The organism is Pseudomonas corrugata, assembly GCF_001269905.1.
Taxonomy (GTDB): Bacteria; Pseudomonadota; Gammaproteobacteria; order Pseudomonadales; family Pseudomonadaceae; genus Aquipseudomonas; species Aquipseudomonas corrugata.
Genome location: NZ_LHVK01000031.1, coordinates 115,344 through 164,322, shown reverse-complemented (window position 1 = coordinate 164,322; position 48,979 = coordinate 115,344). Strand labels below are relative to the sequence as shown.

The 48,979-nt window shown below is 61.4% G+C and carries 47 protein-coding genes, 5 tRNA genes, 2 rRNA genes and 2 pseudogenes (1 of these 56 running past the window's edge); 35 read left to right on the top strand and 21 right to left on the bottom strand.

Features of this window, described 5'->3' with window-relative positions:
• Both AD665_RS26545 and rrf read left to right on the top strand, forming a co-directional pair.
• Positions 1 to 151 (top strand): 23S ribosomal RNA (locus tag AD665_RS26545); the annotation flags it as partial.
• A gap of 170 nt (positions 152 to 321) precedes the next feature.
• A 5S ribosomal RNA gene (gene rrf, locus AD665_RS26540) occupies positions 322 to 437 on the top strand.
• Positions 438 to 577: 140 nt separating this feature from the next.
• Here rrf and AD665_RS26535 read toward each other — a convergent pair.
• Entirely contained in the window at positions 578 to 979 is a 402-nt protein-coding gene (locus AD665_RS26535; RefSeq protein ID WP_053194389.1) for a lysozyme inhibitor LprI family protein, read from the bottom strand.
• 155 nt (positions 980 to 1,134) lie between these two features.
• Here AD665_RS26535 and AD665_RS26530 point away from each other — a divergent pair, with 155 nt between their 5' ends.
• Positions 1,135 to 1,593 (top strand): SRPBCC family protein, encoded by a 459-nt coding sequence (locus AD665_RS26530; RefSeq protein ID WP_053194388.1) that lies wholly within the window; start codon positions 1,135 to 1,137, stop codon positions 1,591 to 1,593.
• A gap of 488 nt (positions 1,594 to 2,081) precedes the next feature.
• Here the strand turns inward: AD665_RS26530 and AD665_RS26525 are convergent, their stop codons facing one another.
• Complete coding sequence (locus AD665_RS26525) at positions 2,082 to 2,291, bottom strand: hypothetical protein (protein ID WP_050593775.1); 210 nt, start codon at positions 2,289 to 2,291, stop codon at positions 2,082 to 2,084.
• 99 nt (positions 2,292 to 2,390) lie between these two features.
• Positions 2,391 to 3,338 (bottom strand): AraC family transcriptional regulator, encoded by a 948-nt coding sequence (locus AD665_RS26520; protein ID WP_053194387.1) that lies wholly within the window; start codon positions 3,336 to 3,338, stop codon positions 2,391 to 2,393.
• Between the two features lie 202 nt (positions 3,339 to 3,540).
• Here AD665_RS26520 and AD665_RS26515 point away from each other — a divergent pair, with 202 nt between their 5' ends.
• On the top strand, positions 3,541 to 4,278 hold the full coding sequence (locus AD665_RS26515) for an SDR family oxidoreductase (protein ID WP_024776611.1): 738 nt from the start codon (positions 3,541 to 3,543) through the stop codon (positions 4,276 to 4,278).
• 28 nt (positions 4,279 to 4,306) lie between these two features.
• Complete coding sequence (locus AD665_RS26510; protein WP_024776610.1) at positions 4,307 to 4,564, top strand: Atu4866 domain-containing protein; 258 nt, start codon at positions 4,307 to 4,309, stop codon at positions 4,562 to 4,564.
• A gap of 61 nt (positions 4,565 to 4,625) precedes the next feature.
• Here AD665_RS26510 and inhA read toward each other — a convergent pair whose 3' ends face one another.
• Positions 4,626 to 5,312 carry an isonitrile hydratase gene (gene inhA / locus AD665_RS26505; protein ID WP_053194386.1) on the bottom strand — a complete coding sequence of 229 codons (687 nt, stop codon included), beginning with the start codon at positions 5,310 to 5,312 and terminating at the stop codon, positions 4,626 to 4,628.
• A gap of 99 nt (positions 5,313 to 5,411) precedes the next feature.
• On the opposite strand from inhA, the gene AD665_RS26500 reads away from it, so the two are divergent.
• Positions 5,412 to 6,404: a GlxA family transcriptional regulator gene (locus tag AD665_RS26500; RefSeq protein WP_024776608.1), complete on the top strand. Its 993-nt coding sequence runs from the start codon at positions 5,412 to 5,414 to the stop codon at positions 6,402 to 6,404.
• Here AD665_RS26500 and AD665_RS26495 read toward each other — a convergent pair.
• The gene (locus AD665_RS26495) at positions 6,373 to 7,275 is read right to left on the bottom strand and encodes an alpha/beta fold hydrolase (RefSeq protein ID WP_024776607.1); all 903 of its coding nucleotides are present in this window, start codon (positions 7,273 to 7,275) and stop codon (positions 6,373 to 6,375) included. The genes AD665_RS26500 and AD665_RS26495 overlap by 32 nt on opposite strands.
• A 28-nt stretch (positions 7,276 to 7,303) precedes the next feature.
• On the bottom strand, positions 7,304 to 7,681 hold the full coding sequence (locus AD665_RS26490; RefSeq protein ID WP_024776606.1) for a hypothetical protein: 378 nt from the start codon (positions 7,679 to 7,681) through the stop codon (positions 7,304 to 7,306).
• A 434-nt stretch (positions 7,682 to 8,115) separates the two neighbouring features.
• On the opposite strand from AD665_RS26490, the gene AD665_RS26485 reads away from it, so the two are divergent.
• Entirely contained in the window at positions 8,116 to 8,475 is a 360-nt protein-coding gene (locus AD665_RS26485) for a DUF6124 family protein (protein ID WP_053194385.1), read from the top strand.
• 55 nt (positions 8,476 to 8,530) lie between these two features.
• Here the strand turns inward: AD665_RS26485 and AD665_RS26480 are convergent, their stop codons facing one another.
• From AD665_RS26480 to tam, 3 genes are all read right to left on the bottom strand, one after another.
• Positions 8,531 to 10,354, bottom strand: a complete 1,824-nt coding sequence (locus tag AD665_RS26480; RefSeq protein ID WP_024776604.1) for a glycoside hydrolase family 15 protein — start codon at positions 10,352 to 10,354, stop codon at positions 8,531 to 8,533.
• Entirely contained in the window at positions 10,347 to 11,147 is an 801-nt protein-coding gene (locus tag AD665_RS26475; protein WP_024776603.1) for an SDR family oxidoreductase, read from the bottom strand. The genes AD665_RS26480 and AD665_RS26475 overlap by 8 nt, the downstream gene beginning before the upstream one ends.
• A 93-nt stretch (positions 11,148 to 11,240) precedes the next feature.
• On the bottom strand, positions 11,241 to 12,032 hold the full coding sequence (gene tam / locus AD665_RS26470) for a trans-aconitate 2-methyltransferase (RefSeq protein ID WP_024776602.1): 792 nt from the start codon (positions 12,030 to 12,032) through the stop codon (positions 11,241 to 11,243).
• Positions 12,033 to 12,199: 167 nt separating this feature from the next.
• Between tam and AD665_RS26465 the strand changes: the two genes are divergently transcribed.
• The 4 genes from AD665_RS26465 to AD665_RS26450 all read left to right on the top strand — a co-directional run bounded on the left by AD665_RS26465 (position 12,200) and on the right by AD665_RS26450 (position 17,145).
• Positions 12,200 to 12,502, top strand: a complete 303-nt coding sequence (locus AD665_RS26465) for a hypothetical protein (RefSeq protein ID WP_024776601.1) — start codon at positions 12,200 to 12,202, stop codon at positions 12,500 to 12,502.
• A gap of 80 nt (positions 12,503 to 12,582) precedes the next feature.
• Positions 12,583 to 15,834, top strand: coding sequence for a transporter substrate-binding domain-containing protein (locus AD665_RS26460; RefSeq protein WP_053194391.1), 3,252 nt, complete (start codon positions 12,583 to 12,585; stop codon positions 15,832 to 15,834).
• Between the two features lie 148 nt (positions 15,835 to 15,982).
• Positions 15,983 to 16,417: a response regulator gene (locus AD665_RS26455; protein WP_024776599.1), complete on the top strand. Its 435-nt coding sequence runs from the start codon at positions 15,983 to 15,985 to the stop codon at positions 16,415 to 16,417.
• A 113-nt stretch (positions 16,418 to 16,530) separates the two neighbouring features.
• The gene (locus AD665_RS26450; protein ID WP_024776598.1) at positions 16,531 to 17,145 is read left to right on the top strand and encodes a response regulator transcription factor; all 615 of its coding nucleotides are present in this window, start codon (positions 16,531 to 16,533) and stop codon (positions 17,143 to 17,145) included.
• 106 nt (positions 17,146 to 17,251) lie between these two features.
• Here the strand turns inward: AD665_RS26450 and AD665_RS26445 are convergent, their stop codons facing one another.
• On the bottom strand, positions 17,252 to 18,160 hold the full coding sequence (locus AD665_RS26445) for a LysR family transcriptional regulator (protein WP_173668661.1): 909 nt from the start codon (positions 18,158 to 18,160) through the stop codon (positions 17,252 to 17,254).
• Positions 18,161 to 18,267: 107 nt separating this feature from the next.
• On the opposite strand from AD665_RS26445, the gene AD665_RS26440 reads away from it, so the two are divergent.
• From AD665_RS26440 to AD665_RS27975, 4 genes and pseudogenes are all read left to right on the top strand, one after another.
• The gene (locus AD665_RS26440) at positions 18,268 to 19,134 is read left to right on the top strand and encodes a pirin family protein (protein ID WP_024776596.1); all 867 of its coding nucleotides are present in this window, start codon (positions 18,268 to 18,270) and stop codon (positions 19,132 to 19,134) included.
• A gap of 183 nt (positions 19,135 to 19,317) precedes the next feature.
• A complete protein-coding gene (locus tag AD665_RS26435; RefSeq protein ID WP_024776595.1) occupies positions 19,318 to 20,760 on the top strand; it encodes a mechanosensitive ion channel family protein in 1,443 nt (480 codons plus the stop codon).
• A 103-nt stretch (positions 20,761 to 20,863) separates the two neighbouring features.
• The gene (locus tag AD665_RS26430) at positions 20,864 to 21,304 is read left to right on the top strand and encodes a carboxymuconolactone decarboxylase family protein (protein ID WP_024776594.1); all 441 of its coding nucleotides are present in this window, start codon (positions 20,864 to 20,866) and stop codon (positions 21,302 to 21,304) included.
• 240 nt (positions 21,305 to 21,544) lie between these two features.
• Positions 21,545 to 21,631: pseudogene (locus AD665_RS27975) on the top strand (RNA polymerase subunit sigma-24); the annotation flags it as partial.
• 10 nt (positions 21,632 to 21,641) lie between these two features.
• Here AD665_RS27975 and AD665_RS26425 read toward each other — a convergent pair.
• Positions 21,642 to 22,793: an MFS transporter gene (locus AD665_RS26425; protein ID WP_024776593.1), complete on the bottom strand. Its 1,152-nt coding sequence runs from the start codon at positions 22,791 to 22,793 to the stop codon at positions 21,642 to 21,644.
• A 180-nt stretch (positions 22,794 to 22,973) separates the two neighbouring features.
• On the opposite strand from AD665_RS26425, the gene AD665_RS26420 reads away from it, so the two are divergent.
• The gene (locus tag AD665_RS26420; RefSeq protein WP_053194383.1) at positions 22,974 to 23,963 is read left to right on the top strand and encodes a DeoR family transcriptional regulator; all 990 of its coding nucleotides are present in this window, start codon (positions 22,974 to 22,976) and stop codon (positions 23,961 to 23,963) included.
• Positions 23,964 to 24,135: 172 nt separating this feature from the next.
• On the opposite strand, the gene codA is transcribed toward AD665_RS26420, so the two are convergent.
• From codA to AD665_RS26395, 5 genes are all read right to left on the bottom strand, one after another.
• Positions 24,136 to 25,383, bottom strand: coding sequence for a cytosine deaminase (gene codA / locus AD665_RS26415; RefSeq protein WP_024781135.1), 1,248 nt, complete (start codon positions 25,381 to 25,383; stop codon positions 24,136 to 24,138).
• Positions 25,384 to 25,397: 14 nt separating this feature from the next.
• Positions 25,398 to 26,669 (bottom strand): cytosine permease, encoded by a 1,272-nt coding sequence (codB, locus tag AD665_RS26410; RefSeq protein WP_024781136.1) that lies wholly within the window; start codon positions 26,667 to 26,669, stop codon positions 25,398 to 25,400.
• A 213-nt stretch (positions 26,670 to 26,882) separates the two neighbouring features.
• Positions 26,883 to 27,713: an alpha/beta fold hydrolase gene (locus AD665_RS26405; RefSeq protein ID WP_053194382.1), complete on the bottom strand. Its 831-nt coding sequence runs from the start codon at positions 27,711 to 27,713 to the stop codon at positions 26,883 to 26,885.
• A 252-nt stretch (positions 27,714 to 27,965) separates the two neighbouring features.
• Entirely contained in the window at positions 27,966 to 28,322 is a 357-nt protein-coding gene (queD, locus tag AD665_RS26400) for a 6-carboxytetrahydropterin synthase QueD (RefSeq protein ID WP_024781138.1), read from the bottom strand.
• Between the two features lie 82 nt (positions 28,323 to 28,404).
• On the bottom strand, positions 28,405 to 29,484 hold the full coding sequence (locus tag AD665_RS26395; RefSeq protein WP_053194381.1) for a hypothetical protein: 1,080 nt from the start codon (positions 29,482 to 29,484) through the stop codon (positions 28,405 to 28,407).
• 237 nt (positions 29,485 to 29,721) lie between these two features.
• Here AD665_RS26395 and AD665_RS26390 point away from each other — a divergent pair, with 237 nt between their 5' ends.
• The 7 genes and pseudogenes from AD665_RS26390 (at position 29,722) to AD665_RS28295 (ending at position 35,625) form a co-directional block, all read left to right on the top strand.
• Positions 29,722 to 30,030 carry a PepSY domain-containing protein gene (locus AD665_RS26390; protein WP_024781140.1) on the top strand — a complete coding sequence of 103 codons (309 nt, stop codon included), beginning with the start codon at positions 29,722 to 29,724 and terminating at the stop codon, positions 30,028 to 30,030.
• The gene (locus AD665_RS26385) at positions 30,030 to 30,341 is read left to right on the top strand and encodes a PepSY domain-containing protein (protein ID WP_024781141.1); all 312 of its coding nucleotides are present in this window, start codon (positions 30,030 to 30,032) and stop codon (positions 30,339 to 30,341) included. Before AD665_RS26390 ends, AD665_RS26385 begins: the two co-directional genes overlap by 1 nt.
• Positions 30,341 to 31,009 carry a response regulator transcription factor gene (locus AD665_RS26380; RefSeq protein WP_024781142.1) on the top strand — a complete coding sequence of 223 codons (669 nt, stop codon included), beginning with the start codon at positions 30,341 to 30,343 and terminating at the stop codon, positions 31,007 to 31,009. Before AD665_RS26385 ends, AD665_RS26380 begins: the two co-directional genes overlap by 1 nt.
• The gene (locus AD665_RS26375) at positions 31,006 to 32,319 is read left to right on the top strand and encodes a sensor histidine kinase (RefSeq protein WP_053194380.1); all 1,314 of its coding nucleotides are present in this window, start codon (positions 31,006 to 31,008) and stop codon (positions 32,317 to 32,319) included. The genes AD665_RS26380 and AD665_RS26375 overlap by 4 nt, the downstream gene beginning before the upstream one ends.
• Before the next feature lie 140 nt (positions 32,320 to 32,459).
• Positions 32,460 to 33,776 carry a Na+/H+ antiporter family protein gene (locus tag AD665_RS26370; protein ID WP_162164419.1) on the top strand — a complete coding sequence of 439 codons (1,317 nt, stop codon included), beginning with the start codon at positions 32,460 to 32,462 and terminating at the stop codon, positions 33,774 to 33,776.
• Between the two features lie 49 nt (positions 33,777 to 33,825).
• A pseudogene (locus AD665_RS28300) lies at positions 33,826 to 34,719 on the top strand (cache domain-containing protein); the annotation flags it as partial.
• An 84-nt stretch (positions 34,720 to 34,803) separates the two neighbouring features.
• Complete coding sequence (locus tag AD665_RS28295; RefSeq protein ID WP_406822828.1) at positions 34,804 to 35,625, top strand: methyl-accepting chemotaxis protein; 822 nt, start codon at positions 34,804 to 34,806, stop codon at positions 35,623 to 35,625.
• Between the two features lie 322 nt (positions 35,626 to 35,947).
• Here the strand turns inward: AD665_RS28295 and trhP are convergent, their stop codons facing one another.
• A complete protein-coding gene (gene trhP / locus AD665_RS26360; RefSeq protein WP_024776480.1) occupies positions 35,948 to 37,273 on the bottom strand; it encodes a prephenate-dependent tRNA uridine(34) hydroxylase TrhP in 1,326 nt (441 codons plus the stop codon).
• 145 nt (positions 37,274 to 37,418) lie between these two features.
• Between trhP and AD665_RS26355 the strand changes: the two genes are divergently transcribed.
• Positions 37,419 to 38,480 carry an AI-2E family transporter gene (locus tag AD665_RS26355; RefSeq protein WP_024776481.1) on the top strand — a complete coding sequence of 354 codons (1,062 nt, stop codon included), beginning with the start codon at positions 37,419 to 37,421 and terminating at the stop codon, positions 38,478 to 38,480.
• A gap of 5 nt (positions 38,481 to 38,485) precedes the next feature.
• On the opposite strand, the gene AD665_RS26350 is transcribed toward AD665_RS26355, so the two are convergent.
• The 4 genes from AD665_RS26350 to AD665_RS26335 form a co-directional block, all read right to left on the bottom strand.
• Positions 38,486 to 38,668, bottom strand: coding sequence for a hypothetical protein (locus tag AD665_RS26350; protein WP_024776482.1), 183 nt, complete (start codon positions 38,666 to 38,668; stop codon positions 38,486 to 38,488).
• An 88-nt stretch (positions 38,669 to 38,756) separates the two neighbouring features.
• Positions 38,757 to 38,951: a hypothetical protein gene (locus tag AD665_RS26345; RefSeq protein ID WP_024776483.1), complete on the bottom strand. Its 195-nt coding sequence runs from the start codon at positions 38,949 to 38,951 to the stop codon at positions 38,757 to 38,759.
• A 246-nt stretch (positions 38,952 to 39,197) separates the two neighbouring features.
• Positions 39,198 to 39,273 (bottom strand) — tRNA-Asn (locus tag AD665_RS26340).
• Positions 39,274 to 39,513: 240 nt separating this feature from the next.
• Positions 39,514 to 40,710: an amino acid aminotransferase gene (locus tag AD665_RS26335; RefSeq protein ID WP_053194379.1), complete on the bottom strand. Its 1,197-nt coding sequence runs from the start codon at positions 40,708 to 40,710 to the stop codon at positions 39,514 to 39,516.
• 333 nt (positions 40,711 to 41,043) lie between these two features.
• Between AD665_RS26335 and uvrB the strand changes: the two genes are divergently transcribed.
• From uvrB to AD665_RS26280, 11 genes are all read left to right on the top strand, one after another.
• Positions 41,044 to 43,059 carry an excinuclease ABC subunit UvrB gene (gene uvrB, locus AD665_RS26330; RefSeq protein WP_024776485.1) on the top strand — a complete coding sequence of 672 codons (2,016 nt, stop codon included), beginning with the start codon at positions 41,044 to 41,046 and terminating at the stop codon, positions 43,057 to 43,059.
• A gap of 215 nt (positions 43,060 to 43,274) precedes the next feature.
• Positions 43,275 to 44,756: a glutamate--tRNA ligase gene (gltX, locus tag AD665_RS26325; protein WP_024776486.1), complete on the top strand. Its 1,482-nt coding sequence runs from the start codon at positions 43,275 to 43,277 to the stop codon at positions 44,754 to 44,756.
• 146 nt (positions 44,757 to 44,902) lie between these two features.
• Positions 44,903 to 44,978: transfer RNA gene (locus tag AD665_RS26320), tRNA-Ala, on the top strand.
• A 78-nt stretch (positions 44,979 to 45,056) separates the two neighbouring features.
• A tRNA-Glu gene (locus tag AD665_RS26315) sits at positions 45,057 to 45,132 on the top strand.
• 52 nt (positions 45,133 to 45,184) lie between these two features.
• Positions 45,185 to 45,260 (top strand) — tRNA-Ala (locus tag AD665_RS26310).
• A gap of 76 nt (positions 45,261 to 45,336) precedes the next feature.
• Positions 45,337 to 45,412 (top strand) — tRNA-Glu (locus AD665_RS26305).
• Between the two features lie 182 nt (positions 45,413 to 45,594).
• Positions 45,595 to 46,134, top strand: coding sequence for a TetR/AcrR family transcriptional regulator (locus AD665_RS26300; RefSeq protein ID WP_024779172.1), 540 nt, complete (start codon positions 45,595 to 45,597; stop codon positions 46,132 to 46,134).
• Positions 46,135 to 46,163: 29 nt separating this feature from the next.
• Positions 46,164 to 46,997, top strand: a complete 834-nt coding sequence (locus tag AD665_RS26295; protein ID WP_024779171.1) for an alpha/beta fold hydrolase — start codon at positions 46,164 to 46,166, stop codon at positions 46,995 to 46,997.
• A gap of 140 nt (positions 46,998 to 47,137) precedes the next feature.
• A complete protein-coding gene (locus AD665_RS26290; protein ID WP_053194378.1) occupies positions 47,138 to 47,596 on the top strand; it encodes an acyl-CoA thioesterase in 459 nt (152 codons plus the stop codon).
• A 79-nt stretch (positions 47,597 to 47,675) separates the two neighbouring features.
• Entirely contained in the window at positions 47,676 to 48,635 is a 960-nt protein-coding gene (locus AD665_RS26285) for a tRNA dihydrouridine synthase (protein ID WP_024779169.1), read from the top strand.
• Between the two features lie 120 nt (positions 48,636 to 48,755).
• A protein-coding gene (locus AD665_RS26280; RefSeq protein ID WP_024779168.1) for an Hsp20 family protein crosses the window boundary here: on the top strand, positions 48,756 to 48,979 show its start. Its footprint extends 229 nt past the window's final position; the window shows 224 of its 453 coding nt (coding positions 1-224); the start codon lies at positions 48,756 to 48,758; its stop codon lies off the right edge, out of view.

Sequence of the window (48,979 nt, the reverse complement as noted above, 5' to 3'; positions counted from 1 at the left end):
TCTAAGCGGGAAACTTGCCTCAAGATGAGATCTCACTGGAGCCTTGAGCTCCCTGAAGGGCCGTCGAAGACTACGACGTTGATAGGCAGGGTGTGTAAGCGCTGTGAGGCGTTGAGCTAACCTGTACTAATTGCCCGTGAGGCTTGACCATATAACACCCAAGCAATTTGCTTGCTCCGAGCTGAAAAGCACAGGGCACCAGATTGCGGTGTGTGAAGACGAAACGAACCGAAAGTTCGAACTGACTCAGCAGCAACACACAAACTATCGCATACCCATTCGCTGGAACGTTGCCCCTGCAACGCGCTGGCTACCGAATTTCTTGACGACCATAGAGCGTTGGAACCACCTGATCCCATCCCGAACTCAGAAGTGAAACGATGCATCGCCGATGGTAGTGTGGGGTTTCCCCATGTGAGAGTAGGTCATCGTCAAGATTAAATTCCGAAACCCCTATCTGCTGATGCAGGTAGGGGTTTTGTTTTTGCTCTCAAAAAAGTTTGCACTCACCGCGAGTGTGCAGACCAGGTGTCTATTGCATCGATGGGCACCCGTTTAACTGCGTAAGGTGAAGCGTCTACGCCTCGGGTACCGGGCAGCTCAGATCCCCTTCCTTGCACTTGAGGTAGGTCTTGAAGGTCTCCACCCGCGCCTTGGTGAGCGCCGTGATGCAGTTGCTGTAGATCAGCGGATAGACGCTGCCACCCTCGACCCCGGACGCAGAGAACTTGCACTCAGTGTCACGGAAACCGATCCAGGCCCGCTGTGCCTTGACCAGTAACTGTTTGCCCTCGGGATTGTTTTTCAGGCGCGCTGTGATCTGCTTGTACAAGCTATTCAGCTCGTTGTCGGCGGCATTCTTCTCTTGGGCCGCGCATTGGTTCATCTCGCCTTGGGTGGTGGCATTGGCGCAGTCGTCGGCTTGGGCCAGGGCGACAAACAATAACAGTGTCAGGGCCAGTAGCAAGCGTGAGGACATGGTCGATCTCTCCTTGAAGGGGGGGAAATGCCGGAGGAGTTTACCTCGCTGCTTTAGGTTTCAGTCATCGGCCCATACTCAAACAACGGTCTGATACAACTTTCCGGTTGGCCTTGTGGTCTTACAAGCCTACTGTTGAACACAGGAGGTGACCCATGCATTTATCTGATCGCATCGAAAGAAAGATCCTGCTCAAGGCGCCGCGTTCCCAGGTCTGGCGTGCCCTGGCCAATGCCGAAGCCTTTGGACAATGGTTTGGGGTGGCCCTGGAGGGCAAACGGTTTGTGGCCGGTGAACGAACCCAGGGACAGATCACTTATCCCGGTTATGAGCATCTTACCTGGGATGTAGCGGTGGAGCGGGTCGAGCCCGAGCGGATGTTGTCGTTTCGTTGGCATCCCTACGCGATTGAGCCTCAGGTGGATTACTCTCAGGAGCCCGAGACGCGGGTTCAATTCGAACTGGAAGACATCGACGGAGGCACTTTGCTCAAGGTCGTGGAGTCGGGATTTGACGGTATCCCCGAAGCTCGTCGACTTAAAGCCTTCCGCATGGACAGCCGCGGCTGGGACGAGCAGATGGCCAATATCGAAGAGTTCCTGAACAGGTCTTGAGTTGGTACTCATCGGCGGCGCCAGGGGGCTCAACCCAGAAAACCAAGGGTTTTCGGAAGGGTGGTATAGCGAATGTCTTACACGAGATGGTAGTGATGTCGACTGTTGCGTTTTGGATCCGACGCGTAATCTGTACTCATCCACTGAAGCACAGGGAGTGCTCAGGATCAGGGACGATCGACCTTGCCAGGATGGCTATCGACAGGGAGTCGTGATGGTCTTGGAAAAACCCGCTTCGGCGGGTTTTTTTTCGTCTATCAAAAAAGTCCAGGTGGGGCGGTATAGCGAAACACTTACACATAGGCGCTACGTTCTCGTCTTTTCCCCCAGTGGCGGTGGGCCTAATCTATGTTCATCCACTGAGTACAGGGAGTGCTTGGGGTCATGGATGATGGGACCAGGCATGGAATGCCAGACAGGGAGTCAAATTGGTCCTCAAAAAACCCGCTTCGGCGGGTTTTTTTTCGTCTGGACAAAAGCCGCTCTGATCATGCCCAGTGTCCTGCCATGGTGCGGTCCGCGCCATCGGCAGCCAGAGCCTGGCCACCCGGGGTGCGGTCCGTACCATCAGCAGCCATCGTCTGCTGATAGTCCGAAGCCTGGGTAAAGAAACGCTCCGGTTGCTGGCTCGGCAAAGCGAAGGCACTGGTGCTCAGGGTGAAGGTGGCGGCGGCGATCAAGGCGTTGAAAGTTTTCATGGCCAGACTCCGGCCCTATCCAGAGTTGAGTGCCGGGTCGGGTGTGATCGTTAGACGGATACTGCCCAGGGTTTGCCTGATCCTGTTTGTGTGTCGGGATCAGGCGCTGCTGGCTTTCAGCGCCTGGGCACGCAGGCGAGCGATGTCTTTGCTCGGAGACGCGCCAAATAGACGGCTGTATTCACGGCTGAACTGCGAAGGGCTTTCGTACCCCATTTTGTAGCCGATTGACGAAACGTCGCTGTTTTCTGACAGCAGCAACCGCCGGGCTTCCTGCAGACGCAGCTGTTTCTGGTATTGCAGTGGGCTCATGGCGGTCACGGCCTTGAAGCGATGGTGCAGCGCCGAAGGACTGAGATTGATCATTTGTGCGAGGCTGTCGATGCTCAACGGCTCGGCGTAATGGGCGTTGAGCCACTCAATGGCGCGGCTGATGCGATGGGCCTGGGTGTCTGGGATAGCGATTTCATGCAATCGCTGGCCCTGGGTGCCGCGCAGCAGGCGATAGAAAATCTCCTGCTGGGCCAGAGGGGCCAAGGTGGCGATGTCGTCTGGACTGTCGAGTAATTGCAGTAGGCGCAACACAGCGTCGAGCAGTGGCGCATCAATGCGATCCAGGAACAACCCACGCTCGGTCCGTTGAGCCGGTACACCGATAGGGCTGGCGTCTGCGATCAGGCGGCAGACCTGTGCCGGATCGATGTCCAGGCGAATGCACAGGTAAGGTCGCTCGGGGCTGGCTTCGATGACTTGTCCGGCCAATGGCAGTGTGACTGAGACCACCAGATAATTAAGTGGGTCATAGACGTAGCACTCATCCGCCAGCCGTACTTCCTTGCTTCCCTCGATGATCACGCACAGACCGGGCTTGTGCACGATATGCAGGGCATCGGTTGGCTGGTCGCTGCGAATCAGGTTCAAAGCCGCGATGTCCGTCGGGAATACCCCATTCTCTGGCGCGAAGCGCTTCATCAGTGCCGCGAGCTCGGCGCGACGCTGGTTGACGCTGTCGTCTGGCGCAATCTGTATGGACGGGGATACCGACATGCCGATCAATCTCCTTGGCCAAATAAATGGATTGCGCTAGTAAAACCGATCGCGCGGTCGGCGGCCATGGCCAGTTTTGTTGCAACAGGATCGTGCAAGCGCGCAGGAGGATCCGGCTAACCCCGCCATCGGCTGCCTCCTTAATCTGGACCTGTCAAAACGCTCCCTTCGGGGGCGAACACACCCAGATGAGGAAACCATCATGTCCGATATCCAAAACAAAGTAGTCGTGATTACCGGTGCCAGCAGCGGGATTGGCGAAGCCGCAGCGCGTCTGCTGGCCGCCCGCGGTGCCCGCGTTGTACTTGGCGCGCGGCGCGTCGATCGTCTGCGAGCGCTGGTCCAGGAGCTCGGAGCCTCTGGCCAACAGGCGGTCTGCAAGGCCGTAGACGTGACTCGTCGCGACGATGTCCAGAGTCTGATCGACTTCGCCGTCGAGCGTTTCGGCAAGGTGGATGTGATCATCAACAACGCTGGCGTCATGCCGCTCTCCAAGCTTGAGGCACTGAAAGTCGACGAGTGGGATCGGATGATCGACGTCAACATCCGTGGCGTGCTCCATGGCATCGCGGCCGGCTTGCCCTTGATGCAGCGTCAGCGCAGCGGCCAGTTCATCAACATCGCGTCCATTGGGGCCTATGCCGTTAGCCCTACCGCCGCTGTGTATTGCGCCACCAAGTATGCCGTGCGGGCCATTTCCGAAGGGTTGCGCCAGGAGGTCGGCGGTGATGTCCGGGTGACGGTGATTGCGCCCGGCGTGACCGAATCGGAACTGGCCGAGAGTATTTCCGATGAAGGGGGACGCGCCGAAATGCGCGAGTTCCGCAGGATCGCCATACCCGCCGAGGCCATTGCCCGTGCGATTGCCTATGCCATCGAGCAACCAGCGGATGTGGACGTCAGCGAACTGATCGTCCGGCCAACCGCCAGCCCATTCTGAATCGACCAGACCGACAGGAGATGCTCCCATGAGACAAACATCGGGTGACCAGGACAAATTTGTCGGCCTGTGGGTGACGGCCGATGGCGTGATCCGCCATCGGCTGCTGCCGGGGGGACGCTATGACGAAGCACGAGGTTCGCGTGAGAGTGCGTACCAGGGCGACTATTGGTTGCAGGACGATCATATCGAATACCACGACGACACCGGCTTTACCGCCGACGGGGATTTTCGCGAAGGCGTGCTTTATCACGCAGGGATGGTCTTGTATCGCCAGGAGGGGTGAGGCACGCGGCGATACGGGGTGGCGAGGGAATGAATCCCCTCCCCACAGGTTTTACTGATCGTTACGCCAATTCCAACCGCGCCGCGGCACGCTGGGTGATCTGCAAGCGCACCCGGAACGACTCCGCCGCGCGCCGCTTGGCTTCCTCCAGTATTTGTGCAGGCGCAGTGTCCGGGCAGCCGGCGTCGAAGGGCGGGGCCGGGGCATATTCGAGTTGCAGCTGGACCAGTTCGGCGGTGTCCTGATCGAACAGTTCGGCTGCCAGGGTCAAGGCAAAATCGATACCGGCGGTGATACCGCCACCGGTGATCAATTTGCCGTCACGCACTACGCGATCCTTGATCGGTGTTGCCCCCAGGGTGGACAACAAGCTGTGGTAGGCCCAATGGGTGGTGGCCCGCTTTCCTTGCAACAGGCCCGCCGCACCGAGCACCAGCGCCCCGGTGCACACCGACGTGATGTACTGCGCTTGGCTGGCCTGGCGCTTGATGAACGCCAGTGTCTGCTCGTCCTCCATCAATGGGCCAACACCGGTGCCACCGGGGATGCAGATCACGTCCAGCTTCGGGCAGCCTTCGAACGTGGTGGTGGGCAACAAAACCAGCCCGGTACTGGAGGTGACCGGCTCCAGGTCTTTCCAGATCAGGTGCACCTTCACGCCTGGCAATGACGCCAGCACGTCATAAGGGCCGGTAAGGTCCAGTTGTTGAACCTGGGGGAATAACAGCAAGCCGATCTGCAATGTCATGTTGCTTCTCCTTTGGATAATGCCCGGGGGGGTGGACGGTTCCACTTTAGGTCCGTAGGCTCTGGCGTATACGCCAATAAGCCCACGAATTACGCCAACATGTCCAATCCACCGAAAACCGTTCATGTCCTGGCTTTCGCCAACGTGCAAGTGCTTGATGTCACCGGGCCCTTACAGGTGTTTGCCTCCGCCAACGATATGGCCCGCCAGCGAGGCCTGCCATTGCCGTACGCGCCGACAGTGATAGCTGTCGGTGGTGGCGCGGTGGTGTCTTCGGCGGGCCTGGCGTTGATGGCCGAGCCGTTGCCGACCGAAGGCAGTGACACCTTTTTGATCGCTGGCGGTTGGGGGGTGTACGAAGCGGCGAAGGACCCGGCGCTGGTGGCCTGGGTCAAGGACCACGGCCAGCGTTCGCGGCGGGTGGCCTCGGTGTGCACCGGAGCATTCCTGCTGGCCGCCAGCGGCTGGCTGGACGGGCGTCGAGTGGTCACGCACTGGACGCGTTGCGAGCAACTGGCCGAGCAGCATCCGCAATTGCGGGTCGAACCCAATCCTATTTTCATCAACGACGGCCCGGTCTGGACCTCGGCCGGGGTCACGGCGGGCATCGACCTGGCTCTGGCTCTGGTGGAGGACGACCTGGGGCGCGCCGTGGCCCTGGAAGTCGCCCGGCAATTGGTGGTGTTCCTCAAGCGGCCGGGCGGGCAGTCGCAGTTCAGCGTGACGTTGTCACTACAGAATCAGGGCGGCCGTTTTGATGAGCTGCACGCCTGGATCGCCGAAAACCTCACCCAGGACCTGGGCCTGCCCAACCTGGCTGCAGAGGCGGGCATGAGCGAACGCAGCTTTGTCCGTCATTACCGCGCCGAGACCGGCCAGACCCCGGCGCGGGCGGTGGAACTGATTCGCGTGGAAACCGCCCGCCGCCTGTTGTCTGATACCTGCGTGCCGATCAAGCGAGTAGCGGTGCAATGCGGTTTCGGCAGTGAAGAAACCCTGCGCCGCAGTTTCCTGCGGGCCATGGGTGTGACGCCCCAGGCGTATCGCGAGCGTTTCGCTGTCAGCCTTCAAGCAGATCCAGCAGTGCCTTGATCGTGGCCTCGGGGGCCTCCTGGGGAATGTTGTGACCCACGCCGCTCAGCACTCGACGCTCGTACGGACCGCTGAAGTGCCTGGCGTCTTCATCCTGTTCAGGGGCTGGTCCCACGCCGTCGTCGGCTCCGCACAGGGAAATGCTGGGCACGCTGATGTCCGGTTGCGCCGTGAGCTGTTCCTCCATCCATTCAAGGGTCGGATCCCCCGGCGCGTACAGGAACCGATGGCGGTAGGAATGAATCACCACGTCGACGAAGTCCGGGTTGTCGAAAGAGGGCGCGCTGAGTGGATACAGCTCTGCGCCGCGCTTCCAGGTCGGTGACCACAGGCGCCAGAGCCACTCACACAACTCACGTCGGTTCTGCCTCAGGCCTTCCACGCCCCGGGCGGTATGGAAATAATACTGGTACCACAAGCGATGTTCCGTCTGCGGATCCAGCGGTTGGGTTGACCGGGGAATATCCTGCAGGTTGTAGCCATCGCCGGTGACCAGGCAACGAACGCGCTCGGGCCACAGCGCCGCCACGATACACGCCGCCCGGCCGCCCCAGTCGTAGCCGCACAACGCTGCCTGAGATACGTTGAGTTCATGCATCAGGTCCAACAGGTCCTGGGCCAGCGCGGCTTGCTGGCCGGAACGCATGATCGCCGGGTTGTTGAACCGGGTCGGGCCGTAGCCGCGCAGGTAGGGCACGATGACCCGGTAGCCACGCAGGGCCAAGACCGGCGCAACTTCATCGAAAGCCCTGGGATCATAAGGAAAACCGTGCAGCAGGATGACCGGCTCGCCGCTGGCGGGACCGTGCTCTTCGTAGGCGATACGCAACAGGGGTGTCACCGCGAAACTGATCCTGGGATCCTGCTTCATGTCTGCCTCCGGTGGCGCCCGGTTGCGCTCAGGCGGGTTCTTGATTCACGTATTTGGCCCGGTCCGGCGTGAAGGTCACGATCATCTTCGTGCTGGTGCAGGTCAGCGTGCGTTCCTGGGACAAGTCGATGTCCAGGTCTTCACCGCGCAAACCTTGCCATTGGGCGAGGTATTTGAGGCAGCCGAATTTTTCGTTTTTCTTCAAGCTGCGGTTGACCCCGCCTTTCCAACCCAGCACCGGTAACTCACCGGCCAGGCAACGCTGCGCCAGCTCCGGGAACTTCGCTGCCCGGTCGCGGCCGATTTCCCAGCATTTGATCAGGCCCTTGTCCTGACCTTCCCAGAGGTCTTTCCGGGTCAGCCCGGTACGGAGCGGGGTGTCGATGGTGCGTTTCACGTAGGTCATGCCTAATCCTTGAGTCGGGTTTTTGTCGGGCAGCTCCGCTGCACCCGTTAAAGCATCGATCTTAGGAGGGGTTTGGGGGACTGGCAACTTGAAAGGGGGTGTGGCGATGAATGGGGTGAATGCCCCTGCATCTGCGGCCCTACAAAAAATCCTGTGAACAGGAAGTTTCTGACAAGTCGCGGCGGTTGTCGGTTAGGACGCGGTGGAGATAGGCTCTGCCGGTCGCTGCAAAATCAGCGACCGGGCTTGGTCGTCCGGGTTTAGAATGGCGCACAATGCCGCGCAAGCGGCTGTCTGCTTTATGGCTGGCTGTGCGTGGGAGGGCTTCGGGCCCTGCCGGGTTTCCATTCCCTGGTCGACCAACCTGCGTACAGTACGCCACCCTCTGCTTGGTCGCGGAAATGGCGAGCTCCACATTTGAATGGAGTTTCACAGTGGTCAAAATTACCCCCAATCCGCCCAAGGCCGAAAACCTCTCTGCCTACACAAACCTTGATTCAAGAAAACTTCGTGAGGCCGCCGATCGTGCGCTGAGCGTGTATCTCTCTCCAACAACCGAAGCTAAACCCGACACCCACGACGGCCAGGTCTTTTCGGTGGTTCCGGGCATCAATACCGAGTCGGTGTTGACCAGCCTCAGCGAAACCCTGGCGTCGGCCAATGCGATGGCCAGTGACCTGGCGTTCGAGCTGGAAGGCTCCCGGCGACATGTTGCGTTGGGGATCCAGCAGTTGATTGAGTTGGGTACGTTGCTGGCCAATCGTGCGCTGGATGACATTGAGCCTGTGGCCTGACATGTCGCTTTTGTGGCGAGGGGAGATGTTCACTCGAGCGTGGCGTCAGCCAGGCTCACGGCTGCCAGTTGTTCTTCTCCCCACTCAACTTGCGATCCAGGAAACTCGCCGCGCTGATCAACGCCAGATGGCTCAGGGCCTGTGGGGTGTTGCCCAGGTGATAACCGTGGCCGTCGAACTCTTCGGCATATAGCCCTACGGGGTTGGCGTAGCGCAGCAGTTGTTCGAATTCCAGTTGGGCTTTTTCCACACGACCGGCTCGGGCCAGGCATTCGACGTACCAGAACGAGCAGGCGACGAACGAACCCTCGGTGCCGCTGAGGCCATCGATGGGGTCATCGTCGTTGCGGTAGCGGTAGACCATGCCGTCGCGCACCAGATGCTTTTCGATGGCCTCGAGGGTGGACAGCCAGCGCGGGTCCTGGGCGCTGACAAAACGCACCAGCGGCATCAACAGCATCGAGCCATCAAGGGCAGTGCTGCCCAGGCGCTGGACGAAATGCTGGTGCTCATCGTTCCAGAAGCGGGTCCAGATGTCTTTGTAGATGGCCTGGCGAGTCTCGTCCCAGCGGCTGAACGGTGCGGGCAGGGAGCGTTTGCCTGCGAGGCGGATGGCACGGTCGACGGCCACCCAACACATGAGGCGCGAATGCAGGAAATCCTGTTTATCGCCGCGCATTTCCCAGATCCCTACGTCCTTGTCCTGCCAGATTTCGCACACCTGGTCGATCACGTCGACGGTGTGTTTCCAGCCTTCGTGGGAAATGGCTTCGCCATACTTGTTGACCAGGTATACCGCGTCCATCAACTCGCCGAAGATGTCCAGCTGCACTTGCTCATGAGCCTGATTGCCGATGCGCACCGGCCGCGCGTTGCCGAAGCCGCTCAGGTGCGGCAGCTCGGTTTCCGGCAACTCTTGTCTGCCGTCGAGGCCATACAGGATGTTGAGTTTGACCGGTTGCCCGTGGCAGTCACTGACTCGACCGCGCATCCAGCGCATGTAGGCATTGGCCTCTTCGACGAAGCCCAGGCGCATGAACGCGTAGACGGTAAACGAGGCGTCGCGGATCCAGGTGTAGCGGTAATCCCAGTTGCGCTCGCCGCCTCGTGTTTCCGGTAGGCCGAAGGTGGCGGCTGCGAGGATAGTGCCGTGTTTGCGCGATGTCAGCAGTTTCAGTGCGAGGGCGGAACGGTTGACTGTTTCCCGCCAGCGGCCCCGGTAATTGGACTGGCCGATCCAGCCGCGCCAGAACGCCAGGGTCCGCTCCAGGCATATCGCACTGACATTATCCTGAAGCCGAGGGTCGTCGATGCCCCCCAACAGGAACTCGGCGCTCTGGCCTTCCAGCAGGGTGAATTCAGCTACCGCCGCGTTGCCGTCCAAGGTCATGGCCTGGTCCGAGCGCAGGCGCAGGCTCGGTTGCCCCTGTGCCTTGAAGCATACGTGGGCCCCCTCCAGGTGCGCGGTGGTGGTGGCTCGGGCGTAGTCATGGCGCACTGCGCAGCGCATGCGAAACGTTGCGTGGCCGACCGCCATGTGCACCTTGCGCATCAGCACCGGCAGGTCGTCCGCGGTGTCACCGATGGGCAACAGGTCAGTGATTTCCACCACCACGCCATCGCTCAGCCAGCGGGTTTGCAGCACGTTGGTGTCGGGCAGGTAGATCTGCTGGCGCCGGGCACCCGGCAAGTCGGGCGCGATCTGGAAAATGCCCGCTTGCGGCGTGTCCAGCAGTGAACAGAAGATCGACGGGCTGTCGAATTCCGGCCAGCAGAAAAAGTCGACGCTGCCCCGGTCGTTGATCAGCGCGGCACTGCGCATGTCTCCGATGATGCCGTGGTTCTCAATGGGGCTCTGTGGTTCGTCATGGTCAGCCATTGTCGCGAAACCCCGGATAAAGGCTCATCCCTCCATCGATGAACAGCGTGGTGCCTACCACATAATCGGACAGGTCCGACGCCAGCCAGACCACTGCGTTGGCAACATCCTCCACGTCGCCAATGCGACCGTAAGGAATCAGCTCCAGCAGCTTTTGTCCCTGTTCGCCCTCGGTGACCTCTCGGTTGATGGCGGTACGGATGGCGCCAGGGGCGATGCTATTGATGCGGATGCGCTGGTGACTGGTTTCCTGGGCCAGGCTTTGCATCAATAAGTCTATACCGCCCTTGGACGCTGCGTAGTTGACGTGACCGGCCCAGGGAATGCGTTGGTGTACCGAACTTATGTGAATGATTTTTCCGGCGGCGCGGGAAACGCCCCGGCGAATGCCCTGGCGGTTGAAAACCCGCAGCGCGGCGCGAGCGCAGAGGAACTGGCCGGTGAGGTTGACGCCGATCACGGTGTTCCAGTCTTCCAGGCTCATGTCCACGGCTGCGGCGTCTTTTTGCAGGCCGGAGTTGGCGACCAGGATGTCCAGCGTGCCGAAGGCATCCACGGTCCGGGCGAACAGCCGCTCGACCTCCCGCTCCTGGGACACATCGGCACCAAGAGTGATAGCACGGCCGCCGTTGTCGTTGATCTTGCGGGCCAGCGCTTCGGCCGGAGCAGCGTTGGTGTGGTAATTGAGCACTACGGCGGCACCGGCGGCGGCCAGCGCCCTGGCCGAGCCCGCGCCAATGCCGGAGCTGGCGCCGGTGACAAGGGCAACTTGCTGCGCGAGGGAGATCTGCATGGGCTTGGCACCTTGTACTGAGGGCTTTACCTGCTGACTGGCGTGGGGCATGCAGAGTTCACTTGGAGGGGGCGATCTTCATGTTCCCCGCACTCAACCCCCCGGCGCTGCTTCCTGGCGCGTCGCAACCATGAACACCCGTGGAAACGGCAGCAGCACCGTACCATCGTCCAGCACCGGGTAGGCCTGCTCGACAGCGTGGAGGTACTGGTCCAGGTATTGCGCACGCTGCCCCTCGTCCAGTGGATCGAGAAATGGCCGCAAGCCGCTGCCCTTGAACCACTCCACCACACCTGCGGCACCGCCGGCCAATGGATGATGGTAGGTGGTGCGCCACACATCGACGCGACTGCAATGCGGCTTCAGGATCGAATAGTACGTGCTGGCGCCGGCCACTTCCGTGCGGGTATCGGCTGCCCCGGCCAATAGGTGGGCCCACGGTCCGCTGGCGGCGATGTCTCGCATCAACCGGTGGGAGGGCTGATGGAGCGTGTCGGGCATCTGGATCGCCAAGGTGCCGCCCGGCGCGAGTTTTTTCACCAGTGACGGCAACAGGGTGGCGTGGTCAGGCAGCCATTGCAGCACGGCGTTGGCGAAGATCACGTCGAATGGCCCGGGCTCGTTCCATTGGCCGATGTCGGCGATGTCGAACGCCACGGCCGGCAGGCGCTGGCGAGCGGCGTCGACCATGTCGCCGGAACTGTCCAGACCGCGCACCGTTGCACCGCTGAAATGCTCCACCAGCAGTTCCGTGGAGTTGCCGGGGCCACAACCCAGGTCGATCACCGAGCGCGCTTGCACTGGGGGAATGGCGGCCAGCAGATCCCGGGCCGGCCGGGTGCGTTCCTGTTCAAACGTGACGTATTGTCGGGCGGACCAGCTCATGGCGTTCTCCTTGGTCGGATCGAAGGTCGCGGATCGAATCGGGTCGCCGCAGTATAAAGGCGTCGGGGGGATGGGGCGCGCACCTGTTAGTTCTTACAGCAGACAGGCCGGTTGACCCGGAATACATTGCCCAATGACATGAGGGGCAACCACCAGGGAGTCATCGGATGGAAACCAGCAAAGGTATCCTGATTACATTGACCGAGAAAACCGGCCAGATCTACCGTGCGGTAGAGATTGATTTCGTGACCCGTATGGCGGGCTTCGTCGATGACGACCCGGACAACGAATTCCACGACTCGATCATTTCGTCCTACAGCGTACGCGTCTCCAGGACGGAGCCAGAGGGGCCGTTCAACGAGGTTTCGGTGCATGGCGATATCGATGGTGACAACGATGTGGACGCCGATGACAGGCAGGCGTTGATTGACCTCGCCATCGCAGCGAGCAAAGTTCCGGCGCCGATCTGACCTGGAAGCCGGTCACCCTGAGCCGATATGAAAGCAATGCTGTTCCGGGTCGATTTCGCCAGGTGAAAAACCTGATTCAGATGATGCTGCTTTTACGCACGGGCCTGGTGGCGCTGTTGCTGGGCTCATTGAGTGTGGCGCCACAGGTTGGCGCAGTTCCCGAATCGCTGCACGTACTCGGGCGCTCCCATGCGGATGACTATTCAGTGTCCCTGGGGGAGGCTGACCGGGTCTGGTTGCGGCGCAAGGGCAGGTTGCTGGTAGGCGCCTCGGCACCGGATTACTCACCGTTCAGCATCACCGGTAATGGTGACGATTACGAAGGCCTGACCGCCGACTATGTCCAATTACTCGGGCAGTTGCTGCAGGTAGAGGTGCAGGTGCGGCGGTACTCGTCCCGTACCGAATCGCTCCAGGCGTTGCGCAGCGGTGAGATCGACCTGCTCGGTACCGCCAACGGCTTCGAGGCCGCTGACCCGGACCTGATCATGTCCCAGGCTTATGCCGATGACCTGCCCACCTTTGTGGCGCGCATCGATGACAGCCAGGACTTGCCCCAGGACCTGGCGGGCAAACGGTTGGCGATGCTGTACCACTATTTGCCGCCGGCCAAGGTCGAGGCGTTCTATCCCGATGCCACCTTGCAGTTGTATCCCTCGACCTTGAGTGCCATTGGCGCGGTGGCGTTCGGTCAGGCCGATGTCTACCTGGGGGATTCGATCAGCGCCAACTACCTGATCAGCAAGAACTACCTGAACAACATTCAGTTGGCGGATTTTTCCCGCATGGAAGTACAGCCGTTCGCTTTCGCGATCAAGCGTGACAATCCGCGCTTGTTGCGCATTGTTGATGCCGCCCTGCAAGCGATCCCCACCTCTGAGCGCATGAGCATCCTGCGGCGCTGGAGTGCCGGTGGCGCCAGTATGCCGGGGCAACAGGCGCTGCATTTCAGTGTCAATGAACAGCGCTGGCTGGATGCGCATCCGCGGATAACGGTGGCCTTCAACGAACATTTCCCGCCGCTGACGTTCATCGATGACCAGGAGCATATTCGCGGCATCAGCGCCGATGTGCTGGCCAGGATCAGCTTGCGTACCGGTCTGAAATTCAATTTCCTGCGTGGCAGTTCACTTGACGGTCTGATCGAGCAGGTCAGGAGCGGGCAGGCCGATGTCCTGGCGGCGGCCCCGGTGACCCCTGAGCTCGAGGACGCATTGCGCTTTACCCGACCGTACTTGAGCCCTCCATTCGTGCTAGTGACGCCGCGCAAAGCCAAGGCCCCGCTGACCCTGGACCGGATGGGCGACAAGCGACTGGCACTGACGCGGGGCAACGTGTTGCGTGAGTACCTGCTGGAGCAGTTCCCCCGTGTCCAGTTGGTTCCGGCACAAAATACCGCCGATGCCATGGCCATGGTCGCCGCTGGCACGGTGGACGGCATGGTCAATTCGCTGATCAGCGCCCGTTACCTGATTTCGCGTCAGTACCGCGACAGGTTGCAGATCACCAGCACCGTAGGCACCCTGCCGGCGCATGTTGCCCTGGCGACCCGGCGGGACTCGCTGGAGCTGCATTCGATCCTGGACAAGGCACTGCTGAGCATCTCCCCCGAGGAAATGGACGAGTTGACCAATCGCTGGCGCAGCGAAGTGGTGATCGACGACAGCTACTGGCTGCGTAACCGCACCACCATCCTCCAGGGGTTTGCCATCGCCGCGCTGTTGCTGTTGTTGACCCTGGGGTGGGTTGTTTATCTGCGGCGTTTGCTGGAGCAGTTGCGTGTTGCCAAGGAAGGTGCCGACGACGCCAATCGGGCCAAGACCACCTTTGTGGCGACCATGAGCCATGAAATCCGCACGCCGATGAATGCATTGATCGGCATGCTGGAACTGGCCCTGAAAAAAGCCGATCAGGGCGTCGTGGACCGGCTTGCCATTGAAGTCGCTTCTGACGCGGCCCAAGGTTTGCTGGGATTGATCGGAGACATCCTGGACATCGCCCGTATCGAGTCCGGGCGACTGTCCCTGGCGCCGGAGCGGGCCAACCTGGCGCAGTTGGTCGCGTCGGTGGCCCGGATGTTCGAAGGCCTGGCCCGGCAGAAACACCTGGGTCTGCAACTGGATCTGGATGTGGCGATCGACAAGGACGTCTTGATCGATCCCTTGCGCTTCAAGCAGATCCTGTCGAACCTGCTGAGCAACGCGATCAAATTCACCGACCAGGGCCAGGTACGCCTGAGTGTGCAAGCCGCCCCGGGCCATGACGACAGGCGCCTTGGCATTTGCCTGCGGGTTGAAGACACCGGCAGCGGGATTTCCCTGGAGGACCAGCAACGTCTGTTCAGCCCCTTTAGCCAAGCCGGCAATCATCGCCAGTCCGCCCGCAGCGGTTCCGGGCTGGGGCTGATGATCAGCCGCACCCTGTGTGAAATGATGGGCGGCACCCTGGCGTTGAGCAGCGTGCCAGGGACGGGCACGCAGATCGAGATCCTGCTGCGCCTGCCCGTGCTCGACTCCCAGGTGCAAGCACCAGCGGCCGAGGTCGAGGCACCGGTGCCGGCCCAGGCCCTGGACATCCTGGTGATCGATGACCATCCGGCCAATCGCCTGCTGTTGTCCCGACAACTGAGCTACCTGGGGCACCGGGTCCAGGAGGCCGGGGACGGTGTGCAGGGATTGCAGGCCTGGCGCGCGGCACATTTCGATGCGGTGATCACCGACTGCAACATGCCATTGATGAGCGGCTATGAACTGGCTCGTACCATTCGCGACGAAGAGCGGGCCCAAGGGCTGTCGCGGGGGGTGATCCTTGGATTCACGGCCAATGCCCAGCCCGAGGAAAAGGATCGCTGCATCGACGCCGGAATGGACGACTGCTTGTTCAAGCCTATCGGCCTCAAGGAGCTGCAGGCACGCCTGGGGTCGCTCAGCGCGCCGCCTGACGAGGGGAGCGCCGTTGCGTCGACCGACAATTTCGACCTGACCAGCCTCGAACAACTGACGGGGGGCGACACCGTCTCGATCAAAAAGCTGCTGGAGGAGTTGGTCAACACCAATGCCGGCGACAAGGTGCGACTCATCGACATGTTCACCCGACAGGATGTATCCGGACTCGCGGACCTGGCGCACCGGATCAAGGGCGGTGCGCGGATCATCCAGGCGCAAGGCCTGGTCGCTGCCTGTGAGGCGCTGGAAAACGCCTGTCGAAGCGCCGACGGCGTGTCGCTTGCCAACGCGGTGGGTGACCTGCGCCAGGCCATGGATTTGCTCACCGAACAATTAGAGATCCATGTGACGAGGGAGCTTGCTTCCCCTGACCACCCACGCGAATGACTTCCTACAACCGAGTGTCGAGGAGGGCTTTTTCCGACTGTTTTTAGGACTCGTCCTACAGCGCCCCTCAAAAGCTTCCTCTAGCCTGAGGCCCCTTAACGTTTACGAGCCGGTTCACACCCGTCGCGTTGTCACTGGGATGCCTGTCATGCCGAATAAAGCACTACGTATCATGATTGCCGATACCGACCATTCTCATCGAATGCAGCTTGAGTACCTGTTCAATCAACAGGGCTATTTCCGGATTGCGCCTGTGAGCAGTGCACAGGAGCTGATGACATTGATGGCGTTCGGTATCGAGCCGTTCGACCTGCTGGTCGTCGATGCCTGCCTGGCGGAGGGCGAGTTGGACCTGCCGGGTTTCTTTCTCGGTAACCCGCAGGTGCGCCATGGAATGATCTACAACACGCAACAGGTCGGCCTCTTGTCGATCCCTGTCACGCGCAGGGCAAGCGTGCAGCTGCATCCCGCGCAACTGCCGGATCTCGCCGCACTGGCGCGCCTGATGGCACGGATCGATCCGGCGGACTGTGAGGCGGCCCGTCCCTGGGGAAGGCCCCTCAGGCACAGCCACGGCCGCTGACACTGACCATTGGTCGGCACTGTCAGACCTGACAGGTGGCCGGGCCTGTCGCTTGTGCAAGAGTCCGCTGCAGCGTGGTATCGGCGTTGTTTGTATTTATCTGGGGAGTTGCCTTGAAAGATGTGTTGATCGTGGATGACCACCCTGTCATACGGGGGGCATTGCGGCTGATTTGCCAGAACGAGGGGTTTACCCAGATCCGGGACGCCAATGGCGTGCTCGATGCCAGGGCTGTGATCAAGGAGCGTACGCCGGAGCTGGTGATCCTGGACCTGGTGATGAATGGCTTCGATGGTCTGGACCTGCTGGTCTGGATCATGGCCCAGTACCCCGAGTGCGGTGTACTGGTGTTCACCTCCCAGGATGCGCAACACTTCTGCAACCGCTGCATCTCGGCTGGGGCCAGGGGCTTCGTGACCAAGAAAAGTGATCTGAAGGAACTGACCAAGGCTATTCATGCCTTGAAGTCCGGTTATTCCTACTTTCCGCAGATGCCCGTCAGGCTGGACTTCCAGCAACGCACGGAACAGCAGGCCCTGGAAAGCCTTTCCACCCGTGAGTTATCCATTCTGCGAATGCTGTCCATGGGCATGCGTGGCAAGGATGTCGCCGAATCCCTGTACCTGAGCCCGAAGACCGTCAGCACCTACAAGACCCGGCTACTGGAGAAGCTTGGCCTGAAGACCCTGGTGGGCTTGTCGGATTTCGCCAAGCGCAATCACCTCTGAGCCCCGTAAGCATGGGGGTTATGTAGGCACTGTTCAGATGAGCCGTTCTGGGGGCCGAGCTCAGCTCCCACACAAGCTCGGCTCCCACAAAAGCAATGACACTGCGCTACGCCATATCACTCTGGCTGAATTCCTCGGCCAGAAAATCGATCAATGTCCGCACCGACGGCAACAACCCGCGGCGTGACGCGAAGATCGCGTGGACAATCCCGCAATTCGGCGCCCAGCCCGGTACCAACTCCACCAGTTGCCCAGCCGCCAAGTCATCGCGGACCAGCACGTGGGGCAGGTGGACAATGCCGATTCCTGACAGTGCCGCTTGGCGCAGGACCAGCAAATCGTCGGTGACCATGCGTGGCGCGTGGCGGATCAGTGCGCTGGCGCCGTCCGGACCCGACAACTCCCATTGATACTCCCGTTGCGCCGCTCCCCAGTGCAGGCTGGGCAAGCCGTTGAGGTCGGCCAGGGAAGCGGGGGAGGACAAGCGCTCACGATAAATCGGGCTGCCCACCAGGCATTGGGTACTCTTGCCCAGCACTTTCATCACCATATCGGTGTCTTCCAGCGGCGGGAAACGCACCCGCAACGCGATATCGAATCCTTCGTGAATCAGGTCGACCCGGCGGTTGGTGCTCTCGATGAACAACTCCACGCATGGGTAACGGATCATGTAGCGGGTCAGCATCGGCCCGACCCAACTGTTGAGCAACGCCGTCGGACAACTGATGCGCACCAGCCCCTGGGGTTCGGAGCGGTTGCGCTCGATCACTTCGGCCGCGCTCTCGGCCTCGACCCGCATCGCCAGGCAGCGCTGGTAGTAGGCTTGGCCGATCTCGGTCAACGAACAATGCCGGCTGGTGCGATGGATCAACCGCACGCCCAGGCGCTCTTCCAACTGTGCAATGCGTCGGCTGAGCTTGGACTTGGGCACGTCCAGCACCCGACCGGCAGCGGCGAAACCACCGTGTTCGACCACCTGGGTGAAATAGTAGAGCGTGTTCAGGTCTTCGATGATCGTTCTCCAGATAGAACGCTAAGGCCGATTTTTGCAGTCTAGTGCATCAAAGGTCCCAGTTTTAAGCTGTATCCATCGAATCGCAACACCTGATTGGGAGAAGCAGCATGAAAAAGATCATTGGCCTGTACACCAGCCCGCGACCCCATTGGGTCGGTGACGGCTTCCCGGTACGCACGTTGTTTTCCTACGACAACCTGGGCAAACACATCAGTCCGTTTCTGCTGCTGGATCATGCGGCCCCAAGCGAATTCACCCCCACCGATCAGCGTCGCGGTGTCGGCCAGCATCCGCATCGGGGTTTTGAAACCGTGACCATCGTTTACCAGGGCGAGCTGGAACACCGGGACTCCACCGGCAGCGGCGGCAAGATCGGCCCGGGCGACGTGCAATGGATGACCGCCGCTTCCGGCATCATCCATGAAGAGTTCCATTCCGAAGCCTTCGCCCGCCAGGGTGGGTTCATGGAAATGGTCCAACTGTGGGTCAACTTGCCCGCCAAGGACAAGATGGCCCCGGCCGGCTACCAGACGCTGCTCAAGAATGACATTCCGAACATTGAACTGAAGGACGACGCTGGCAGGCTGCGCCTGATCGCCGGGACCTTCGAGGGTCAACAAGGCCCGGCGAAGACCTTCACGCCCATTGATGTCTGGGATATCCGCTTGAACGCCGGCAAGAGCCTGACCCTCGACCTGCACGAAGGCCGCAACACGGCACTGGTGGTGCTGCATGGCACGGTCCAGGCCAACGGTCGCGAGCGGATCGAGGCGGGGCAACTGGCCCTGTTCGACCGGGCCGGCGACCAGTTGACCTTGCACGCCAATAACGACGCGGTGGTGCTGTTGCTCAGCGGCGAGCCCATCGACGAACCCATCGTCGGCCATGGCCCGTTCGTGATGAACAGCGAGCAGGAAATCCACCAGGCCTTCAATGACTTCCATTCCGGGCATTTCGGCCGGATGGACAACTGATAGCCAGCCATACCGGTCCATGTGGGAGCGAGCCTGCTCGCGATAGCGGTCTGCCAGTCGCTGATGCGTTGACGGACCAACCGACATCGCGAGCAGGCTCGCTCCCACAAGGGGTGTGGTGATTCCACGGCGTGTTCATCTGTGCCAATCTGCTCGCCAATGGCCTTCCTGGAGCTGTCCCCCATGCTGTCTCTGATCACCGATCACCCGCTGCTCTGCGCCCTGGTGCTGCTTGTGCTCGACATGCTGTTGTGGCGACTGGTCAATATGGAGCGGACCTATTGGAAAATCGGCGGGCGGCTGGTGATTTTTTCGTTGTTCAGCATGTTGCTGTTCAATGAAGGCCTCAACCCCATGGAGCCGGCGCAGTGGGTCGACGATGTGCCGCGGCACCTGGCGGCCACCGGTTTGCAGATCGCCTGGTGGCTGTTCGCCGCACGTACCCTGACGGTGCTTATCGGCGCCGTGATGATGCAACGGGTCGGCCATACCGGACGGTTGTTGCAGGATCTGCTCGGTGCGGTGATCTTCCTGATCGCCGTGATTGCCGCGTTGGCTTATGTCCTGGATCTGCCGGTCAAGGGTGTGCTGGCGACGTCCGGTGCGATGGCTATCATCGTCGGCCTGGCCTTGCAAAGCACCCTCAGCGATGTGTTCTCCGGCATCGTGCTCAACACCACCAAGCCTTATCAGCTCGATGACTGGATCTCCATCGACGGCACCGAGGGCCGGGTCACTGACATCGACTGGCGCGCCACGCGGTTGCAGACTGCCCAGGGCAGCATGGCGGTGATTCCCAACTCGCTGGCGGCAAAGGCCAAGGTCATCAACTTCAGCCGGCCCAGCGATGTGCACGGTTTGTCCATCAGCGTCCAGGTCAGTCCCCACGCCCGGCCTCAGAAGGTGATCGATGCGCTGGAGCGCGCCATGATCGGTTGTCGCGCGTTGCTCGCCGTGCCGGCCCCTTGCGTAACGTTGAAAAGCTCCACCAGCATCGGGGCGGAATACGAGATCAGCGGTTTTGTAGCCACGAGAGCCCAGAAGCGCGAGGTGCGCAATCAACTGTTCGACCTGGCATTCCGGCACCTGCGGGCGTCGGGGATCAGTCTCCTGTCCAACAGTGAAAGCGCCTCGTCCAACGTTTCGTCACGACCTCGTGCGTTGCTGGACAGCTCAAGCATTTTCTCGACGTTGCGCCAGGAAGAAAAAGACACCTTCAGCCAGAACATGACCCTGCAGACATTTCGTGCCGGGGACATGATTCTGCCAGCCGGCGAGGTCAGCGATCATCTGTTCATCATTGAGTCCGGCGTAGTCAGCGTGACCATGGTGCGCAACGGCCAAGTGTTCGAAGGCGGGCGCATGGGGCCGGGAGAAGTGATTGGCGAAGCGGGCATCATTTCCGATCTGGCCGCACTGGCAAATTTTTCGGCAAAGACGTTCTGCACCCTTTATCGCATCGAGAAGGACTACCTCAAACCCTGTCTCGACGCCCGTCACGACATCAACGATGCCATGAAGAACCTGTTGGATGTGCGGATGAACCTCGCCCAGAACCTGATCCGCGAAGCCCCCAAGCCCGTGGCCAAGAAGCGCTTCTTGCAATGGCTGCGCAACCGGGCCTGAACAACTTGCCCATTGGTCACTCGAACTTCCCAATAATTGGCTATTTGTACCGCGCCAGCCTGGGGCTAACGTAGCGCCACACCCCATTGTTCTGGAGCACACCATGCAACCGCGTATCGATTTCTACACCGCTTCCCCCGACGCCTTCAAAGCCATGCTGGCCCTGGAAAACGCTGTCATGAAACTGGGCCTGGAGAAGTCCCTGCTCGAACTGGTCAAGCTGCGCTCCTCGCAAATCAACGGCTGTGCCTTCTGCATCGACATGCACACCGCCGATGCCCGCAAGGACGGCGAGACGGAGCGTCGCCTGTACGCCGTGACCGCCTGGCGCGAAGCACCGTTCTTCACCCCTCGCGAGCGCGCCGCGCTGGCCTGGACCGAAGCCCTGACCCGCCTGAGCGACACTCATGCGCCGGACGCTGACTATGAACTGTTGAACGAGCATTTCAGCCCCAAGGAAATGGTCGACCTGACCGTGGCAATCAACGCCATCAACGGTTGGAACCGCCTGGCGGTGGGCTTTCGCAAGATGCCCGAAGCGTGAAGCATCCATAGACGCTCGAAATAGCCTGTGGGAGTCTGCTTGCTCGCGAAAGTGAAGTCTCTGTCACAAAGATGTTGAATGTGCAGCCGTCTTCGCGGGCAAGCCCGGCTCCCACAGGGGCAAGTGGCGTATGCAAATGCCGCGTATATTCCGAATCCAAAGTGGGAGCGTGCCTGCTTGCGAAGGCGCTGCATCAGTCGACTTCGATAGCGGTTGATACAACGCCTTCCGGGGGGCGGGCAGCCACGAGCCTATCTGCACCAGACAGCGCGCGACGTTGCAGTGGATGGCCATCGGCGCGGAGGTCGACGGGGCGCCACGAAGGCTTCGGTGCCATTCAGACTTTCAGGATCTTCCCACTGGCCGCCACCCCCACCAGCGACAGCGCCAGCACTCCGAAGGCCACGCTCAGGCTGCTGCCATGGGCAATAAACCCGATCAGCGCCGGGCCCGCCAGGATGCCGGCGTAGCCGATGGTGGTGATGGCCGGTACGGCGATCGCTTCGGGCATCAAGGTCTGTTTGCCGACGGCGGTGTACAACACCGGCACGATGTTCGAACAGCCAGCCCCCACCAACGCGTAACCCAACAGCGCCGCCTGCCACATCGGCGCCAGGGTGGCCAGCAGGAAGCCGACTGCGGCCGTGGTGCCGCCACAGATGATCACCCGTCGGGCGCCCAGGCGGTGCACCACCGCATCGCCAGTCAGGCGGCCGACGGTCATGGTCAGCGCGAACGCGGCATAACCCAGTCCGGCGTAGGCGGTCTCGACCCCCCGTTCGGTGGCCAGGAACACCGCGCTCCAGTCCAGCACCGCGCCTTCGGCCAGGAACACGATGAAACACAGGATGCCGATAAACAACACTACACCGTGGGGAACGGCGAACGCCGGGCCCGAGCTTTCACTGCCGTAAGGCAGCAAGTGCGGCGCGGCCTTGAACAGCGCCACCAATAGCAGCCCATTGACCACCAGCGTCGCGCCCAGCGGCGACAGCCCGAGGCCGAGCAGGGCGCTTACCCCGGCCGCGCCGATGATCCCGCCGAGGCTGAACATACCGTGGAAGCCCGACATCATGGTCTTGCCACTGGCCCGTTCGACGATCACCGCTTGCAGGTTCACGGTCGAGTCCACTGTGCCAAGCCCGGCGCCGAACAGGAACAACGCGGTCACCAACCAGGAAAACGTGCTCATTGTCGCCAGCAAAGGCAGCGCCAGGCAGATCAGGATCGTGCCACCGCTCAGCACCCGCCGACAGCCGAACCGCGCTGCCAATGCACCGGAAATCGGCATCGCCAGGATCGAGCCCACTCCCAGGCACAACAACAGCAGGCCGAGGGTGCCTTCATCCAGGTTCGCCCGCGCCTTGGCGTAAGGTACCAGTGGCGCCCAGGCGGCGATGCCGACGCCGGCGATGAGATAGGCGATGCGAGTGGACATCTGTTCCAGGCGTCCGGGGACGAAGGTGGGTGGGGGCGTGATGGCAGTCATGAATCGTCCTTGGTTTTGCGATGCTGTGATGCGGGGGGGAACCCTATGCTGGCATATCCACTGACCTCACGGCGACCTCAAGGTGCCGACCGAGGGCGCTGCATCGCGAGCAAGCTTTGCTCCCACGGGCCAGGGCAGCATACAGTGGCGGTCCTGGCTGGTTGAATGCGGATCCGATTCATGACGCAGTTCTACGATGCACGCGGCAATATCTATGGTGTCGTTTCACCGCAGCAGGTCCGTGCCCAAGGTGTGGATCTGCCGCCATCGGCGGCCCTGGCGGCACAGGTCCGTGAATCCTGGGCCGCGGCTGCGGTGCATAGGTTCTGCGCATGGGCGCCCGGTGAGCGGCCGCCGGGCGCCAAGGCGCATCGCAGCGACGGCCTGCTGATCGGACCGTTCCAGGACGAACCGCCCTTCGACGTGTTGATCGTCAACACCGACGGTACCCTGGCCGAGCGCAGCGGCAACGGCCTGACCATTTTCTCCCATGCCCTGCAGGCGCAAGGCTTGATGCCGGGAGAGGACGATTGTGTGTTGCAGGTTCATCACGACAAGCACGAAGGCTCTTCGCCGCTGCAAACGTCGGTTCGGGCCGCTGAGTTCGAGGGCTCGCAAGGCTTCTGGCTGAACCTGGGGCAACCGCTGTTCGGGTCACAGGCTGTCGCTGCCCAAACGACGGAAAGCGTGCGCTTCAATCAGCGCGAAGTCAGTCGGGTGGCGGTGCTCCAGGCGTTGAACCCGGCATGGGGCAACAGCCAGTTCGTAAGTATGGGCAATCCCCATTGCGTGACCTTGGTGGACAGCGCCGAAGCGCTGCCGAGCAATGCACAGATGCGCGCCCCGGCACTTTCCCAAAGCTTGACCCGTATCGCCTATGCCACGCCCGGTGGCGCCGGGATTCCATGCCCGGCGGGGGTGAACCTGCAATGGGCCTGGCTCGAGGCCGAAGGACGAATCGCCGCCCGCGTGTTTGAGCGGGGCGAAGGACCGACCGCTTCTTCCGGCACCAGCGCCAGTGCGGTGGCCAGCGCCGCGTGGCGGGTGGGTTGGGTGAAAGCAGGGCCGGTGAGAGTGGTGATGCCGGGGGGGACTGCGCCAATCCTGCTGACAGAGGTGGGCGGGGAGTTGGTGCAGGTCAGTCTGTTTGGGACGGCGCGGCTCCTTTAGCGCGCGGTGGTGCGGCTGATGACGCTATCGCGAGCAGGCTCGCTCCCACATTGGATCTTCGCAAGCATACATCTTGTGTCCGCCGTAGCCTCCCTGTGGGAGCGAGCCTGCTCGCGATAGCGTCGGGCCAGCCACCTCACGGTCAACGGACAGACCGCTATCGTCGGATCGCTCAGCCCAACTGCGGCCCAAACTCCACCACCGGCATCTGTCGCTTCATCAGCACTTCACCATTGCGAATCGAGTAGAGCGGCAGCCCCTGGCTGCGGATCACTTCGTAGTCGCTGTCGGCCGACAGGATCAGCAGGTTCGCCGGGCGTCCTGGTTCCAGGCCGTAGCGTTCGCCAAGAGCCATGGCCTTGGCGCTGTTGTCGGTGACCAGGTCGAGGGCGCTTTGCAGGTTGCGATAGCCGAGCATGTGGCAGATGTGCAGGCCGGCTTCGAGTACCCGCAGGATGTTGCCGTTACCCAGGGGATACCACGGGTCGACGATGGAGTCCTGGCCGAAACACACGTTCATCCCGGCTTCCAGCAGTTCGTTGACCCGGGTGACGCCGCGGCGTTTGGGGAAGGTATCGAAGCGTCCTTGCAGGTGGATGCTTTCGGTGGGGCAGGAGACGAAGCTGATCCCCGAGTGCCCGAGCAGGCGAAACAGCTTGGCGCAATAGGCATTGTCGTAGGAACCCATGGCCGTGGTATGGCTGGCGGTGACCCGGGCGCCCATGTCGCGGCTGCGGGCTTCTTCGGCCAGCACTTCGAGGAAGCGCGAATGGGGATCGTCGGTTTCGTCGCAATGCACGTCCACCAGACAGCCGGTGCGCTCGGCCAGGTCCATCAGGTATTTCACCGAGCTGACACCCTGGTCGCGGGTGTATTCGAAGTGCGGAATGCCGCCCACCACGTCTGCACCCAGGCGGATCGCTTCTTCCATCAGTTCGCGGCCGTTGCGGTAGGACTCGATGCCCTCCTGGGGAAACGCGACGATCTGCAGGTCGATCAGATGACGACTTTGCTCGCGCACTTCCAGCATCGCCTTGAGGGCGGTAAGTTCGGGGTCGGTGACGTCGACGTGGGTGCGCACATGCTGGATACCATGGGCAGCGAGGGCTTGGATGGTTTTCGTCGCGCGTGTCCGGGTGTCTTCCTCGGTGATGGTGGCCTTGCGTTCGCCCCAGCATTCGATGCCTTCGAACAACGTGCCACTCATGTTCCAGCGCGGCTCGCCGGCAGTGAGGGTGGCGTCCAGGTGAATGTGCGGCTCGACGAAGGGCGGCACCACCAGATTGCCGCCTGCATCGAGGTCCTGCGGTCCGAGGCTGGGGGCCTCGGTCTGGCGCGCGATGCTGGCGATCAGGCCGTTTTCCAGGTGCAGTTCATACAAACCTTCGCGGTTGCGCAGGCGGGCGTTGATGATGTGCATCGGGCGAATCCTTTTTATAGGTCTTGGAGTGGCGCTTCGGTGGTCCGGGTACCCATGACGCCGATCAATAGCACATACGTTAGCGCGCCAGTGGCGATTCCTACCAGCGGTGCCACCCAGGGCGAATTGAACGCCGCGACGGTGCCGAGCCCATAAGCCAGCAACCCCGGCCAGTTGAAGGCTGGCAGCCGCGCATCGGCCAGGCGTGGATAGCGCCCGCGCCAGCGGAAGAAGAAATCGGCCATGATCACACCGCCAATGGGCGGGATTACTGTCCCCAACAGGATCAGATACGGCACCAGCATGTCGTACATGCCCAGCAGCGCCAGCAGGGTACCGATCACGGCGCCACCCAGGGTGACGGTCTTGCGCCGACGGGTGCGTAGCAGATTGCAACCGGCCACGGCGAAGTTATAGATGGTGTTGTCCTGGGTGCTCCAGATGTTGAGCAGCAGCATCGCCATCGCCGCCATGGCGAAGCCCTGCAACAGCAGTACTTCGACCACATCCGGCTGCTGGTAGACGATGGCACCGTAAGCGCCGATCAACACCATCAGGCCGTTGCCGACGAAGAAACCAATCAGGCTTGCCAGCACTGCGACTTTCGCCGAACGGGAAAACCGGGTCCAGTTGGTCGCCTGGGTGGCGCCGCTGACGAAGGTGCCGAACACCAGCGTGATAGCGGTGGACTCATCAAGGCTGCCCGTGGGCACCACCGCCAGCAAGCCCTCCAGGCCCCCGACTTTTACCGTCGCGACCCACATCGACAGCATCAGCAGCAACATCATGGCCGGCACGGCGATGTACGAGAGAATCTCTAACCCGCGATAACCGATGTATGCCGTGGCGCAGAACCCCAGCCCGAACAGCACCATCAGCGCCAGCACGGTGCCTTCGCCCAAGCCGAAGTATTTACCCAGCACCACCGCGGCAGTCGCCGTGCCCCAGGCGTACCAGCCGATCTGGGTGAAGCCCAGGATCAGGTCGCTGAGCTTGCTGCCGACCTCGCCAAAACAGAAACGGCCCATCAGCACTGAATTGAGCCCGCTCTTGAACGCGATGTAGCCCAGCCCAGCGGCATAGAGCCCCAGCAGCAGGTTACCGATCACGATCACGGTGAGCATTTCGGTAAAGCCGAATGCCACTCCCAGCTTGCCGCCGGCAAACATCGTGGCGGTGAAAAAGGTGAAACCCAGCAGCACCATGGCTGTGGAAGCCAGGCCCTTGCGGGCATGCATCGGGACTTCGCTCAACGGGTAGTCGTTGCCTGGATCGTTCTGAGTCATGTGGCGGTCCTTGCGCAGGAGGGAAAATGTCGCAAGCGTGCAGCGGTCGTGCCAAGCGAATGATCGCGAGGTTATTTATAGACAATCCGGGGAAATGGGGGCGGGCGGGGAATGAAAGTGGTGCAACGATGATTCAAGTTGGAACACGGTTCGCATTCCCCTGCATATCCTTTGTGGGAGCGAGCAAGCCCGCTCCCACAGGAGCAGTGCGCGTCAGGTCGGGCGGGGCAGTGGCAGGAATCGTAATACAGCCGCCACAATGGCTTCCGGGGCGTCTTCCTGGACCAGATGCCCGGCGTTCGCCACCGGGTGGAATTGCGCGCCTGGAATCAGCGCGTGCAGCGCCCGGCCGCGCTCGATGGGGATCCATTGGTCATCCTCCCCCCACAGTATCTGTGTCGGGCAGCGCACGCTCGAATACAGGTTCTCTGCTTCGCGGGTGTAACGCTCGTCCATTTGCGCAATCTGCCGATAAAACGCGGCCTGGCCCGTCTCACCGAGCCACGGCTGCAGGTAGGGCGCCAATTCTGCGTCCGGGATGTCCCGCTTGATCGCGCCCCGGATATACGTCGGCACAATAGCGCGCTGAATGTAATCGGGCAGCCCACTGAAGGCTGCTTCGTGCTGTCGCACATGCTGGACGAAGGGTGAGCCCCAGGGGGATAGCGCCACCGGATCGATCAGCGTCAGGCTGCGGTAGTCTTTGCCATTGAGCAGGTGCGTGCGCAGGGCGGTGGCGCCGCCAAAGTCGTGGGCCACCACATCAGGGCAGTCCAGGCCCCAATGCTCCAGCAGTTGCGCGAGCAGGTGGTTCTGGATGCCGAGGGAGACATCGGCATCGGGCTGCGCAGATTGGCCATAACCCAACAGGTCAAAATAATGCACCCGATGGGTGGCGCTGAAGAGCGGGGCGATTCGATGCCACACGTAGGACGAAAAGGGCGTGCCATGGACGAATACCAATGGCGGCCCGTCACCGTGGATGGCGTAGCGAATGGCGTGTCCGTTGAAGGTGTATGCCTGATCCAGCGGCCAGTCGGTCATGGTCGATGCTCCACTGAAGGGGGGGCAGGGGATAGAGCATAGGCCAGTTCAGTTTTCCTGGGGAAAACACATCTGTGGCGAGGGGATTTATCCCCGCTGGCGTGCGCAGCGCGCCCCAAAGATACGAAGCGAATCAACCTGACGCACTGATGTTGGATTTTGGGGCCGCTTCGCGGCCCAGCGGGGATAAATCCCCTCGCCACAGATAAATCCCCTCGCCGCAAAAGCTCTTTTCAAGATTGGGACTGCGGGTTACTCGCCGCGATAGATGCAACCGCTGGTGCAGGTCTCATGGATGCGGATGGCGCTGAGTTCCGGCAGCAACGGCTTGAGTTCGTTCCAGATCCACTTGGCGAGGACTTCGCTGGTGGGGTTTTCCAGGCCAGGAATATCGTTGAGGTAGTTGTGGTCCAGGCGCTCGTAGAGCGGCTTGAAGATCGCCTTGATTTCCGAGAAGTCACGAATCCAGCCAGTGTGCGAGTCGATCTCGCCGCTCAGGTGAATCGCCACCTTGAACGAGTGACCGTGCAGGCGGCCGCATTTGTGGCCGTCCGGTACGTGGGGCAGGCGATGGGCGGATTCGAAGGTGAACTCTTTGAAAATTTCCAAGGTAAAGGCTCTTTAAGGTAGCGGTCGCGAAGCAGGCGGCGCAGTTTATCAGTTTGGCTCTGGCGTTGCGCGCTCATGCTGACTAAAGGGTCAGCAAACGCTCGCCCAGACCACCGCTGGCCGCCAATTCAAGGAATTCGTCGCCCAGGCGGCGGCTCTCGTCCATCGCCGTCTGCCAATAGGTGCGGCGGCTCGCGTCATCGCCCATGAAACGCTTGAAGTCGTTCCGGTCTGGCAGCTTGCCGTAGGGCAGGCGAGCCAGGTACTCACGGGATGGCGCCACCAACAGGACATCCTGCAGGCGCCCAATGTTACCCCGGCGCCACGGCAGGCTTTTGTCGAACCAGCCGGGAATGACCCGGTCGGTGAAATGGGGATACAGCACGATGTCTTCGCCGCTGTAGGGCAGGTCGAGGTGATAGTCCAGCAAGCCGCCGTCGCGGTAGGTACCGGCACCGGCTCCCGGCAGGTCGCGCACCCCCTCCATCACCATCGGGATCGAGCCCGAGGCCAGTAGTGCCTGACGCAGATTGCCGGCCTGCAGTGGGACGAAACGTGACGGAAAATCGTTCAAGGGATGCAGCGGCGGTGCCAGGCGTGGATCGTGGATGATCAGTCGTTCGAAATGCCGCGACAGCCGCGCCCGGCTTCGCAGGTTGTCGGCAATCACCGACGACAGGCCCAGGCCCAACCGCCCGCGATGATCCTGCGCGAGCAAACCGTGGCTTTTGACTACCATGATGTTGAGCCGGTAGTAGGGGTTGGCGAGGATCGTCGCGTCGCGGCCTTCGAGCAGGTCGTCGAGCATGCGCTGCGAACTCTGGCTGACCCCGGCCATGGTCACGCCTTTGGCGAAACTTTGCCCGTTGTACAAAGTGCCCAGGCGTCGGATGCCTTCGGCGGCATCCGGCAGGCAGGCGCTGGCGAAGCGCCAGGAGCCCACCGAGGCCCCGATCAACGAACGCTCCCTTGGTGCAGCGGGCAGCCATTCGCCAAACAGTGCCAGGTCCAGCCCCTGGATGCCCAGGGCCTTGGGGCCACCGGCGGCGCCCGGCAGGATGCCGACGTCGGCCGCCTTGAGACCGGCTTCGCGGATCCGCGCCAGGGCACGGGGACCAGCCTTGAGGGTGAGGGCGGGAAACTTGATGTGGATGGCGGTCATACCAGTCTCTTGGCTTGGGCAGGCAACGGATTATAGCGACACAAATCCCTGTGGGAGCGAGCCTGCTCGCGATGACGGTGGGTCAGTCACTTTATTGTCATCTGATACGCCGCCATCGCGAGCAGGCTCGCTCCACAGGGCGCGGCCGTTGATCTGTGTCCCATGATGGCAATTCAGTTTCAGTTAAGTTCATCCGGCTACAGTCGCTCCGTGACGATTATAAAAAGGAGATAACCCTTGAACCGCCTGACTGCCTTTTTCATCGCAACGCTCATGGCCCTGGGCGCCGGCTTTGCTCAAGCACGGGACCTCGGCCCGGACGAGTCCCGAAAGCTGCAAGACGCTGGTACCATTCAATCCTTTGAAAAACTCAACGCCGCCGCCTTGGCCAAGCATCCTGGCGCCACCGTGACCGATACCGAGCTGGAGGAAAAATACGGCAAGTTCATCTATCAGGTGGAACTGCGCGACACCCAGGGCGTTGAATGGGATATGGAACTGGACGCCGTTACCGGCAAGGTGCTCAAGAATCATCAGGATACTTAATGAAGCTTAATCTCTGCGCCCGCAGTCGATGGCCGCTGGTGCTGCTGGCGTTTTGTTCGGTGGTCATGGCGCGGGACCTGGACCAGGACGAGGCCCTGCAACTGCGCCAGCGGGGCGTGATACTGCCGCTGGAACAGCTGCTGCAACAGGCGCTGGATCTGCACCCCGGCGCCAAGTTGCTGGAGGCCGAGCTGGAGGAGAAACACGGCGTCTATATTTATGAGGTCGAGCTGCTGGACACCGACGGCGTAGTGCGCGAATTGGACCTTGAGGCCACATCCGGCCGGTTACTCAAAGATAAGGAAGACTGATGCGCCTGCTTCTGGTGGAAGATCACGTTCCCCTGGCCGATGAGTTGATGGCCGGACTGACACGGCAGGGCTATGCCGTCGATTGGCTCGCCGACGGTCGCGACGCGGTGTATCAGGGCAGCAGCGAACCCTATGACCTGATCATCCTCGACCTTGGCCTGCCAGGTGTGCCGGGGCTCGAGGTGCTGGCCCAATGGCGCGCTGGCCGCCTGAGTACTCCGGTGCTGATCCTTACCGCCCGCGGCTCTTGGGCTGAACGCATCGAGGGTCTCAAGGCTGGTGCCGACGATTACCTGACCAAACCCTTTCATCCCGAGGAACTGCACCTGCGGGTCCAGGCGCTGCTGCGCCGCTCCCATGGCCAGGCCAACCAGCCGACGCTCCAGGCCGCCGGGCTGCATCTGGATGAGGGGCGCCAATGCGTGGTTCGCGACGGCGCGGACATCCAACTGACTGCCGCTGAATTCCGCCTGCTGCGCTATTTCATGCTTCACCCCGAGCAGATCCTTTCCAAGAGCCATCTCGCCGAACATTTGTATGACGGTGAAACCGAGCGTGATTCCAATGTGCTGGAAGTCCACGTCAATCACCTGCGACGCAAGCTGGGACGCAGCGTGATCGAAACCCGTCGCGGCCAGGGTTACCTGTTCGGCGGGCAGGCCCGGTGAGATCCATCCAGCGACGTCTGAGCCTGGGACTGATCGGTGTGATGGTGGTGGTCGGCCTGGTCCTGGCGCAAACCAGTCTGTGGCTGTTCGAGCTGGGGTTGCAGCGCTACCTGGAAGCCGGGTTGCGCAACGACAGCGAGAGTCTGCTGGTGGCCCTGGTGCGCGGCCCCCAGGGGCTGCAACTGGATGAGCGGCGCTTGTCGCCGGCCTATCTGCGGCCGTTCTCCGGGCATTATTTCCGCATCGATTTCGCCGACGTGCACTGGCGTTCCCGTTCCCTGTGGGATCAGGAACTGCCCAGGCTCGACCATCCGGGTCTGCACGCCAACCTGCAACTGGGGCCTGAAGGCCAGAAGCTGCTGGTATTGCGCACCGACTACCGACGCCTGGGCCAGGCGATTTCCATCAGCGTGGCCCAGGACTACACGCCTGTGCGCGACAGTTTCCTGCGCATGCAGCAGATCGGCCTCGGCCTCGGTCTGGCCGGGTTGCTGCTGATTCTGTTGTTGCAACGGTTGACGGTGCGCCGAGCCTTGCGTCCGCTGGAAAAAGCCCGGGAACAGATCGCTCAGTTGCAGCGAGGACAGCGTTCGCAACTCGACGAACAGGTACCCCTTGAGCTGGAACCGCTGGTGGCGCAGATCAATCATCTGCTGGCCCACACTGAAGACAGCCTCAAGCGTTCGCGCAACGCCCTGGGCAATCTGGGCCACGCCCTGAAAACCCCGCTGGCGGTGTTGCAAAGCCTGGCCTCGAATGAAAAGCTCGAGCCGTATCCCGAATTGCGCAAGTTGCTGCTCGAACAACTGGAGCAGGTGCGCCAGCGCCTGAATCGTGAACTCAACCGCGCCCGACTGGCCGGCGATGCCTTGCCCGGTGCGCAGCTGGCTTGCGATGCGGAGCTGCCTGGGCTACTGGCGACGCTGAACATGATTCACGGCGAGCATCTGCATCTGAGTTATGTTGCCGCGCCAGGCCAGCACCTGCCCTGGGACCGGGAAGACCTGCTGGAACTGCTGGGTAACCTGCTGGATAACGCTTGCAAATGGGCGGATGCCGAAGTGCGCCTGACCGTGACCGAGACGGCCGAGGCATTCATCCTGGCAGTGGAAGACGATGGTCCGGGCATTCCCGAGGAGCGGCGCGACCAGGTCTTCAGCCGGGGCACGCGCCTGGACGAGCAGACCGACGGCCACGGCCTGGGGCTCGGTATCGTGCGGGACATCGTCGATACCTGGGGCGGGACCCTGGCCCTGCACGACAGCGAGTGGGGCGGGTTGAAAGTCCTGATCGAACTGCCACGGCGCTGACAAGATTTTCGCTCCCACAGGATGAATATTGAAAACACCCCGAAACCCGCCGCACGGCCCTTGCAGCTTGGCGCCGCTTGCTGCAAAGTCCCCGCCTTTTTTCCGGTGGCTTTGCACCGCAGTGCCTTGAGGTAACGATGATAAATGCAGTAATTGCCGCGGTTGGCGTCATGCTGGTGCTCAGCCTCTCCCGCGTGCATGTGGTGATCGCGCTGATTATCGGCGCATTGGTGGGTGGCCTGACCGGCGGTCTGGGCATCGAGGCGACGCTCAAGGCGTTCAATGCGGGCCTGGGTGGCGGTGCGACGGTGGCGCTGTCCTACGCCTTGCTCGGTGCTTTCGCAGTGGCGATTGCCAAGTCCGGCATGGCCCATGCTCTGGCCGACAAGGTTCTGGCCATGGTGGACCGTCAGGACGCCGCCGGTGGCTCGGGCATCAAATGGGTATTGATCGGCTTGCTTGGGATGGTTGCCGTCGCATCCCAGAATATCCTGCCGATTCACATCGCCTTCATCCCGTTGCTGGTGCCGCCGCTGCTCTACGTGCTGACCAAGTTGCAACTGGATCGCCGGCTGATCGCCTGCGTCATGACCTTCGGCCTGATCACCCCCTACATGTTCCTGCCAGTGGGGTTCGGCAATATTTTCCTCAATGAAATCCTGCTCGCCAGTATCACCCGCAGCGGCGTGGACGTCAGCGGCATCAACGTTGCCCACGCCATGGGTATCCCGGCGCTGGGCATGGTGTTCGGCTTGCTGCTGTCGTTGTTCAGCTACCGCAAGAAGCGTGTCTACGACCTGAAGAAAATCGCCAGGGTCGAGCAAGTGGCTGTGCGCTACAACCCGATGAGCCTGATGGTGGCCGGGTTGGCCGTGGCAGCAGCGTTCGCGATTCAGCTGCTGGTGGATTCGATGATCATCGGTGCCCTGGCCGGGTTCCTGATTTTCTCGCTGTCGGGGGTAGTGCGCTGGCGCGAGACTGACGACCTGTTTACCGAAGGCATGAAAATGATGGCGATGATCGGCTTCATCATGATCGCTGCCTCGGGGTTTGCCGAGGTGATGAAGGCCACTGGTGAAGTCCAGAGCCTGGTGGAAACCTCGGCAGCCTGGATTGGCCACAACAAGGGTGTCGGCGCGCTGATGATGTTGCTGGTGGGCCTGCTGGTGACCATGGGCATCGGCTCGTCATTCTCCACCGTACCGATCCTGGCCACGATTTTCGTGCCGCTGTGCCTGCAGCTGGGTTTCAGCCCGTTGGCGATCGTCTGCATCGTCGGCACTGCCGGCGCCCTCGGCGATGCGGGTTCGCCTGCGTCGGATTCAACCCTCGGCCCAACCTCTGGCCTGAACGTCGACGGCCAGCACCATCATATCTGGGACACCGTGGTTCCGACCTTCATTCACTACAACCTGCCTTTACTGGCGTTCGGTTGGGTGGCGGCGATGGTGCTGTAGCCCCAGACCCCGGTCACCTTTATCGCGAGCAGGCTCGCCCCACAGGGAGATGCATTCCAATGTGGGAGCGAGCCTGCTCGCGATTGCTTTTATTATTGGCCTACAGTTTTCCCTCCGCTTGCCGTTAACACAGCTAACCACGCCAATAACACCTACAAGAGTGACCAGCATGCGCCTGAGCCTGAAGGCTAAAGTCCTGTCCCTGGCAATATTGCCGGTATTGTTGTCCGCTGTGATCATCAGCCTGACCACGGCCTACATCCTGACGATGCAGGCCGACAAAGAGGTGCAGCAGACCCGCGAACGCCTGCTAGCCGATGCCAAGGCGACGCTGCAGAGCTACGTAGCGGTGGGCCTGACCGCCATCAAACCGCTGTATGATGCCGCCGCTCCCGGTGATAACGCGGCGCGGGCCCAGGCCATCAAGCTGCTGTCGAACATCAGTTACGGCAAGGATGGCTACTTCTTCGGCTACGACTCCGAAACCGTGCGCCTGTTCAAGGCCAACAGCCCTGACGGCGTGGGCAAGAGTTTCAAGGAAAACCGTGACCCGAACGGTGTCTACGTCAACCGTGACCTGGTGAAAGTTGCCAAGGACGGGACTCACTACCTCGAATACAGCTCGCCACTGCCCAACAGCAAGGATCTGGTGCCCAAGCTCGGCTACACCGAATACCTGTCCAAGTGGGACATGGCGGTCGGCAGTTCGGTCAACCTGGATGGCATCGAAGGCCAGGTGGCTCTGGTGGAAGCCAAGGTCCATGAGCGTGTGCAAGGCGTGATACTGAGCATTGTCGGCATCGCCGCCGTGGTATTGCTGGTCATTGTGGTAGTGGGCCTGCTGTTGGCCAACACCATCCTGCGACCCTTGCACCTGATGAAGGACAACCTCGACGACATCGCGGCGGGCGAGGGCGACCTGACCCGGCGCCTGGCGATCACCAGCCAGGACGAACTCGGCCAGCTGGCCGGCTCGTTCAACCGCTTCGTCGACAAGATCCATGGCCTGGTGCGGCAGATCACCGACATGACTTCGCAACTGACCGGTTTGGTGACCCAGGTCTCCGAGCAAGCCCAACGTTCCGAGCAGGCCATGGAGCGTCAGCGCCACGAAACCGACCAGGTCGCCACGGCGATCAACGAGATGTCGTCCGCCGCCCAGGAAGTGGCCCGTAGCGCCCAGGGCGCCGCCGTGGCCGCCCAGCAGACCGACGAAGAAGGTCAGTCTGCCAAGCGCGTGGTGGCCGGCAGCATCCAGCAGATTCATGCGCTGGTGAACGACATTCGCAGCAGTGGCGTGTCCCTGGACAGCCTGCAACAGGACGTGGCCTCGATTGTCAGCGTGCTCGGGGTGATCCGTTCGATTGCCGAGCAGACCAACCTGCTGGCTCTCAACGCGGCCATCGAGGCGGCGCGTGCCGGGGAGGCGGGGCGTGGTTTCGCGGTGGTGGCCGATGAGGTCCGTGCCCTGGCCAGCCGGACCCAGCAGAGCACCCAGGAAATCCAGGGCATGATCGACCGTCTGCAATCGGGCACCCATGCAGCGGTCGAAGCGATGCGTCGTTCCAGTGAGGCTGGCGACGGTACATCGGTTCGCGCCAACGAGGCGGGAGCGTCCCTGGACACCATGGCGCAGTTGATCGGCACCATCAACTCGATGAACGCCCAGATCGCCAGCGCCGCGGAAGAGCAGACCGCGGTGGCCGAGGAAATCAATCGCAGCGTGCATCAGATCGCCGTGGCGGTGGACAGTGTGGCCGACGAAACCCAACTCGGCGCCCAGACCTCCCGTAGCCTGAATGACCTGGGCCAGCGCCTGGGCAAATTGGTCGGGCAGTTCCGGATCTGACGTCCAGGAGCTGCCGAAGGCTGCGATCTTCTGCTTCCGATCCAGATGTCTTCGCCTGGAGTACCAGGCCCTATCGGGAAAGGAGGATCGCAGCCTTCGGCAGTTCCTGTCGCGATCCATTGGTCAACACCCATCCCTGTTGGAATGGTGAGCCCGTTAAACATTCATGACTGACCACCGCTATCGCGAGCAGGCTCGCTCCCACAAGGGATCGGTGGTGACACGTAGGTATCAGATTAAGCCCGGACCCTGTGGGAGCGAGCCTGCTCGCGATAGCGGTGGGTCAGTTGGCAAGGATGCCAACTGCCAAGCCCGCCCCGTCCTATGGCTTGCGCACATCCCGCATCAACAACCCGAACCGCAGGTCCACCGCATCCGGTATCGGCACGTACACCACATGCCCGTCCCCCGGCGCAACGTCGATGCTCTGGCCTTTCACGTTCTGCAATTGATGCAGATCGAAGTGAAAGTTGCCCTTGGGAGTCATCAGTTCCATGTGGTCGCCCAACTCGAAGCGGTTCTTGACCCGTACTTCAGCCAGGCGTTCGCGCCGCTCGCCGGTGAGTTCGCCGACGAACTGCTGGCGCTCCGAGACTGAGCTGCCGTTCTGGTAGTTCTGATATTCATCGTGCACATGCCGGCGCAGGAAGCCTTCGGTGTAGCCGCGCTGGGCCAGTGATTCCAGATCGGTCATCAGGCCAAGGTCGAATTTGCGGCCGGCCACGGCATCATCGATCGCCTGGCGATACGCTTGGGTTGTGCGCGCGCAGTAGAAGTGCGACTTGGTCCGGCCCTCGATTTTCAGGGAGTGCACGCCCATGCGGGTCAATTGCTCCACATGCTGCACGGCCCGCAGATCCTTGGCGTTCATGATGTAGGTGCCGTGCTCATCCTCGAAAGCCGGCATGGATTCGTCCGGACGGTTGGCCTCCTGGAGCAGAAATACCTGGTCGGTGGGCGCGCCGAGGCCCAGGGTGGGTTCGGGTTGATAGCTGTGCACGATGTCGCCCACGGCGTTTTCCACCGCGGGTTGGGCCGAATATTTCCAGCGACAGGCGTTGGTGCAACTGCCCTGGTTGGCGTCGCGCCGATTCAGGTAGCCGGACAACAGGCAACGCCCGGAATAGGCCATGCACAGGGCCCCGTGGACGAACACCTCCAGTTCCATGGCCGGCACTTGCTGGCGGATCTCGGCGATTTCCTCCAGGGACAATTCTCGAGAAAGAATAATCCGGCTCAGGCCCTGCTGCTGCCAGAACTCGACGCTCGCCCAGTTCACCGTGTTGGCCTGCACCGACAGATGGATCGGCATCTGCGGGAAATGCCGTCGCACCAGCATGATCAAGCCCGGATCGGACATGATCAGCGCATCGGGTGCCATGGCAATCACCGGTTCGAGGTCTTTGAGGAAGGTGCGCAGCTTGGCGTTGTGCGGCGCAATGTTCACCACCACGTAGAAGCGCTTGCCCGCCGTGTGGGCTTCACGAATGCCCAGGGCCAGGTTGGCGTGGTCGAATTCATTGTTGCGCACCCGCAGGCTGTAGCGCGGCTGGCCGGCATAGACCGCATCGGCGCCATAGGCGAAGGCATAGCGCATGTTCTTCAGGGTGCCGGCCGGGGCAAGCAGTTCGGGAGCTACGAGGGGCATGGTGGCGTCTGATCGCAAAAAGCGCCGAGGGTACGCCACGGCTGGCCAGGCGCTGTTGATCTGGATCAATGGAGCCGGTGAACGCAACGGCACTCCTGCGAGTCCTGACTGACTAATATTTACGAGCCAGGGACATGGAAAGCAAATGAACCGAAAGAGCCTGCAATACAAATCCCAAATGCTGCTGCTGATCCTGGTCAGTATCGCTTTCATCTGGATCCTGTTGCCGTTCTATGGGGCGGTGTTCTGGGCGATCATCCTCGGCATTGTCTTCGCGCCGATGCAACATCGCCTGCAACTGAAATTCGGCTGGCCGCGCAATGTCACTTCGTTGTGCACCCTGGGCATCTGTGTGGTCATCGCGATCCTGCCGGTGATCGTCATCAGCACGCTGCTGGTCCAGGAAGGCACTGCGTTGTACAAGAGCCTGGAAAGTGGGGAGCTGGACATTGCCGATTACCTGGCGCGGTTCAAGGACGCCTTGCCGCCGTACTTCCAGCATCTGCTGGACCGCTTCGGCCTGGGTAACCTGAGCGGGCTGCGGGACAAGATCGTCAAGAGTGCCATGCAGGGCAGCGAGTTCTTCGCCACCCAGGCCTTCAGCTTCGGCCAGGGTACGTTTCAGTTCCTGGTCAGCTTCTTTGTGATGCTTTATCTGCTTTTCTTCTTCTTGCGCGACGGCACGGAACTGGTGCGCAAGGTGCGCACGGCTGTGCCCCTGGCGGAGTACCAGAAGCGGCGCCTGCAATTGAAGTTCAATCGGGTGGTACGGGCGACGGTCAAGGGCAACCTGCTGGTCGCGATCACCCAGGGAGCACTGGGTGGGCTGATCTTCTGGATCCTGGGCATTTCAACCGTGTTGCCCTGGGCCGTGCTGATGGCCTTCCTGTCGCTTTTGCCGGCGGTGGGGGCGGGCATCGTCTGGGCGCCGGTGGCGGTGTATTTCCTGCTCTGCGGGGCGATCTGGCAAGGCGTTGTGCTGACGCTGTTCGGCGTGTTCGTGATCGGCCTGGTGGATAATCTCCTGCGCCCGATCCTGGTGGGCAAGGACACCAAGATGCCCGATTATATGGTCCTGGTCTCGACACTGGGCGGCCTGGCGGTGTTCGGGCTGAACGGGTTCGTGATCGGGCCTCTCATCGCCGCCTTGTTCATTTCCAGCTGGGCCTTGTTTGTCGAAAGCGCGCCCCGGGTGAAATTGCCCTAGCGGTCTTAGGCGCTCAACATGTAGGTGCCGATGCGCTGCGACAAGGCCTGGGCGGCGGGCAGTGACGTCAGCGGACCGCTGATGGTGACCCCGTCCTGGACCAGATACCAGCAGGCCAACAGGCCGCGTTCACGGAGTGCGGCGGGGACGGCGCTGCCAATGACAGACATGATTTGAATATTGAGCATGGGAACCTCCATCTATCGATGGGGTTACCTTACGACTCAGCCGGCAAGGGGAAAAATCAACCGCTTCAATAGTGGGAATCGATGCCGCTCAGTCGACGACCAGATCAAGCATATGCACCACTTCCCGTTCATTGAGCACGCCCTTGCGCACCAGGTTTTCCGTCAACAAAGACAGGAACTTGGCTGTGCGATGGCCTTCCAGGTGCTTGAGCTCGGTCAGCACGTTGTACACCTTGCCGGAGGTGCACAGGCCGACGATGCGGTGCGGGTTTTGCGTGGGCATACCTTCGTCCTTGTTGTTATGAAGCTGTTGTTGTCGGACAGGGCCAGCTTGCGGCACAGCCATGACGCTCACGTGACAGCTCGGGTTGGCGGAAAAGAAAGCAGGATTCAGACCATAATGCCTTTTTGGCGCCGGAATATTGTTCCGGTAGCGACCTCCGGCGGGTCTTATACGGCCTCCAGCAGGTTTTTCGCCCACAAAAAAGCCCCTGGATCTTTCGATTCAGGGGCTTTTGATGTTGCTGTCTGGCTCCACGACCTGGACTCGAACCAGGGACCCAGTGATTAACAGTCACTTGCTCTACCAACTGAGCTATCGCGGAATGACGCGTATGTTACTGATTGGAAAAGAGAAGTCAAGCTTTGGGTGGTGGGCGGTGCGTTTAAGTGGTCGTGGGCTTCCCTCAAACACTTGTTACCGCTTCACACAAGTAAGGATCATGCCGCAAAAAACGACTGTGGGAGCGAGCCTGCTCGCGATGGCGGCGAATCATTCAACACCAATGTTGGATGACCCTCCGCCATCGCGAGCAGGCTCGCTCCCACAGGTTTTATGCGGGTTTTCAGATCACCTGAACAATCGCCTTGGTCACCGCGTCGATGTTGTTCTGGTTCAGCGCGGCCACGCAGATGCGGCCGGTGTCCAGGGCGTAGATGCCGAATTCGTTGCGCAGGCGGGTCACTTGTTCAACGGTCAGGCCGGAGTAGGAGAACATCCCGCGCTGGCGTGCGACGAAGCTGAAATCGCGGTGCGACGCGGCCTTGGCCAGCATGTCCACCATCTGGTTGCGCATGCCGCGGATCCGCAGGCGCATTTCCGCCAGTTCGGCTTCCCACTGGGCCCGCAGCTCTGGGCTGTTGAGCACGGCGGCAACGATGCTGGCGCCATGGGTCGGCGGGTTGGAATAGTTGGTGCGGATCACGCGCTTGACCTGGGACAGCACGCGAGCACTTTCTTCTTTCGATTCGCTGACGATCGACAGGGCGCCGACGCGCTCGCCGTACAGGGAGAACGACTTGGAGAACGAGCTGGAGGCAAAGAAGGTCAGGCCCGACTCGGCGAACAGGCGCACGGCCGCCGCGTCTTCGTCGATGCCGTCGCCAAAGCCCTGGTAGGCCATGTCCAGGAACGGCACATGGTTCTTGGCCTTGACCACGGCCAGTACGTTTTTCCAGTCCTCGGGGCTCAGGTCCACGCCGGTCGGGTTGTGGCAGCAGGCGTGCAGCACAATGATCGAGCGGTCGGGCAGGGCGTTGAGGTCTTCCAGCAGGCCGGTACGGTTCACGTCGTGGGTGGCGGCGTCGTAGTAGCGGTAGTTCTGCACCGGAAACCCGGCGGTTTCGAACAGGGCGCGGTGGTTTTCCCAGCTCGGGTCGCTGATGGCCACGACGGCATCAGGCAGCAATTGCTTGAGGAAGTCGGCGCCGATCTTCAGCGCACCGGTGCCGCCCACAGCCTGGGTGGTGATGACACGGCCAGAGGCGATCAGTGGCGAATCCTTGCCGAACAGCAGGGTCTGGACCGCCTGGTCATAGGCAGCGATGCCGTCGATCGGCAGATAACCGCGGGAAACGTGCTGAGCCACGCGAATCGTCTCGGCTTCGACAACGGCGCGCAGAAGCGGAATGCGCCCCTCTTCATTGCAGTAAACACCCACCCCCAGGTTGACCTTATCGGTACGGGTGTCGGCGTTGAATGCTTCGTTGAGGCCCAGGATTGGGTCGCGGGGTGCCAATTCGACAGCGGAAAACAGGCTCATTAGTGCGCGGCTCTGAATGGAGTGTGAGGGGGACGTGTGGCGCTCCAGCCGGATGCACTAGAGCGGTGCACAAACGGGGAGTTAGTATAGAGGCCATCACTGGACACGGCGACAGGCGATTCGGTTTTTACGGTAAGTATTTTCGATTTTTTTCGACCGTTAGTCCCTTCGCCGCGTCAAAGACTCCAAGGCGTGTAGGACGTTCGTCTTGAAAGCTAAGGCATTCACCTCCACATTGTCTGCACTCCAGCTTTTTCCTCGGGCGACATCCGTCGTTTCGGTCTTCCTCGTTCCCGTCGCCTGGCCGACAGGCGTGAACCCAGAGGTTATGTTATGTCTGAATTCCAGCTAGTCACCCGATTCAAGCCCGCTGGCGACCAGCCGGAAGCCATCCGCCTGATGGTCGAGGGCATCGAGGCGGGGCTGGCCCACCAGACGTTGCTCGGTGTGACCGGTTCGGGCAAGACCTTCAGCATCGCCAACGTGATCGCCCAGGTGCAGCGTCCGACCCTGGTGCTGGCACCGAACAAGACCCTGGCGGCTCAACTGTATGGCGAGTTCAAGGCGTTCTTCCCGAACAACGCCGTGGAGTACTTCGTCTCTTACTACGACTACTACCAGCCGGAAGCCTACGTGCCGTCGTCGGACACCTTCATCGAGAAGGACGCCTCGATCAACGACCACATCGAGCAGATGCGGCTGTCGGCGACCAAGGCGTTGCTCGAGCGCAAGGATGCGATCATCGTCACCACGGTGTCGTGCATCTACGGCTTGGGCAGCCCGGAAACGTACCTGAAGATGGTGCTGCACGTGGATCGCGGCGACAAACTCGACCAGCGTGCCTTGCTGCGCCGCCTCGCGGACCTGCAATACACCCGCAACGACATGGATTTCGCCCGGGCAACGTTCCGAGTGCGCGGGGATGTGATCGATATCTACCCGGCGGAATCCGACCTGGAGGCGATCCGCATCGAACTGTTCGATGACGAGGTGGAGAGCATTTCGGCGTTCGATCCGCTGACCGGCGAGGTGATCCGCAAGCTGCCACGCTTCACCTTCTACCCCAAGAGCCACTATGTCACGCCGCGGGAAACCCTGCTGGACGCCATTGACGGGATCAAGGCCGAGCTCCAGGAGCGCCTGGAGTACCTGCGCTCGAACAACAAGCTGGTGGAAGCCCAGCGCCTGGAGCAGCGGACCCGGTTCGACCTGGAAATGATCCTTGAACTGGGTTATTGCAACGGTATCGAAAACTACTCGCGCTACCTGTCGGGCCGCCCGGCGGGTGCGCCGCCCCCCACCTTGTATGACTACCTGCCGGCCGACGCCTTGCTGGTGATCGACGAATCCCATGTCAGCGTGCCCCAGGTGGGCGCGATGTACAAAGGCGACCGGTCCCGCAAGGAGACCCTGGTGGAATACGGATTCCGCCTGCCTTCGGCGCTGGACAACCGGCCGATGCGTTTCGATGAATGGGAAGGCGTGAGCCCGCAGACTATTTTTGTCTCGGCCACCCCCGGCAACTACGAAGCCGAGCATGCCGGTCGCGTGGTCGAGCAAGTGGTGCGGCCGACCGGCCTGGTGGACCCGCAAGTCGAAGTGCGCCCGGCGCTGACCCAGGTCGACGACCTGCTTTCGGAAATCAACAAGCGCGTGGCCATCGACGAGCGGGTCCTGGTGACCACCCTGACCAAGCGCATGGCCGAGGACCTCACCGATTACCTGGCCGATCATGGCGTGCGGGTGCGATACCTGCATTCGGATATCGACACGGTGGAGCGGGTCGAGATCATCCGCGACCTGCGCCTGGGCACCTTCGACGTGGTGGTGGGCATCAACCTGCTGCGCGAAGGCCTGGACATGCCGGAAGTGTCGCTGGTGGCGATCCTCGACGCCGACAAGGAAGGCTTCCTGCGCTCCGAGCGCTCGCTGATCCAGACCATCGGCCGGGCGGCGCGTAACCTCAATGGCCGGGCGATTCTGTATGCCGACCGCATCACTGGCTCCATGGAACGGGCCATCGGTGAGACTGAGCGCCGTCGTGACAAGCAGATCGCCTTCAACCTGGCCAATGGCATCACGCCCAAAGGGGTGTTCAAGGACGTTGCCGATATCATGGAAGGTGCCACCGTGCCCGGTTCGCGCAGCAAGAAGCGCAAGGGCATGGCCAAGGCCGCCGAAGAGAGCGCCCGCTACGAAGCGGAACTGCGCTCGCCGAGCGAAATCACCAAGCGTATCCGTCAGTTGGAAGAGAAAATGTACCAACTGGCCCGGGACCTGGAATTCGAAGCGGCGGCGCAATTGCGGGACGAGATTGGCAAGTTGCGCGAGCGGTTGCTCACTGTCTGAGTTTTGCAGTGGCCTTAAGGGCCTCATCGCGAGCAGGCTCGCTCCCACAGGGATTTGTGAACGCCACAAGTCCAGTGTGTGCGAGCCTGCTCGCGATTGAGGACGACGCGGTCTGACAGATGCACAAATCCCTTTGACTGGAGCCCGCCTACCATCGCCTGCTACCATTCGCCCCTTGTTTGATCTTCGCTTTTACCTTCTTTCCGAGACATGCCATGACCACCGTCCGTACCCGCATCGCGCCTTCGCCCACTGGCGATCCCCATGTCGGCACCGCCTACATCGCTTTGTTCAACTATTGCTTTGCCAAGCAGCACGGCGGTGAGTTCATCCTGCGGATCGAGGACACCGACCAGTTGCGTTCGACGCGCGAGTCCGAACAGCAGATTTTCGACGCCCTGCGCTGGCTCGGCATCGACTGGAGTGAGGGCCCGGACGTTGGCGGGCCGCACGGCCCGTATCGGCAGAGCGAGCGTGGCGACATCTACAAGCAGTATTGCCAGCAACTGGTGGACATGGGGCACGCGTTCCCATGCTTCTGCACCGCTGAAGAGCTGGACCAGATGCGCGCCGAGCAGATGGCCCGTGGCGAAACACCACGCTACGATGGTCGCGCGTTGCTCCTGTCCAAAGAAGAAGTTGCCCGGCGCCTGGCCGCCGGCGAGCCCCATGTGATCCGCATGAAAGTGCCGAGCGAAGGCGTCTGCGTGGTGCCGGACATGCTGCGTGGCGATGTCGAGATCCCGTGGGATCGCATGGACATGCAGGTGCTGATGAAGACCGACGGCTTGCCGACGTACTTCCTGGCGAACGTGGTCGACGACCACCTGATGGGCATCACTCACGTACTGCGCGGTGAAGAGTGGCTGCCATCGGCGCCGAAACTGATCCTGCTCTACGAATATTTTGGCTGGGAGCAACCGCAGTTGTGCTACATGCCGCTGCTGCGTAACCCGGACAAGAGCAAACTGTCCAAGCGCAAGAACCCGACCTCGGTGACGTTCTACGAGCGCATGGGCTTCATGCCCGAGGCGATGCTCAACTACCTGGGCCGCATGGGGTGGTCGATGCCGGACGAGCGCGAGAAATTCTCGTTGCAGGAAATGGTCGAGCACTTCGACCTCTCGCGTGTCTCTCTGGGCGGGCCGATCTTCGACATCGAGAAGCTGTCCTGGCTCAACGGCCAGTGGCTGCGGGATCTGCCAGTGGAAGAGTTTGCCGCACGCGTGCAGAAGTGGGCATTGAACCCCGAGTACATGATGAGGATCGCTCCCCACGTGCAGGGCAGGGTGGAGACGTTCAGCCAGATTGCGCCGCTGGCGGGCTTTTTCTTTGCCGGTGGCGTGACGCCGGATGCGAAGCTGTTCGAGTCCAAGAAACTCTCGGGCGATCAGGTGCGCCAGCTGATGCAACTGATCCTGTGGAAACTCGAAAGCCTGCGCCAATGGGAAAAGGACAGCATCACCGCGACTATCCAGGCCGTGGTCGAATCCCTGGAGCTGAAATTGCGCGACGCCATGCCGTTGATGTTCGCCGCCATTACCGGCCAGGCCAGCTCGGTGTCGGTGCTTGATGCGATGGAAATCCTCGGGCCGGACCTGACCCGCTTCCGCCTGCGCCAGGCCATCGATCTGCTCGGTGGCGTGTCGAAGAAGGAAAACAAGGAGTGGGAAAAACTGCTGGGCGCGATTGCCTAAGCGGTCGTTAGGGCAGGGCATACCCCGGTTTTCCGGGGTTTGTCGGTAAGTGGTTGTTATCCCGGCAAAAAATTTTCAAATTTGTTGAAAATAAATTTGACAGCCCTCCGATACGCCCTTAAGATTCGCCCCGTCCTCAGCGATGAGGGGCTATAGCTCAGCTGGGAGAGCGCTTGCATGGCATGCAAGAGGTCGACGGTTCGATCCCGTCTAGCTCCACCAATTTACACTTCAGGGTCTGGCCACACCGGCCTTGAAGCGATCAACACTCAGCGTTGATCAGTAGTTAGAAGGGTTTGCGTCCCCTTCGTCTAGTGGCCTAGGACACCGCCCTTTCACGGCGGTAACAGGGGTTCGAGTCCCCTAGGGGACGCCAGTTTTACAGAAGCGATGTTGCAAGATGTCGCTCCGCCGCGAGGCGAAAATCCGGGGCTATAGCTCAGCTGGGAGAGCGCTTGCATGGCATGCAAGAGGTCGACGGTTCGATCCCGTCTAGCTCCACCAATTGTCAGGTTCAAGGTCTGGCCACACCGGCCTTGAATCGATCAGTTCTCAGCGCTGATCAAGCAAGAAGGTTTGTGTCCCCTTCGTCTAGTGGCCTAGGACACCGCCCTTTCACGGCGGTAACAGGGGTTCGAGTCCCCTAGGGGACGCCACGATTACCCGCTTTGCGGGATTTTATAGGGGTCATTCAATTATTGAATGGCCCTTTTGTTTGTCTGGCGTTCAGCCAATTCTCCTGTCCTCGAACAAGATACTGCCGACCAGCGGGCCGAGATTCCGCTTGCGGAAAATTATTATGCATATAATATTGTGATCGTAATATTCGGAGGCAGCAATGAGCGATAAAAAAGCACAGACCCGTGAGCGCATTATCAAGGCCGCCAGTGACGCGTTGATCCAGCGTGGTCCGGCCGAGCCGAGCGTGGGCGAGGTAATGGGCGCGGCCGGGCTGACGGTGGGCGGGTTCTACGCTCATTTCGAAAGCAAGGATGCGCTGATGCTGGAGGCTTTCAAACAGTTGCTCAGTCGGCGTCGGGGCCTGATCGCCGACATGGATGCCGAACTGACCGGCGAAGAGCGGCGCGCCCTGGTGGCGGCGTTCTACCTGTCGCGCAAGCATCGGGACTCCACCGAAAACGCCTGCCCGATCCCGGCGTCGATCGGTGAGTTGGGACGCCTGCCGGATCCGTTTCGTGACGTGCTCAACGAACACATTGAGTTAATGGCGGCGCAATTGGCCGCCAGCCCGGAAGACGCCGACAAGGCCCTCGCTGACATTGCCTTGATGGTCGGTGGCTTGGCCCTGGCCCGGGCGTTGGGTCCGGGAGAGTTATCGGATCGTGTGCTGCGTGCCGCCAAATCTGCGGTGCGGTGAGCTAAGGCGCAAGCCGTGGGAGAAGAACGATGGACAGATTGAGCTGGATTCGTGGCGTCAACGGCACGCTGGGTCGGGTGGCTCCGCGTTTGGTGGCAAGGAAAATGCGCGCACTGTTCATGCATCCCCGGAATCTGCCGCCACGGGACTGGGAATTGCCATTGCTGGCAAGCTCCGAGCGCATCACCTTGCGCTTCGGTCTTTCGGCCCTGCGCTGGGGCAAAGGTCCGACCGTCTTGCTGATGCATGGCTGGGAAGGGCGACCCACGCAGTTCGCTGCGCTGATCACGGCGTTGGTGAACGCTGGCTATACGGTAGTGGCGCTGGACGGACCGGCCCATGGCCGTTCACCTGGCCGTGAGGCGAATGTTCTGCTGTTCGCCAGGGCAATGCTCGAAGCTGCGGCAGAACTGCCGCCGCTGCAAGCGGTGATCGGGCATTCCATGGGCGGGGCCAGTGCCATGCTCGCGGTCCAGCTGGGGCTGCGTACCGAGACACTGGTCAGCATTGCTGCCCCCGCGCGCATTCTTGGGGTGCTGCGCGGCTTCGCCCAGCTGGTGGGCCTTCCACCCCGGGCGCGTTCGGCCTTCATTCGTCAGGTGGAACACGATGTGGGCATGCGCGCCTCGAAGTTGGACGTGGCGCATTATCAGTTGGATGTGCCGGGGTTGATCGTCCACGCCGAGGACGACACCTCCGTCTTGGTCAACGAGTCGCAGTTGATTCATGAGGCCTGGTTTGACAGCCGCCTGCTGCGTTTGCCCCAGGGTGGGCACCAGCGGGTGCTGGCCGATCCCCGCGTCATCGATGGCGTGTTATCGCTGCTGGCCGGGCGCAATCTGCAAGCACGGCAATCGGCCTGAGTGGTGGGAGCCAGGCTTGCCCGCGATCGCGTCGGTATATTCGACATTGATGCAGTCTGACCCATCGCCATCGCGAGCAAGCCCGCCTCCCACAGGGATCGGGTACACTGCCCCGATCCACATTCGACCGGGAGAGGGGCATGGGCTGGGATCGGGCAACGCCGTTCATTATTGATCTTCAAGTAGCTGTCGAAGACATCGACGGGCTGGGCCACGCCAACAACGCGGTCTACGTCACCTGGCTCGAACGCTGTGCCTGGCGTCACTCCCAGCGCCTGGGGCTGGACCTGGCGGAGTACCGCCGACTGGACCGGGCAATGGCGGTGGTGCGCCATGAAGTCGACTACCTGGCGGCTGCCTACGAAGGCGACGAACTGCAACTGGCCACCTGGATCGTCGACTGGGACCAGCGGCTGAAGATGACCCGGCATTTCCAACTGGTCCGTCCCAGCGACAACACCACCGTGCTGCGGGCGCAGACCACATTTGTCTGCATCGAACTCTCCACCGGCAAGCCCAAGCGCATGCCGCCGGAATTCATCGAAGGCTATGGCCCGGCGCTAGCGGCCCATGCTTCATCCGGCATCCTCGCCAACTGATCCAGCGCTATCGCGAGCAGGCTTGCTCCCACAGAATCCGGTAAACTGCCGCACGTTTTTTCGTTGAGTGCGTTTTCCCATGCAAATTGCCCTGGCGCCCATGGAGGGGTTGGTCGACAACATCCTGCGGGACGTCCTGACTCGCGTCGGTGGTATCGACTGGTGCGTGACCGAGTTCATCCGCGTCAATGATCGCCTGCTCACACCGGCCTATTTCCACAAGCTCGCCCCGGAGCTGCTGACCGGCGCCCGAACCGCTGCCGGCGTGCCGCTGCGTGTGCAATTGCTGGGCTCCGACCCGGTGTGCCTGGCGGAAAACGCGGCGTTGGCGTGCGAATTGGGTTCGGAGGTGGTTGACCTGAATTTTGGCTGCCCGGCCAAGACAGTGAACAAGTCCCGAGGCGGCGCGGTGTTGCTCAAGGAGCCGGAGCTGCTCAACGAAATCGTCGAACATGTCCGTCGCGCGGTGCCAAAGCATATCCCGGTCACGGCCAAGATGCGCCTGGGCTTCGACAGTCCGGACGGTGCGCTGGTCTGCGCGACGGCGCTGGCCGAAGGCGGGGCGGCGCACATCGTGGTGCACGCGCGGACCAAGACTGACGGCTACAAGCCGCCGGCCCATTGGGAATGGATTCCCCGGGTGCAGGAAGTGGTCAAGGTGCCGGTATTCGCCAATGGGGATATCTGGAGTGTCGAAGATTGGCGTCGTTGCCGTGAAATCAGCGGCGTAGAGGACATCATGCTCGGTCGCGGCCTCGTTTCCCGTCCGGACCTGGCCCGGCAGATCGCCGCCGCCCGCGCCGGTGAAGAGGTGGTGCAGATGTCCTGGGCCGAGCTGCAACCGATGCTCCAGGATTTCTGGGTACAAGTGGTCGAACAGCTGACGCCGCGTCAGGCGCCCGGGCGCTTGAAGCAGTGGCTGGCGATGCTGACCCGCAATTATCCTGAAGCGGTCGAGCTGTTTACCGCGCTGCGTCGGGAAACCGAGCTCGATGCCGTGGGCCATTTGCTGGGTGTGCAGCGCACCGAAGCGGCCTGAAAAAAATTTCGAAAAAAGCTCTTGAAAAGTATTTGGCGATCCCTAGATAAGGGGTACGCGATGCCGAATTCGGGTCGCGGAGACAAAAAACCTTGCTGAACTTTTCAGGAGATTTGAATCATGAGTACTGCATTTTCGCTGGCCCCTCTGTTCCGTTCCTCGGTGGGCTTCGACCGTTTCAACGACCTGTTCGAAACCGCCTTGCGCAACGAACCGGGCAGCAGCTATCCACCCTACAACGTGGAAAAATACGGTGATGATGAATACCGCATCGTAGTCGCCGCCGCCGGCTTCCAGGAAGAAGACCTGGACCTGCAGGTGGAAAAAGGCGTGCTGACCATCAG

Excerpts from the sequence above, each read along its gene's own strand:
- AD665_RS26440 (WP_024776596.1), top strand. The coding sequence starts at position 18,268 with ATGAAAAAGATCATTGGCCTGTACACCAGCCCGCGACCCCATTGGGTC.
- AD665_RS26495 (WP_024776607.1), bottom strand. The coding sequence starts at position 7,275 with ATGAAGCAGGATCCCAGGATCAGTTTCGCGGTGACACCCCTGTTGCGT.
- AD665_RS26355 (WP_024776481.1), top strand. The coding sequence starts at position 37,419 with ATGAACCGAAAGAGCCTGCAATACAAATCCCAAATGCTGCTGCTGATC.
- trhP (WP_024776480.1), bottom strand. The coding sequence starts at position 37,273 with ATGCCCCTCGTAGCTCCCGAACTGCTTGCCCCGGCCGGCACCCTGAAG.
- AD665_RS26335 (WP_053194379.1), bottom strand. The coding sequence starts at position 40,710 with ATGAGCCTGTTTTCCGCTGTCGAATTGGCACCCCGCGACCCAATCCTG.
- AD665_RS26460 (WP_053194391.1), top strand. The coding sequence starts at position 12,583 with ATGATGCTGCTTTTACGCACGGGCCTGGTGGCGCTGTTGCTGGGCTCA.
- AD665_RS26385 (WP_024781141.1), top strand. The coding sequence starts at position 30,030 with ATGAAGCTTAATCTCTGCGCCCGCAGTCGATGGCCGCTGGTGCTGCTG.
- inhA (WP_053194386.1), bottom strand. The coding sequence starts at position 5,312 with ATGACATTGCAGATCGGCTTGCTGTTATTCCCCCAGGTTCAACAACTG.
- AD665_RS26515 (WP_024776611.1), top strand. The coding sequence starts at position 3,541 with ATGTCCGATATCCAAAACAAAGTAGTCGTGATTACCGGTGCCAGCAGC.
- AD665_RS26490 (WP_024776606.1), bottom strand. The coding sequence starts at position 7,681 with ATGACCTACGTGAAACGCACCATCGACACCCCGCTCCGTACCGGGCTG.
- AD665_RS26430 (WP_024776594.1), top strand. The coding sequence starts at position 20,864 with ATGCAACCGCGTATCGATTTCTACACCGCTTCCCCCGACGCCTTCAAA.
- AD665_RS26285 (WP_024779169.1), top strand. The coding sequence starts at position 47,676 with ATGCAAATTGCCCTGGCGCCCATGGAGGGGTTGGTCGACAACATCCTG.
- AD665_RS26300 (WP_024779172.1), top strand. The coding sequence starts at position 45,595 with ATGAGCGATAAAAAAGCACAGACCCGTGAGCGCATTATCAAGGCCGCC.
- AD665_RS26510 (WP_024776610.1), top strand. The coding sequence starts at position 4,307 with ATGAGACAAACATCGGGTGACCAGGACAAATTTGTCGGCCTGTGGGTG.
- gltX (WP_024776486.1), top strand. The coding sequence starts at position 43,275 with ATGACCACCGTCCGTACCCGCATCGCGCCTTCGCCCACTGGCGATCCC.
- AD665_RS26350 (WP_024776482.1), bottom strand. The coding sequence starts at position 38,668 with ATGCTCAATATTCAAATCATGTCTGTCATTGGCAGCGCCGTCCCCGCC.
- codB (WP_024781136.1), bottom strand. The coding sequence starts at position 26,669 with ATGACTCAGAACGATCCAGGCAACGACTACCCGTTGAGCGAAGTCCCG.
- AD665_RS26405 (WP_053194382.1), bottom strand. The coding sequence starts at position 27,713 with ATGACCGACTGGCCGCTGGATCAGGCATACACCTTCAACGGACACGCC.
- AD665_RS26420 (WP_053194383.1), top strand. The coding sequence starts at position 22,974 with ATGACGCAGTTCTACGATGCACGCGGCAATATCTATGGTGTCGTTTCA.
- AD665_RS26475 (WP_024776603.1), bottom strand. The coding sequence starts at position 11,147 with ATGCAGATCTCCCTCGCGCAGCAAGTTGCCCTTGTCACCGGCGCCAGC.
- AD665_RS26425 (WP_024776593.1), bottom strand. The coding sequence starts at position 22,793 with ATGACTGCCATCACGCCCCCACCCACCTTCGTCCCCGGACGCCTGGAA.
- AD665_RS26455 (WP_024776599.1), top strand. The coding sequence starts at position 15,983 with ATGCCGAATAAAGCACTACGTATCATGATTGCCGATACCGACCATTCT.
- AD665_RS28295 (WP_406822828.1), top strand. The coding sequence starts at position 34,804 with ATGACTTCGCAACTGACCGGTTTGGTGACCCAGGTCTCCGAGCAAGCC.
- AD665_RS26295 (WP_024779171.1), top strand. The coding sequence starts at position 46,164 with ATGGACAGATTGAGCTGGATTCGTGGCGTCAACGGCACGCTGGGTCGG.
- AD665_RS26525 (WP_050593775.1), bottom strand. The coding sequence starts at position 2,291 with ATGAAAACTTTCAACGCCTTGATCGCCGCCGCCACCTTCACCCTGAGC.
- AD665_RS26380 (WP_024781142.1), top strand. The coding sequence starts at position 30,341 with ATGCGCCTGCTTCTGGTGGAAGATCACGTTCCCCTGGCCGATGAGTTG.
- tam (WP_024776602.1), bottom strand. The coding sequence starts at position 12,032 with ATGAGCTGGTCCGCCCGACAATACGTCACGTTTGAACAGGAACGCACC.
- codA (WP_024781135.1), bottom strand. The coding sequence starts at position 25,383 with ATGCACATCATCAACGCCCGCCTGCGCAACCGCGAAGGTTTGTATGAA.
- AD665_RS26395 (WP_053194381.1), bottom strand. The coding sequence starts at position 29,484 with ATGACCGCCATCCACATCAAGTTTCCCGCCCTCACCCTCAAGGCTGGT.
- AD665_RS26290 (WP_053194378.1), top strand. The coding sequence starts at position 47,138 with ATGGGCTGGGATCGGGCAACGCCGTTCATTATTGATCTTCAAGTAGCT.
- uvrB (WP_024776485.1), top strand. The coding sequence starts at position 41,044 with ATGTCTGAATTCCAGCTAGTCACCCGATTCAAGCCCGCTGGCGACCAG.
- AD665_RS26500 (WP_024776608.1), top strand. The coding sequence starts at position 5,412 with ATGTCCAATCCACCGAAAACCGTTCATGTCCTGGCTTTCGCCAACGTG.
- AD665_RS26535 (WP_053194389.1), bottom strand. The coding sequence starts at position 979 with ATGTCCTCACGCTTGCTACTGGCCCTGACACTGTTATTGTTTGTCGCC.
- AD665_RS26435 (WP_024776595.1), top strand. The coding sequence starts at position 19,318 with ATGCTGTCTCTGATCACCGATCACCCGCTGCTCTGCGCCCTGGTGCTG.
- AD665_RS26480 (WP_024776604.1), bottom strand. The coding sequence starts at position 10,354 with ATGGCTGACCATGACGAACCACAGAGCCCCATTGAGAACCACGGCATC.
- AD665_RS26465 (WP_024776601.1), top strand. The coding sequence starts at position 12,200 with ATGGAAACCAGCAAAGGTATCCTGATTACATTGACCGAGAAAACCGGC.
- AD665_RS26345 (WP_024776483.1), bottom strand. The coding sequence starts at position 38,951 with ATGCCCACGCAAAACCCGCACCGCATCGTCGGCCTGTGCACCTCCGGC.
- AD665_RS26520 (WP_053194387.1), bottom strand. The coding sequence starts at position 3,338 with ATGTCGGTATCCCCGTCCATACAGATTGCGCCAGACGACAGCGTCAAC.
- AD665_RS26530 (WP_053194388.1), top strand. The coding sequence starts at position 1,135 with ATGCATTTATCTGATCGCATCGAAAGAAAGATCCTGCTCAAGGCGCCG.